Here is a 43,191-nt window from a genome sequence, read left to right on the forward strand (position 1 = left end):
ACTGTACTGACCCTGCCCTTTCCTCCCGCCAGCTTCGCTGTCGGCGTGATGCTGTCGTTGCGCGACAGCGTCAAGGCCTTCCAGGCGCTGACCGGGGAGTCTCCTGAGGACGCCCATGCGCTTATTCTCGCCTCGGCCCTAAACATGGTGGGCGCTGCGGGTGATCTCCATCAGGGCCTTAAAGGTTTCGGTGCAATGCTGCGCAAGTTATCCAGGGATTCGGGAACAGCCCCCCGGCCCGTTGCGCTAAAGAACCTGTCGAACCCGGCCAAACGGGAACACCTCTACCCGGCCAGCCTGCAGGACGAAGCGTTGTTGATAGGCAAACCCAATGCCAGTGACCAGGCGCCGATTTATCGCAGCCTGGGTCTCGACACGGACGAGGTTGCCGCCACCCGACACTACGCAACCCGAGACAGCAACGGTGTCTGGCAGCCGTTGGAACAGCCCTCCACGCCGGCCCCGTCATCCGCGTCCGATGCGCTCTCCAATCGTGCCGTGAACATTTCCCTGCAGGACCTGCCACGGATAACCGAGGGGCATGCCAATGGCGTCAGCCTGGGCCAGGGCAAGCATTACATCCAGATGGACGGTAGGGTTTATCAGGTGCAGTACGACGCAGCCATTCGCTGCTGGCACATCGTGGACCCGAACAACCCCTTCGCGTTTTTCGGCCGCCAGCCCATCAGGCTGGACGATCAGGGGCAGTGGACACTGGCAGAGCGTTCGCGCCTGCAAGGCGGTGGCAATGATGAACCGTTCGGCTTTAGGCCCTTGCAAGAACAAGCGGGTAGCAATGCAACAGACCTGAGTGACTACGAGCTGCCGCAGCATTACCAGAGGCATATGGAGGGCATCCTCAAAATGGAGCCGGCCGACGACATGGGCATGAACCTGGAAGGGTACTTCGAGATCTATTACGCCCAAATGCGCGAGCGCTACTTCAGCCTCAAGGAAACGCTTTACGCCGACGCCCAGGCCTTTTTTGCCCGCACCCCGGCGCTGCCGCCCAAGCCAACACTCCCAGCAGTCGATCCATCGGCGAACGTCGGCGGCTTTCTGGAAAACGTTTTCAACAGCAGCAACGGGTTGGTCTTGAGCGAGGCCCCCCAGTCGGTGGCCAGTAAACACTTTCTCATCGCCCACATGCAGACCCTGGTCGCTCAGCGCGTCGAGACGATTTACCTGCCGCACCTGTTCACCGACAAGCACTTCAAGAAACTGGCGAAATATCGCGCCAAAGGAAAAAACGTTCGCTCCGGCTCCCATGAGATCAGGGATCATCTGGAGCTGATCAATCAGGGCGCATTGAACAACCTGAGCGACGAATACGATTACTACCACCTCATCAAGCAAGCGCACCGCCACGGCATCGAGGTTCGCCCACTGAGCTCCTCGGTCAGTTACCCGGTCGAAGGTTTTGAGGTGGCCACCCCAACAACCGATGTCGCAGCCGCGCAAAAGATGAGCAACTTCTTCGCTCACAAGGTGATCAGCGCCGAGGTTGTGCGAGACCGCTCCAAGCGCTGGATCGCCCTGCTCGACGAAAAGCTGGCCACCACCCATGACCAGGTTCCAGGCATCGCCGAGCTTCAAGGCGCGATCAGTGTGCATATCGAAGACGTACCTGCCGGGCGTCCTATGCAGATCCGCGCCACTTCGGTTCGCCTGGTCGAAGACGGACAGGCCACGCCATGCGACTTCAAAATAGAATTCGCAAATCCAATCGTGGCCGACACGGCAATTCCTGCAGCCCTACCGACTAGCCTGGACGATACCCTGGCCGGAGCAAGCGCCGCCGCCAGCGGGCGCACACATCCGGGCGTAACAGGCTTTCGCTGGGATGAAAGTACAGGCTGGCAGCGCGTCGCACCGGAGCATTGGGTTGCCGACAGTCCACCGACCGCACTCCAGCAATCGCTGCTCGACACGACATACGGTATGCCATCGTCGTCGAGAGACGCTTTGTATGAGCTGATTCAGAGGCCAAGAGGACTCGACGGCAACTATTTCATCAACGATACCGACCTGATACCGGCGCAATCGACATTTTTCGAGTTAAGAGAGAAGCTGCGAATCGAATCGCGTCCCGTCATTTTTGGCGAGCTTGCGCCGCGACCGACGATGCCTGCTATCGACACCCCAGGCAATGTGGATGAATTCATTAAAAGCCTGTATCAGCAAACCGACGGCATGGTCATAGGCGAATTCCACGCCTCTGTCGCCAGCAAGAAATTCATCATGGACAACCTGCCGCTGCTGACACAGCAGAACGTAAAAACGCTTTACATGGAGCACCTGCTGACCGACCTGCATCAGGCCGACCTGGATCGTTTTTTCGACACCGGACTTATGAGCAAAAGGCTTTTGGATGACATTAAAAAGCTGGACAGCGGGCATTTGACTGACCCGGACCATATGTACAACTTTGAAAAATTGCTAATCAAGGCACAGCAACATGGCCTGGAAATTCGCGCCCTGGATTGCGCCGCCAGTTACCACCTGCGGGGTATACGCCTGGAGACGCCCACGACCCGCCAGCAGATGATGAATTATTTCGCCTCGCGCACGATCCGTCAGCATCAGTCTGTCATGGGTAAGCACAGGTGGGTTGCGTTGGTCGGCAATACTCACTCCAACATCTACAAGACCGTCCCAGGCCTTGCGGAACTCGAAGGTGCCATTGGCATTCACCTCGTTGACGTAGCGCCTGGGAACTCCAAGGGCATCAGGGTGGACAATGGTGTGTTCTCGCGCAGCCCCATGAAGAAGAGCGAAGGCTTTGTGAAAGGCGACTTCCGGATCGATGTAGAGATCCCTGGAACCCCGGTCTGGCCAGCACCTTTAGAAAAGCCAACGCTGGATCAGCGGCTGCCGAGGGTCGGTACGTTCGTGCTGGAGTCCGAGTCGGAAACAGCACATATGATCGCCCATCGGTCCAGAGACAACGCGATTCATCTCACACCGGTGCAGTTCAACGCCGAGGGCAAGGCGTTCGTGGAGCGCCCGACCTGGGAGGCGTTGCACTTAAAACCCTATGAGAGCGTCGAGGCGCTGATGCTCGCCCTGCAGCGCCACGGCCTGGAGCGAGTAGGGTGAAATCATGAGTCATCGAGGTGGCAAGCGCGCGCAGTGCTGCCGCCTCGAATGACGTGATCTATCAGGCCTTTGGCAGGCGCTGGTCCAGCAACTGGTGCAGCGCGCTGTCGGTGGGCCAGTTGCGCATGAAACGGGCGCGGTCCCTGGAGAAGGCAGCAGCGAAGGTACTGGCCGAGCTGTGCTGACACATGGCGTCCAGATCGATCAGCGCCCAGCGGTCCTGATGCCAGAACACGTTATGCCCTTTCAGATCACCATGGCTGATACGCTCACGAATCAACTGCGCAAACAGCCTGTCCAGCGCCTGCAATTCGCTTTGCGGTGCATCGGCTGCAGCAACGTACGGCGCGAAGCGCTCGATGATATCCGGCCCCGGCAGGTACTCGGTGACGAGGTAGGCCTGGCGTCGTAGCCAAAACACACGTCGCTCCAGCAACGCCAGCGGCTTGGGCGTAGCGATGCCGAGGAACATCAGGCGATTGCCTTCACGCCATGAATGCCAGGCTCGACTCGGACGCCAGAAACGTTTGAGCCAATGGGCCAGATGCTTGATGTTGTAGCGTTTGATCACCAGAGGTCGGCTTTCGACCTCGGTTTTCGCCACGCTTGCAGCGCCGCCGGTCTTGTACAGGTGGCCGTGATCAATCAATGCGTCGGCTTTGTCGAGCACCGGGAGCATTGCGACTTCTTCTTCGCGACGAATCGCGCGCAGGCCAAATGGCCCATCCGAAACACTGAACAGACTGCAGTCACGTCCGACCTTGATCAGGTAATCGCGCAGACGCCACTGGCTGACCTTATCGATCTGCTTTTGCAGCGCCTCGACCGGTAACGCATGTTCGCCATTGCTCAGCAGGTAGTAGACCAATAGTTCCTCGGTGAACGGCTCCAGCGATCTGGGCAGCTGCGCGAAGAACACACCGAGGTTTTCCAGCACCTTCTGGCGAGACAGGGGCTTGCCCGCTTGTTCGGCGCGAATGCCGGCGCCATCGATCAGGTACAGAGTGCCGTTCTGCCGCAGCAGGTTGTCCAGATGCAGGTCTTCCTGCCACAGCCCCTTGGCATGCATTTGCCCGACGGCAGCCAGCGCGTCGCCCAGCACGCTGATTTGTTCATCGGCCAACGGTGGCAAATGTTCAACTGCCCTCCAGGCTTCCCCAAGACTGCGGGCCTGATCGAGAAATTCGAACAGCAGCCAGCCACCCTCGCCTTCCACAAGCCCATCGGCCAACAGCAGCGGGGTGCTCAGGCCCTGTTCAGCGAGCAGTTGCACACCGCTGAGCTCGCGTTGAAAGTGTCGCGGCGCCCTATGCCCGACCAGCAACTTGGCCAGCACCGGCCGCCCGCGCCAGACCCCGGCGCCAACATAGCGTTGACCGGGCAGCACGCGCAGCAGGCTGAGCAACTGCAACTCGGCAGGACCGGCAGCATCCGCCAACGCAATGCTCATGGGCAGCGTTGGGGTGCGACCGGCGTTTTTCAGTTCAGACAAACGCATCGGCGCCCTCTTCAATCAATCAAATAAAACGCGAATCGCCCGCTTCTGTGCGAAGGGTATCGGCATCCGGCCAGAATCAAAAAATGAGGCATACCACCATCCTGCTGATGCCCGAAGGACGTGGGGGTCCGGCTCGCCGACAATTTGCCGCGAAGCGGTGGTAAGCCCGGACCACGCGTTGTATCTGACACCACGAAGGTGCCTGGTTTTGTTAATGCATCGCAGCAGCTGGCGAGTAACTGAGTGCCGCCCCCGGCGCCTACGGCCAGACGCACAGGCAGGTGCCGCACGCGGTCTTACCGCCCACTGCGCTTATGACGGCCGCGTTTGGCCAACCGCTGCCACCATGCATTGACCGGGCCACTGCCTGGTGGGGCCTGCAAATACGCGGCGAGCAATTCGCGGATTTCCGCCTCGTTCCACACCGACGCGCGCCGTAGCAGCGGCTCGATGTCCTTGACCCGATCACGTTGGCCGAAAATCGACTTACGGGTCTTTTCCAGGTCGATCAGCTGCGCTGTGTAATTGCCATCCCGCGCCTTGAGGAAAATGTGCTTGGGATAGAAACAGCCATGCACCTGCCCGGCTTTATGCAGTGTGCGCGCCAGCTGGCCGCAGGCCTGCAGGATAGCCAGCCGTTGCGTGGCGGCTAGCTCGCCCCATTGCAGCAGCAGCGTATCCAGATCGGTCCAGCCATCCAGCGCGCGCGTCATCAGGATCGCCCGGCGCTCGCCATCGACCTTCTTCTGGCCATAGAACACTGCGTGCAGCGCAGGAATGCCCAGCTTCTGATACAGGCTGATGTTGCGAAACTCACGGGAGAACGACGGCTCGCCGAACGGGTGGTGCAACGTGTGGGTCAGGTAGTTGCTCTGCCGTTTGAGGTAATAGCCCGACCCTTCAAGCTCCAGACGAAACACACTGCTCCAGCCGCCGCGCCCGGTGTTGGGCTCGTCCACCGCGTCGAGTTCCACGTTCCACAGCGAGTCGAAATCCGCCAGGCCATGACGTTCCAGCAGGTCACGGTCGGCCTGGGCAATGAACACACTCATTCGCGTCCCTCAAAAAAGCTGACGATGTGACGAATGCGCTTTTTGTCTGAATCATTCAGTCGTTGGCGCCCTCGATACTGCAGATAGAAACGCAGGCGCTGGGTCGCGGACAGGTGATATTTGGCCACCTTGTCCAGACACGCCAGATCCTTGGTAATGCGATATCGCAACATGAAACTGACCCAAAACGCCCCGTTGGGGCAGTCGATCAGGAACACGGTCGAACGGTCATCGACCAGCAGATTGCGCCACTTCAGATCGTTATGGGTGAAGTGATGATCATGCATGGTCCGGGTGTACTGCGCGACTTGCCGACTGATGCCATTGACCCAGGCGCGGTCGCTCAGGCGCGCGTCATGGGTGCGCGCCAGCTCCGACAAATCCTCGGTACGTGGCAGCTCGCGGGTGATCAACGCGCCGCGATCATAAGCCGCGCCATTACGCTCCAGGCCCCAGGCAACGACCTCGGCGGTAGGGATGCCCCACTTGGCAAAGCGCTTGAGATTCTGCCACTCCGACTTGACCCGCGGGCGTCCCAGATAGCGACGCAGACCCTTGCCTGCCGCCACGTAGCGCTTGACGTAGTAGTTCACGCCCCGGCGCTCGACGCGAATGACTTCCGACAGCGGATCGCGGGTCAGGCGCTCGCCCTGCAAGGCAAAGACCGCGTCCAGCGAGCCAAAATCGTCTGCCAGCGCTGCGTATTCCGGTTCCAGATTCCAACCCGCCATCAGAGCGCATCTCCGTAACGCAGTTTGCGCTGATAAAGCTTGTCGGCTTTGGCTTCGAGCCAGCTCAGCAATGCCGATTCCTGCGCGAGAATCTGGCGCAGCGGCTGCTGGAAGTAACCTTTGAGAAAGCGCAGCTTGTCGCGCCGGGTCAGGCCGATGTCCATCGCCGAGAAATACAGCGCGGCCAGGTCCTTGTTGCGCCAGCGCATGGTGATCGCCGAGCGGGTCTGGGCACGGTGCAGGTCGATGACCGAGAGTTTGAAATCCTCGGGCGTGACCGGCTTGTCAGTGTGCAGCAGGAAATGACAGATATAGCAGTCGCGGTGGTTGACCCCGGCGCGGTGCATCATGCCAACCAGCCGCGCGACTTCGGCGATATACGCCCGCTTCATGCGCGGCTCGGGAGGCTCGTTGCGCCAGTTGAGGCTGACGTCCTCCAGGCTTAGGGTCGGCGCCAGTTCTTCGGTAACGATGAACGAGTGCTGGGACGCCGGATTGTTGCCGCGTTCGCCATAGGCCACGGCAGTCATGGTCGGGATACCGGCCTCGTGCAGGCGATTGATCGCCTGCCACTCCTGCCCGGCGCCGAGCACCGGCAGCTTTGCGCTCAACAGGTTTTTTGCCACCTCACCCCAGCCGATGCCGCGATGAATCTTGACGAAGTAGCCACGCCCATCGACTTCGGTGCGCAGGGTGCGGCGGTTCTCCAGTTCGCGATAAACCTCGCCTTGCAGCGCCTCGACAGCGTCGAACGCATCGCGCCCGGCCCAGAGGCTTTTGAAGGGTTCGGCAAGGATCAATTTCATCCGTGGTGCTCCGCCAGAATCACATCCGCAGCGTGCTGCGGCATGCTGTAAAGATCAGCCGTGTCGGCGAACGCCAGCCCGTTACGACGCCAGACACCGCGTGCGGCGTCGTCCTTGAGCATGCGGGCCAGAAACTGATTGAGCTGGTTCTGTTCGAACGGCTCATCGAGCACCAGACCACTGTCGGCCTCGGCAATGTAGTGCGCGTAGCCACATACCGCGCTGACCAGCACCGGCAGCCCCGCGACCAACGCCTCGAGCAGCACGGTGCCAGTGTTTTCGTTGTAGGCCGGGTGAATCAACAGATCGGCGCCCAGCAGAAAGCGCGGAATGTCGCTGCGGCCTTTCATAAAGGTCACGTTGTCGGTCAAGCCCAGCGCCGTGCTTTGCAGCTGAAACACTTTTGGGTCGTCCTGGCCGATGACAAACAGCCGCGTGCGCTTTCTCAACGCCGCCGGCAACGCCGCCAGCGCCTTGAGGCTGCGATCGACGCCCTTGGTCTTGAAGCCCGAACCGATCTGCACCAGCAGCAGATCGTCATCGCCCAGCCTGAACTCACGACGGAATTGGGCGCGAATGTCAGCGGCGTTATCCGGTGCGCGGCGGTCTTGGGAAATGCCCGGCGGCAGCAGATGGAAGCGCTCCAGCGGCGTGTCGTAATGCTTGATGAACAGCGGCTGCTGCACTTCGGAAATCATCAGCACCTCGGTTTTCGCCTCCCTGGCGAACACCGCGCGCTCGTACGCAGCGAAGTGGCGATAGCGGCCCCAGTGCTTGTACAGACCGTGGCGCAGCGTCTGCGCCTTGTCTTCAAAGCAGCCATCGGCGGCGTAGTACACGTCCAGGCCGGGCATTTTGTTGAAGCCGATCAGCCGATCCACCGGGCGTTTGGCCAGGTCGGCGTTCATCCAGTCGGTAAGCTTTTCGTTGCGCCGATGATTGAAAATCGCTTTGACCGGCGCCACCCGCACTTCGAAGCCAGGAGGCACATCGCCTTCCCAGATCAGGGTATAGACGCGGATGGTATGCCCGCGCTGCTGGCACTCCAGGGCGATGCGCATGAAATCGCGCTGCAGGCCACCGAAGGGAAAGTATTTATAAAGCACAAAGGCCAGTTGCATCACGGATGTTCCTTTGCCAGCAACAGCGAACCCAACTGGCTCGCTACTCGCTCGGGATTCAGGCGAGTGAAGCACATCGGCCACTCGCGCTCGGTATCGAACTGACGCTGATCTTCAGGCGTCGGTCGATAGGTGCATTTCTTTTGCAGGCACGGCGCACAGGCCGGGTAATCGCCCGCCAGATGGACCTGCGATTTGCCGTAGGCGCCGGTGAGACCAGGATTGGTCGGGCCGAACAGCGACAAGGTCGGCACGTCCAGCGCTGCCGCCAGATGACCAAGCCCCGTGTCTACGGCCACGCAGCCTCGTGCGCTGGCAAGCACTTTGGCGACGCCAGCCAGATTGAGTTTGGGGAGCACGACGGCGTTATCAAGGCCCTCGGCAATGCGCTCGGCCCGGGCTTTCTCCGCCGGGTTGCCCCACGGCAGATGCACTTCCAGCCCTTGCCCGATCATGCGCTCGGCCAGCTGGCGCCAGTACAACTCGGGCCAATGTTTGGTCGCCCAGGTGGTGCCGTGCAGAAACAGCACGAACGGCGCGCTGCTTTCGGCGTTTAACAGGCGGTTGCGATCCAGGCCGTAATCGCCAAGACCTGCGGGCAGTTCATAGCCCAGCGCTTGCGCGAACAGCTGACGCAGGCGCTCGACCGCGTGCTGCTCACGGGCCACCGGGTAAGCCCGATCATAAAAACGCGTTGCCAGCGGTTCGCGAGCGGAATTTTTGTCCAGGCCTACCACCGGCGCTTTGACATAGCGCGTCAGCCAGGCACTTTTCAGCAGCCCCTGAGCGTCGATGACCAGATCGTAATGCGTGCCGCGCAGCCGTTGTTTGAACTGACGCCACTGGCCGTTCCTGAAGGTCTGCCAAAGGTTCTTGCGCCAACGACGGATTGCGACCGGAATCACCCCGGACACCGCAGGATGCCAGGTCGGGATTTCCGCAAAGCCTTCTTCCACCACCCAGTCGAACTGAATGCCGGGCACTGCGCGAGCGGCGTCGGTCAGCGCAGGCAAGGTATGAATGACGTCACCCAGCGACGACGTCTTGATCAGCAGTACCCGCAAGTCAGGCAACCTCTACCGGCATGCCGCCCAGGTGACCCAGCGCCTGGATCACCGACTCGGGCTCCAGTAGACGCAGGCAGTTGTAATGCCCGAAACGGCAGGTGCGCTCGAAACATGGGCTGCATTCGATACCCAGTCGCACGACTTCGACCTGATCGGCCAGAGGCGGCGTGAAGCCCGGCGATGTAGATCCGTACACAGCAACCAACGGGCGATTGAGCGCGGCGGCAACGTGCATCAGCCCGGAATCGTTGGAGACGACGGCATCGGCACAGGACAGCAGGTCGATGGCTTCAGCCAGCGAAGTGCCGCCGCTGAGATTGGTCGACTCCTCGCGCAGACCGGGGATCAAACGGTCGCGAATGCTTTCACCGACCGCATGATCGTTCTTCGAACCAAACAGCCAGACCTGCCAGCCCTCACGAATCTTCGCCTCGGCCACCTGCGCGTAATGCTCGGACGGCCAGCGCTTGGATTCGCCGAACTCGGCGCCGGGGCACAACGCCAGGATCGGCCGGTCCAGGCTGAGCCCGAATTTGGCCAGAGCCGCGTCGCGACTGGCAGTTTGAATCGAAAGGCTCGGTTTGGGATAGGGGCGTGGCAGTTCAGCGCCCTTATCGTAGGCCAGCGCCATGAACCGCTCGATCATCAACGGGTATTTCTCTTTATCCAGCGTGCGCACATCGTTGAGCAGGCCATAGCGGAACTCGCCACGCCAGCCCGTGCGTTTCGCAATTGCTGCAAAAAAAGGCACCAACGCCGATTTCAAGGAGTTAGGCAACAGGATCGCCTGATCGTACTGGCCCTTGAGGGACTTGCCGATGCGTCGACGCGTCGCCAGCTCAAGCGCGCCGTGTCCGAGCGGGAAGCTCAAGGCCGTGCGCACCTGAGGCATACGCTCAAGGATCGGCCGGCTCCACTCGGGGGCCAGAACATCGATTTCGCATTGCGGGTGACGCTGCTTCAGGCACTGGAACAACGTTTGCGCCATCACCATGTCACCGACCCAACTGGGCCCTACGATCAGAATTCTCATGCTCAATCCAAAAACGACCAGAAACGAGCAGGGAGGCCCATCAGGTTGCGTGACGCTTTCACACAACCTGACGCCTCCCTGTCATAGCTTTATATAGGCACGGTTTGGCATTCACCAAAATCCGTAACCTGTAGCGTTCGTTCCGACGCCATCGCGGGCAAACACGCCTGCAGCTGAGCGCGTTGTCCTGCAGGAGCGCGCGTGCCCGCGATGAGGCCAGTGGCATCAATAAACTCGATGCGTTAACTCAATCCCAACTGCGCCCAGATCCGCATCACTTCCCGCCGCTCGCTGGCGAACTGATCACCACTGACCACCCCGGCATCCTTTTGCAGCGCCTGTCGGTGGGCGGCGGAACGGTACGCCTTATACACCTCGCGCAACAGGCTCGCGTCGGCGGCGGGCAGCAGGCCGGCCGCCTCCAGACCTTCAAGAATGCGGATGTTATCGGTGTATCGAAGCAGCGCGGGATGCTCTCTGGACCACGCCAAGGCCGCGTATTGCACCATAAATTCGATATCGACGATACCACCGGCGTCCTGCTTGAGATCGAACGAGGACGTGGGCTCGAATGCGTTTTGCGCCTTTCCGGCCGCCGTGCCCCGGGTGCCAAGGTTGTCGCGCATTTTGGCACGCATGTCGCTGACTTCCCCGCGCAACTGCGCCAGGTCCCGCGCCCGGCCCAGTACCGACGCGCGTACCGCCTCGAATCCTTTGCCCACATCGGCGCTGCCCACCAGCACCCGCGCACGGACCAGGGCCTGATGTTCCCAGGTCCAGGCTTCGTTCTCCTGATAGCGTGAAAATGCCCCCAGTGAACTGACCAGCAGCCCCGATGCACCCGATGGACGCAGGCGCATGTCTACTTCATACAACTGGCCGGAGTTGGTCTGCGTGGTGATCAAATGAATGATCCTCTGCCCGAGCCGAGTGAAGAATTGGGCGCCGTCGATCGGTTTGGCGCCGTCAGTCTCGGCTTGCGGATCACCGTCGTGGATGAACACCAGGTCCAGGTCCGAACCATGCCCCAGTTCGATGCCGCCGACTTTCCCATAACCGACAATCACGAACCCGGGATCGCACAGGGAGCCATCTGGCCGCCGCGGCGCACCGTGACGAGCGACGGTGTGCCGCCAGGCCAGCGCCAGCACCTGCTCGAGAATCGCCTCGGCCAGCCAGGTCAGGTAATCGCTGACTTTCATCAGCGGCAGGCTGCCGGTGATTTCCGACGCCGCTACACGCAGTCGATGGGCAAGCTTGAAGTGACGCAGCGCTTCCATCTGCTGCTCCAGATCATCCTCCGGGATTCGCGTCAGCCGTTCGCGCAGCTCAGCCGCCAGCTCCGGCGCTTGCGGCGGGCTGAACAGACGGCCCTCGTTAAGCAGCTCATCGAGCAACAGCGGGAAACGAGCGATCTGCTCGGCAATCCACGGACTGGCCGCGCACAGGGTCAGCAAACGCCGCAGCGCCCCCGGATTTTCCGTCAGAAGCACCAGATAAGCCGAACGCCGGGCCACCGCTTCGACCAGCGGCAGTACGCGTTCGAGCACCAGATCGGGATCGGCGTGCTCGACGGCTTGAGCCAGCAGCCGCGGAATGAATGCATCGAGCCGCTCACGCCCCAGCCGCTGCATCGAGCGCAATTGGGAACTGTTACGCAGGTTGCTCAGGTGCTTCAGCGCCTTCTGAGCATCGGCGAATCCGCCTTCCTGGAGCTGAAGGCAGGCGCTTTCTTCGTTTTGCGACTCTTCCCACAGCGGCAGCCATTCGCCGCCGACGATCTCATCGCCGCCATCCTCCTGACCCTCCTCCTCATCCGGATCAGCAATGACCTGACGGAAATGCCAGTCAACCCGTCCGCGCCAATACATCAACCGCTTGTGGAACGCGTCCCAATCGGCGAAACCCATGATGAAGGCGATGCGTGCCTGATCCTGTTCATCTTCGGGCAGCATCTGGGTCTGGCGGTCGGCGATGGCTTGAATAGCGTGCTCGGTATAGCGCAGAAACTCATAACCTTCGCGCAACTCGCTGATGACCGCCGCTGGCAAATAGCCCTGCCCTTCGAGCGTGCGCAATACCTTAAGCAACGGCCGCTGCTGCAGGCTCAGGTCGCGTCCGCCGTGAATCAGCTGGAAGGCCTGGGCAATGAATTCGACCTCACGGATGCCGCCGGAGCCCAGCTTGATGTTGGCGGCCATGCCTTTGCGCCTGACCTCCTGCTGGATCAACTGTTTCATCGTGCGCAGTGCTTCGATCGCAGAAAAATCCAGGTAACGCCGATATACGAACGGTCGCAGCATTTCCAGCAACTCGGCCCCCCGGGCCTGGTCCCCACCGACCACCCGCGCCTTGATCATGGCGTAGCGTTCCCAGTCCCGCCCCTGGTCCTGGTAATACTGCTCCAGCGCATTGAAGCTCAGCACCAGCGCCCCGGATGAACCGTAAGGTCGCAGGCGCATGTCCACACGGAAGACAAAACCGTCAACCGTTACCGGATCCAGCGCTTTGATCAGCCGCTGACCAAGACGGATGAAGAACTCCTGGTTGTCCAGCGGTCGTTTGACCCCTTGTGTCTCGCCTCCTTCGGGGTAGGCGAAAATCAGGTCGATATCGGAGGACAGGTTCAGCTCTACCGCCCCCAGCTTGCCCATGCCGAGGATGACCATCTGCTGTGCCTGGCCGCTGCGGTGTCCGGTTGGCGTGCCGAACTGCTGGCAATGACGGTCGTATAGCCAACGGTAGGCCAGGTCGATACTGCCATCCGCCATGTCGGAAAGGTCACGACAGGTTTCGACCAGGTCTGCCCGACGTGTGAGGTCGCGCCAGATAATTCGGACTTGCTGCCGTGTCCTTTGACGACGTAGATTACGCCCCAGCTCATCGTCGCTGGTCGCCTCGGCAACCGCACTGGCGATGTGCTCACGCAGCTCGTTAGCCGCAAAGCTGCGCATAAGCTCGCCCGATGCGGCGAGATCAAGCAACATCTGCGGGTCGCGCACGATCTGGTCGGCGACGAAGTCACTGGCGGCGCAGACGCGTTCAAACTCAGCGAGTTGTTCGGCAGGCCAGGCATCGAACGTTGCCAGCCCGGTATCGGACGAAGTGGCAAGCGCAGCGCGGAACGACTGCTGCGCGCGAGTGACCAACGGCAGAAGGACAGCCGGCAGATTAGCCAGCGAAGGAAGGCTCATGGTCTATCCTTGATCGCGTTCAAAAGACTAACGCCGTGAAGGTTGTACACACGTTACGGGTCAGACTGTCGAACAAAGGTTAAAAATTGCTGGCATTTGCCGGTTTTTGGTAGCTAGCGCACTCTGGCAACTGATCTTTTTATTGTTTCCACCAACATTGTTCATTTAATTCATCGCAACGCAGGAGCGAAAACAGCGTTCCGCTGTAGTTTTACTACTGTATATACAAGTCAAAAAGCTGAAACGGCCAAAGATTTGTAGTAAAACTACACAACGCCGGATACCACTCCGGTCATCCAAGAATTTTTACGTCGTCTGCCCACAAGGCCAGTCGCAACAAACTCAGGCAACCGATTCTGGAAGCCTTTCCGCCCTGGAGCAAGCCATGCAAGACCTCGATCCCGTCGAAACCCAGGAATGGCTGGACGCCCTGGAATCGGTTCTCGACAAAGAAGGCGAAGACCGTGCTCATTACCTGATGACCCGTATGGGCGAGCTGGCCACACGCAGTGGTTCGCAGCTGCCGTACGCCATCACCACGCCCTACCGCAATACCATTCCTGTTACCCACGAAGCACGCATGCCCGGCGACCTGTTCATGGAACGCCGCATTCGCTCGTTGGTGCGGTGGAACGCCCTGGCAATGGTTGTCAAAACCAACATCGGCGATCCGGATCTGGGCGGTCACATCTCCAGCTTCGCTTCCAGTGCCACCCTGTACGACATCGGTTTTAACTACTTCTTCCAGGCCCCGACCGACGAACATGGCGGCGACCTGATCTACTTCCAGGGCCACGCATCGCCAGGCGTCTACGCTCGTGCGTTCATGGAAGGCCGTATCACCGAAGACCAGATGAACAACTTCCGTCAGGAAGTCGATGGCAACGGTCTTTCGTCCTATCCACACCCGTGGCTGATGAAAGACTTCTGGCAGTTCCCGACCGTTTCGATGGGTTTGGGTCCGATCCAGGCCATCTATCAAGCGCGCTTCATGAAGTACCTGGAGCACCGGGGCTACATCCCTGAAGGCAAACAGAAGGTCTGGTGCTTCCTGGGCGACGGCGAGACCGACGAGCCGGAATCCCTGGGCGCCATCGCCCTGGCCGGTCGCGAAAAGCTGGACAACCTGATTTTCGTCGTCAACTGCAACCTGCAGCGTCTGGACGGCCCGGTCCGCGGCAACGCCAAGATCATCCAGGAACTGGAAGGCGTGTTCCGCGGTGCCCAGTGGAACGTGACCAAAGTCATCTGGGGCCGTTTCTGGGACCCACTGCTGGCCAAGGACGTGGACGGCATCCTGCAACGTCGCATGGACGAAGTCATCGACGGCGAATACCAGAACTACAAGGCCAAAGACGGTGCCTTCGTTCGTGAACACTTCTTCAACACGCCGGAACTCAAGGCGATGGTTGCGGATATGTCCGACGACGAAATCTGGAAACTCAACCGCGGTGGTCACGACCCGTACAAGGTCTATGCCGCTTACCATCAGGCGGTTAACCACAAGGGTCAGCCGACCGTGGTTCTGGCCAAGACCATCAAGGGCTATGGCACCGGCGCAGGTGAGGCGAAAAACACGGCGCACAACACCAAGAAAGTCGACGTGGAAAGCCTGCGTCACTTCCGCGACCGCTTCGACATTCCGGTCAAGGACGAGCAACTGGACTCCCTGCCATTCTTCAAACCCGAAGAAGGCAGCGCCGAAGCCCGTTACCTGAGCGAGCGTCGCGCTGCACTGGGCGGTTTCGTGCCACAGCGTCGCGCCGAAAGCTTCAGCCTGCCGACCCCGCCGCTGGATACCCTCAAGGCGATCCTGGACGGCAGTGGCGACCGCGAAATCTCAACCACCATGGCCTTTGTGCGCATCCTGACGCAGCTGGTCAAGGACAAGGAAGTGGGCCAGCGCATCGTTCCGATCATCCCGGACGAAGCCCGTACCTTCGGTATGGAAGGCATGTTCCGTCAGTTGGGCATTTACTCTTCCGTAGGCCAGCTGTACGAGCCGGTCGATAAAGAACAAGTGATGTTCTACCGCGAGGACAAGAAAGGTCAGATCCTCGAGGAAGGCATCAACGAAGCAGGCGCCATGTCCTCCTTCATCGCTGCGGGTACGTCGTACAGCAGCCACAACCAGCCGATGATTCCGTTCTACATCTTCTACTCGATGTTCGGCTTCCAGCGTATCGGTGACCTGGCATGGGCTGCTGGCGATAGCCGCACCCGTGGCTTCCTTGTCGGCGGCACCGCCGGTCGTACCACCCTGAACGGCGAAGGCCTGCAGCACGAAGACGGTCACAGCCACATCCTGGCCTCCACTATTCCGAACTGCCGCACCTACGATCCGACCTACGGCTACGAGCTGGCGGTGATCATTCAGGACGGCATGAAGAAGATGTTCGAAGAACAACAGGACGTCTTCTATTACCTGACCGTGATGAACGAGTCCTACACCCAGCCCGCCATGCCGGCCGGTGCCGAAGCCGGCATCGTCAAGGGCATGTACCTGCTGGAAGAAGACACCAAGGAAGCCGCGCATCACGTGCAGCTTCTGGGCTCGGGCACCATCCTGCGCGAAGTGCGTGAAGCGGCGAAGATCCTGCGCGAGCAGTTCAACGTCGGCGCGGACGTCTGGAGCGTCACCAGCTTCAACGAACTGCGTCGCGACGGCTTGGCCGTAGAGCGCAGCAACCGTCTCAAGCCAGGCCAGAAGCCTCAGCTGAGCTACGTTGAAGAGTGCCTCAGCGGTCGCAAAGGGCCAGTTATCGCTTCGACCGACTACATGAAACTGTTCGCTGACCAGATCCGTCAGTGGGTTCCGACCAAAGAATACAAAGTCCTGGGTACTGACGGTTTCGGCCGTTCCGACAGCCGCAAGAAGCTGCGTAACTTCTTTGAAGTCGATCGCCACTTCGTCGTGCTGGCGGCCCTGGAAGCCTTGGCCGATCGCGGCGACATCGAACCTAAGGTCGTGGCGCAGGCCATTACCCAGTTCGGTATCGACCCGGATAAACGCAACCCGCTGGACTGCTAAGGTCTGCGCTGAAGATCGTATAGAGCGCTGACAAAGTGCGCGAACAGCCTTCGATGCGGAATTTACTGCGGTAAATGAGCGTCCCAGGCTGTTTCGTTGCCAATGTACCAGCGCAGTCTAGTGAACAGGTTCTCCTAAGGAGAGACATTGTGAGTGAGCTAATTCGCGTACCCGACATCGGCAACGGTGAAGGTGAAGTCATTGAGTTGATGGTCAAGGTCGGTGATCGTATCGAAGCGGACCAGAGCGTGCTGACGCTCGAATCGGACAAGGCGAGCATGGAAATCCCTGCGCCAAAAGCCGGTGTCATCAAGGCCATGAAGGTCAAGCTGGGCGACCGCCTGAAAGAAGGCGACGAGTTGTTCGAACTGGAAGTGGAAGGCGAAGCCGAAGCTGCCGCGCCTGCCGCAGAACCGGCTGCGGCTGCGCCAGCGCCCGCAAGCGAAAAGCTTACAGAAACCGCGGCCGCGGCCCCTGCCGCCGAGCCTGCTCCCGCCGCGGCGGCCGACACCGTTCAGGACATCCACGTTCCTGATATCGGGTCGTCGGGCAAGGCGCGCATCATCGAGCTGATGGTCAAGGTTGGCGACAGCATCGAAGCCGATCAATCCCTGATCACGCTGGAATCGGACAAAGCCTCGATGGAGATTCCCTCTCCCGCCGCTGGCGTGGTTGAGAGCATCAGCGTCAAGGTCGAAGACGAAGTCGGTACGGGTGACCTGATCCTCAAGCTGAAAGTTGCAGGCGCGGCACCGGCTGCCGCGCCCGCCCAAGCCGCGGCTCCGGCTCCGGCTCCGGCTCCGGCCAAGGCTGACGCTCCAACTGCTGCCCCGGCCGCAGCACCAGCCGCCCCGGCAGCTAAAACCGAAGCGGCGCCTGCTCCGGCCGCTGCGCCTGCAAGCGGCGCCAAAGTCCACGCCGGCCCGGCTGTGCGTCAGTTGGCTCGCGAGTTCGGTGTCGAGCTAAACGCCGTGTCCGCTACCGGCCCACACGGCCGAGTACTGAAGGAAGACGTGCAGGCGTACGTCAAATCCATCATGACCCAATCCAAAGACGCGCCAGCTGCTGGCGGCGCGACCGGTGGCTCGGGCATTCCTCCGATTCCGGAAGTCGATTTCAGCCGTTTCGGCGACATCGAAGAAGTGCCGATGACTCGCCTGATGCAATTGGGCGCCACCGGTCTGCATCGCAGCTGGCTGAACATTCCGCACGTCACCCAGTTCGACCAGGCCGACATCACCGACCTGGAAGCTTTCCGCGTCGCGCAGAAAGCCGTCGCCGAGAAAGCCGGTGTCAAACTGACCGTACTGCCACTGCTGCTCAAGTCCATCGCGCACCTGCTCAAGGAACTGCCGGACTTCAACAGCTCGCTGGCGCCAAGCGGTAAAGCGGTCATCCGCAAGAAGTACTTCCACATCGGTTTCGCGGTCGATACTCCAGACGGCCTGCTGGTGCCGGTGATCAAGAACGTCGATCAGAAGAGCCTCCTGCAACTGGCTGCCGAAGCTGCCGAGCTGGCCGAAAAAGCACGCTCCAAGAAGCTGTCGGCCAACGACATGCAGGGCGCTTGCTTCACCATCTCCAGCCTGGGTCACATTGGCGGTACCGGCTTTACGCCAATCGTCAACGCGCCGGAAGTCGCGATCCTTGGCGTGTCCAAGGCCACCATGCAACCGGTATGGGATGGCAAGGCTTTCCAGCCGCGCCTGATGCTGCCGCTGTCGCTGTCCTACGATCACCGCGTGATCAACGGCGCTGCAGCTGCGCGCTTTACCAAGCGTCTGGGCGAAGTGCTGGCCGATATCCGTACGATCCTGCTGTAAGCCTCACAAGGTCCGCTCCCTACGGAGCGGGCCTGCGCTGTTTTCGAGCTGCCACGCTCGTACCTCAACCCCGCTGATTGGCGGGGCTTTTTTTGGGCGTTTGTTATGAAAGCCACGGCGAGTTTGCTTTAAAAGGGGGTTGTGTCCGTGGGTAGGCGATGCGCTAGGGGACTCGGACAAATCACAGCCACAATCCAAAAATAACAACTACTTACCCCTGCCCATCAAATCCGACCAACAGCCTTTAGTTATTAATCGAATTGCCGACAGTTTTATAGCACTAAGCCATCGTGCTCACTTGTCAGCCCGTTCGCCATGATGCAACCTTGCGACACGCGATTTCACTATGGGCTCCTCGCCCAAGCGCGACAGCACTCTTAAAGCGAGTTCCTTCATGAAAAGCCAACCTGATGCTGCCGCCCGCTCGGCAGCCGAGGTCGTGACGCAATTGCCGGTGCCTTCGCGGCTCGGGATGCTGCGTTTCGAGCGGCTCAATGAACCCAGCTGGGCGATGCTGTACCTGGACCCCAACTGCGAAAAGCAGTTCGACATGCCCGCCATGGAGTTGTGCGCCCTCATCGGCGCCCCCTACGCCAGCCTGATGGAACCCGAGGCGCGCTACCAGTTGCACGACGCGATCCAGATGCAGATAGCCAGTCATGCGCATTACGTGATTCGCTACACCCTGCACACCACCCGTGGCCCGCTGGGCATGCTTGAAATCGGTGAAGGCTACCGACAGCGCAACCGCGAACTGCTGCGTGGCTACTTGATGGTGGTCGATGAAGTGTTCGACGCTAGCGAACTGGCCTTCAGCCCGGACCTGGAGGTTCAGAACTCGCGCCTGCAGATTGCCCTGGAACTGAACCAGCGCGCCCAGCACGAGCAACTCAAGCACCTTGAACGGGTTCGCGCCCAGCAGAGTCTGATCCTGCGTCTGGCGCGCCACCGCTACAACTCCAGCAACTCGTTGCAGGAGGCCGCAGAGCTGATCACCAAAAGCGCTTGCGAAATCTACGACATTTCCCGCGCGGCTATCTGGAACCTGGTCGGCAAGACGATGGAACCCATTGCCGAATACCGCCGGGAAACCGACGAGTACCTCAAAGCCGAACCGATCGACATCAGTCGCTACCCCAGCTATCTCGAAGCCCTGCACACCAGTCGGGCCATCGATGCCAGTGATGTGGCGTCGGACCCGCGCACCAGGGAGCTGGTCGAGTGCCTGCGACCGCGTTACATCAACGCCATTCTCGACGCCAGCATACGCATCGACGGACAGGTCGTCGGTGTGCTGTGCCTTGACCATAGCGACACGGCCCGCGAGTGGCAGTCCGACGAGATTGCGTTCGCCGGTGAGCTGGCCGACCAATTCGCCCAGGTCATCAACAACCACAACCGGCGCACCGCCACCAATGCCCTGCACCTTTTCCAGCGGGCAGTGGAACAGAGCGCCAACGCGTTTTTGCTGGTCAATTGCGACGGCGTGGTCGAGTACGTCAACCCCAGTTTCACCGAAATCACCCAGTACAGCGCCGAAGAAGTCCACGGTCATCGCCTGTCGGAACTGCCGGCTCTGGAAAATCTGGGCTCTCTGTTGCTGGACGCCAACTCCAGCCTGGTCAGTGCCAACAGCTGGCAGGGTGAGTTCAAAAGCCGTCGCAAGAACCTGGAACCCTACTGGGGCCAGTTGTCGATTTCCAAGGTCTACGGTGACAACCGCGAGCTTACCCATTACATCGGCATCTACGAAGACATCACCCAGGCCAAGCTCTCCCAACAGCGGATCGAGCGCTTGGCGTATACCGATAACCTGACCAACCTGGGCAACCGCCCGGCGTTCATTCGCACGCTGGACGAGCACTTCGCCCGTGACGTCGAAACACCTATCAGCCTGCTGCTGGTGGACATCGACAACTTCAAGCGCATCAACGACAGCCTGGGCCACCAGACGGGTGACAAACTGCTGATCAGCCTCGCCCGGCGCTTGCGCAACAGCCTGAGTCCGACCGGGATCCTGGCGCGATTCGCCAGTAACGAATTTGCCGTCCTGCTGGACGACACCGGTCCTGAAGACGGCCAGCGCGTTGCCAGCCAGGTGCTGTCGACGCTGGACAAGCCGATGTTCGTCGACAACCAGTTGATCAGCGTTACCGGCTCGGTGGGTCTGGCCAGCGCGCCGTTACATGGTCGCGACCCGCAGACCCTGATGAAGAACGCCGGCCTGGCGCTGCACAAGGCCAAGGCCAACGGCAAGCACCAGGTGCAGGTATTCACTGAAGCGCTCAACGCCGAAGCCAGTTACAAGCTGTTCGTCGAGAACAACCTGCGTCGCGCCCTGACGCAAAACGAGCTGGAAGTGTTCTACCAGCCCAAGCTCTGCCTGCGCTCAGGCCGTCTGCTGGGCATGGAAGCGCTGCTGCGCTGGAATCACCCGGAGAAGGGCATGATCCGTCCGGACCAGTTCATCAGCGTGGCCGAGGAAACCGGCCTGATCATCCCGATCGGCAAGTGGGTGGCGCGCCAGTCCTGCCGCATGAGCAAGCAATTGACTGCCGCCGGTTACGGCAAGCTGCATGTGGCGATCAACGTTTCGCCCAAGCAATTCTCCGACCCGGACCTGGTCAGTTCGCTGGCCGGCATCCTGCGCGAGGAACAACTCGATCCTTCGTTGCTGGAGCTGGAGCTGACTGAAGGTCTGCTGCTGGAGGCGACAGAAGACACCCGCCTGCAACTGGAATCCTTGAAAACCCTGGGCCTGACCCTGGCCATGGACGACTTCGGCACCGGCTACTCGTCGTTCAGTTACCTGAAGAAATTCCCCATCGACGTGATCAAGATCGACCGCAGCTTCATCCGCGATATTCCGGATGATCAGGACGACATGGAAATTACCTCGGCGGTCATCGCCATGGCCCACAACCTCAAGTTGACCGTGGTCGCCGAAGGCATCGAGACCGCCGAGCAACTGACCTTCCTGCGCCGTCATCGCTGCGACGTGGGCCAGGGTTACCTTTTCGACAAGCCGATCCCCGGTGAAAACCTGATCGACGCCCTGCGCCGTTACCCGCGCGGCCCCCGCGCCTGATCGTCCTCACAGGCGCTTTCCCCTCTTGATGTTGTGCGGCAAACTGGTCGCCTTTCATTTGAATCAGAAAACTCTGACCCCACTTATGGCAGTCACCTGTCCAGAGAGGATTGACCTCATGGCTTTGCGCTCGGAAATTCTTGTGAACAAAAACGACATGCCAACCGCTCAGCAGGCACTGCCGGGCCGTGAAACGCCAATGACCATCCCTGAAGAACACTTCGTCAACGGCCATCCGCTACTGGGGCCCTTCCCGGTTAACGTGGAATTCGCCATTTTTGGCCTGGGTTGCTTTTGGGGCGCAGAACGGCGTTTCTGGCAACGTGATGGTGTGTACAGCACGGCCGTGGGTTATGCAGGCGGCTTCACACCCAATCCAACCTACGAAGAGGTGTGCTCGGGCCTGACCGGTCACAGCGAAGTGGTTTTAGTGGTGTACGAGCCAGAGAAGGTCAGCTACGAAGAACTGCTGGCGATGTTCTGGGAGCTGCACAACCCGACGCAGGGCATGCGCCAGGGCAACGACATCGGCACGCAGTATCGCTCGGTCATCTATGCCACCAATCCCGACCAACTGGCAGCCGCCAAGGCCAGTGCCAAGGTGTTTCAGGCTGAGCTAAGCAAGGCTGGCCTGGGGGAAATTACCACCGAGATCGACGAAGCCCCGACCCTGTACTTCGCCGAGGCTTATCACCAGCAGTACCTGGCAAAGAACCCGCAGGGGTACTGCGGGATTGGCGGGACCGGTGTGTGCATGCCACCGAGTTTGAACCAGGCGTGATTGACCTGGCTTGCTCCTGCCGTTGAAGACCGATCAACGGTGGGAGCGGATTCATTCGCCAGGCGTTGGCACACACAAAAAAGATTCATCGCCGACAAAGCGCATCGCGAATGAATGTGCTCCCACAGAAAGTGCTCGGCGCCCGATCTGCGTTAAGCCATCAAGTCTCGGCAATCAGCCAGTCCAGTCGCCAGTCGCCTTGGCTCTGACCCAACGTCTTGGCCAGCCAGGGCAGCAACGCTCGCAATTCCTCTTCCAGTCCCCACGGCGGATTGGCAATCGCCAAACCTGAGCCGTTGAGGCTGTCCGGCGTGTCCAGCGGGTGCACCAGCAACTCGACACGCAGCAGCTTTGGCGCGCCGGTTTCAGCCAGCTCTTGATAAAAACGCTTGAGCGCACGCTGATCCTTGATCGGGTACCAGATTGCCGCAACCGTCTGGCGCATGCGACCGATGGCCTCTTTCAGCGCAACCGAACAGCGCTTCATTTCGTCCGCCTGTTCGAAAGGCGGGTCGATCAGCATCACAGCACGCTTCTCGTGCACCGGCAGCAAGGCACGCGGCACATGCCAGCCTTCGCCCAGATGCACGGCGACGCGGTGATCGTATTTCATGTTGTCCTTGAGCAGCGCGCCATCTTCAGGATGCTTCTCGTTGAGCAACACACGGTCCTGCTCGCGGGTCACGCGGCGCGCCAGCTCAGGGGAGCCGGGGTAGTAACGCAGCTCACCGGTCTTGCGGTTCATGTGACGAATCTCATCTATGTAACCGGCCGCCACTGGGGGAATATCGTCTGCCTCCCAAAGGCGGCCGATCCCTTCGATCCATTCACCGGTGCGCGTGGCCTGATCGCCCTGAAGGTCGTAAAGACCCAGGCCCGCATGGGTGTCGATATAGGCGAGCGGTTGCTCCTTGCGCGACATCAGCGCGATCAAGCGAGTCAGGACGATATGTTTCAAGACGTCGGCGTGGTTGCCGGCGTGGAAGGCGTGACGGTAGTTCATGGCGGCTCCTGGAAGGCTGCGGAGTTTAGCAAAACAGCCAACATTGCGCAGACCGCTCTTGGGCGGGAAGACCGTTGATAAAACGCAGGCAAAAAAAGCCCCGGTTAAGCCGTTACAAAACCGGGGTTGAGGTACCTGCTCGGGCCAGAGGGCGACCAAACCATATTCCGAGCATTTTTAAACAGGGCCATTATGCCAAATTAACCAAACGGTACATAGTCAAAACCGACACAGTGATGTGCACGGCAGACATTGCCGACGACAGGTATTGCCCAGCGCAGGCAGCGCTACCAGAATCAGCTCAATCTTAATAAAAGGAGCGAGCGTGATGATGCATGCAGACCTGATCGACCAGGATGATCTATTGGGACAACTCCGGTCCCTGGGCTTTGAAATACCATCGGGCGCCACCGCCGAACAAGCCTGCGCCCAAGCGGTATGCGGCCTTAACGAAGACCGCGCCCGGGCGTTGCGTCAGTTGGTGGAGAAGATGCTCAGCGCCAGCGCGACCCTCCTGCCGGCGGTGCGTCAGGCGATCGATCAGCAGTTGCTGCCGGCGCTGGCGCATTATCAGCAGGCCTGTGGAAAGCATGACGTTGCTTGATCCAGCGTATAACGCTGGCGGTGCTGGAGTTCGTTCATATTCCATCACTTAGCCACGGCGTCAACTTTTCGGGCGCTGAGTCGCTCGAGATCAGGCTCTTAGCAATGAGCGAAGCACGGTACCACCGTGCGCTGAATATGCGAACGCGAAGTTTAACCGGTACGCATAGGCCGTTTGCAGGCCAGCGATGTTGGTTGATGTCCAATAATCGGGATCTGACCATCCCAAGAATGCAGTTATGTCGTCGGTATAAGGGCTGTAGGAAATATAGAACAGCTGCATTTCCTGCAAGCTTAATGACGCAGCCACCCATGGGCGGTCTGACTCCGATTGTCCCCATGAAACGGGGGCACCCAAGGCTACCTGCTGAATACCGGAAAAACTGATCGTGTAACGAGCGACATTGTTCACCGAGTCACGCACCTCAATGACCGCCGACCCATTGCCTGCAGCACTCACCATTCCGAATTCGCCCACCTTCGCAACCTCCAGATTGGAGGACGAATAAGTGTAAGGTGGGACACCTCCCGTAGCAATGCGCTGGTATTGCGCTTTAGCGGGGCCGGGTTCTGGCGGCTTACCTCTGACAATATAGTAATTAGAAATCGCCATCGAATGGTTAGCACCGATACTCAAAGGCGCCACCGCATTTATATCCCAAGGCTTGGAAATGACCTGGCCATTGGGCGTCTTCGCAGTAAAGTTGTGATTGCCTGGAGACAATGTGTTTATCAATAGGCTCCAGGAACTGTCAGGTCTGATCTGGGCGACATCTACTCGCACGTCATGATCAAAAATTTCTACAACCCCACTGTTTAGTTGTGACTTGGTACTAGCTCTGGACATGATTTCACCTTCAAGAATATGGGAATGATCCAAGCCTTGGTGGCGGCAGTAAAACTTGAAGGCGCTAGCCCTCGTCTGTACGGCTACTCGCCATCCGGAGATTTAATGCTCAATGTTTAATCATTACTACTGTCAGAAATGACAGGTACAGGCGAAAAGGCCAACCGCCTGTCGCACGCCTCAGCGAGCGCTTGACGCGCGGGCGCTGCTCGTTACGCCTGGGAGCGCCTGGGAGCGCCTGGGGCGGAGGACATAGCTTCCTGCTTTTCCAAGGCAACCAAGGAAACCAAGGAAACCAAGGCCATAAGCGTGCCAGCCTGCGCTGGCCACACGGGTGGCTATTGCTGGATATATGAGTACAACGATGCACTAAAATACGCCGAGAACTTCAGCGTTCATCACAAACGTTCCCGTCGATACGCCTGTAGTGGATCTGAATTGCCCTTTGCCTTGCCTACAGTCTCACACTGGCAAACGTAGACTCGTTGCGCGCCTGGCTTAAAGCCGACAGCGGGCCGGAAAGCGGTGCCAGGACCATCGCTTGCGGGATCGGCATTATCGCCACCTGCTGTGCGGTGTTGGAGCCTACGCGCTCGTCACGCGGCGGGATGCCGAAGTATTCGCGGTAGCACTTGGAGAAATGCGGTGTGGAAACGAAGCCGCAGACCGACGCTACTTCGATGATCGACATCGGGGTTTGCTTGAGCAACTGCCGTGCGCGGATCAGGCGCAGTTTGAGGTAATAGCGCGATGGAGAGCAGTGCAGGTATTTCTGGAACAGCCTTTCGAGTTGTCGCCGGGACACCGAGACGTAAACCGCCAACTCGTCGAGGTCGATGGGCTCTTCGAGGTTGGCTTCCATCAGCGCGACGATTTCCTGCAGTTTCGGCTGGTTGGTGCCGAGCATGTGCTTGAGCGGTACGCGTTGGTGATCCTGCTCGTTGCGGATGCGCTCGTAGACGAACATTTCCGAGATTGCGGCGGACAGTTCACGGCCGTGATCGCGACTGATCAAGTGCAGCATCATGTCCAGTGGCGCAGTACCGCCAGAGCTGGTGAAGCGGTTGCGGTCGAGGGTGAACAGCCGGGTGCTCATGGCGACCCGAGGAAATGCTTCCTGCATCGCGGCCAGACATTCCCAGTGCACACTGCAGTCGAAACCGTCCAGCAGACCGGCGCAGGCCAGCGCCCAACTGCCGGTGCACACCGCGCCAAGGCGACGGGACTGACGCGCCTGACTCTGCAGCCAGGTTACATGCTCGCGGGTCACGGTACGTTGAATGCCCACGCCGCCGCAGACGATCACGGTGTCCAGCACCGGCGCCTTATGCATGGCGGCATCCGGGGTAATTTGCAGACCGTCGCTGGCCCAGACCTGGCCACCATCGGCGGTAAGCGTGGTCCAGCGATACAGTTCGCGACCGGAAAGCTGGTTGGCCATGCGCAGTGGCTCAACCGCCGATGCGAGGGAGATCAGTGTGAAATTGTCCAACAGCAAAAAGCCGATGGATTGAGGCGTACGGTTCTGGGGTTGAGCCCCGGAGTTGAACGAAGTCATCACGGTATCTCCTCACACGAAAAGCGGTTGATGGCCCCAGCAGAGGCTCTTGTTGTCTGGCCCTCGTCTACGGAGAGCGTTGTGTATTGCAACGCAAATGCCATGCCTAAAGTTGAATGGGCATTCAACAAACCCTGATTGCGACGTCGCGATGTGTCTAGTCGGCAGCGACATGGGCGTTCAAATAGCGACTTGGCGATCGACGCACGATGGGATTTGCAGGCGGTCTGAGCAATTCGGTAGCACTTGTGTGACCCGCCGAAATATCAGGCGCCAGGAGAGTGTCACTCCATGCACGGGGGCGACCAGCGATGAGCCCTCTAGCGCAGATGCAGCATGGCTTTGCGCCATGTGACGCCGATCACGCGCCAAAAGGCAGCGACACGTTTGGGGCGTGAGCGAAAAGCGAGCAGATCTGCAAATCCGCAACAGCTTTTGCTGAAAGCGCAGAAGCCTGGCTTGCCGGCAATCGGCAGTAAAATGGACGAGTTTGGTTCGTCAGACACACCGCATGCGGAGGGCTTACTGACGGTTCCCGGCGGATCGGCGGCACGCCGGGCTCCTACCGGATTTGGCTGGAATCCAAAGCAGCAATCGACGCCGCGACGTTCTATCAGCACTCCACCGCACTGACCGCCAGCCCGCCACGCGATGTCTCTTTGTATTTGTCGTGCATGTCGGCACCGGTGTCGCGCATGGTGCGAATGACGCGATCCAGCGAGATGAAGTGCTGGCCGTCACCGCGCAGCGCCATCTGTGCAGCGTTAATGGCTTTCACGGCGGCAATCGCGTTGCGTTCGATGCAGGGTACTTGCACCAGCCCCCCCACCGGGTCGCAGGTCAGGCCAAGGTTGTGCTCCAGGCCAATCTCGGCCGCGTTGCACAGTTGCTCAGGCGTGGCCCCCAAAATGTCCGCCAACCCGGCTGCGGCCATCGCGCATGCCGAACCGACCTCGCCTTGACAGCCCACCTCGGCGCCTGATATCGACGCGTTCTTTTTACACAGGATGCCGATCGACGCAGCGCCAAGGAAATAATCAACGACGTTGGCTTCGCTGACCTCATCGCTGAATTTGACGAAGTAATGCAGCACCGCCGGGATGATGCCTGCAGCGCCATTGGTGGGCGCCGTGACCATACGCCCGCCCGCTGCGTTTTCTTCATTGACCGCCAGCGCAAACAGGTTGACCCACTCCATGGCGCTCAGCGTCGAGCCGATGACGTTGGGCTTGTTCAGCTCCTGCAAACTGCGATGCAGACGCGCTGCACGCCGACGGACGTTCAAGCCGCCGGGCAAAATGCCCTCCTGCTTCAACCCATGTTCCACGCACGCCTGCATCGCCCGCCACAAACGCATGAGGCCTGCGCGAATCTCTTCTTCGCTGCGCCAGACCTTCTCGTTTTCCAGCATTAACTCCGAGACCCGCAGGTTGTGCCTTTCGCACAACAGGAGCAGCTCGTCGGCGCTGGAAAAATCGTACGGCAGCACCGTGCTGTCCATATCCAGCACGCCACTGGCCGCTTGCGCCTGATCGACCACAAAACCACCGCCCACCGAGTAATAGGTGTCGCGATGCATTTCGCCGCTCGCATTAAAGGCAACCAGGGTCATGGCGTTGGGATGGAAGGGCAGGTTCTCGTCGATCAGCAGCATGTCCCGCTGCCAGACAAAGCAAACCGGATGAACGCCATTAAGTTTCAGAGTATCGGTTTCACGTAGCTCGGCGATGTGCGGCCCGATCAGCGCCGGGTCGATTGCGTCAGGCCACTCGCCCATCAGGCCCATGATCACGGCATTGTCGCTGCCATGACCGACGCCGGTCGCCGAGAGCGACCCGTAGAGGCGCACTTCGATGCGTGTCACTTGCGCTAACTGGCCTCGCTCGCGCAGGCCCTGAACAAACAGGGCTGCGGCACGCATCGGCCCCACGGTGTGCGAACTTGAGGGGCCGATCCCGATTTTGAACAGGTCGAACACGCTGATAGCCATTGCCGCCAACCTCCGTAGAACAGGGCTTCCGGCGCGCCACGCGGCCGGCGACGGAGCTGCTACGCTCAAGCTGCATCCGTCGAGATGGCGGCATCATCAGCCTTTTATCCGGGCGCTCGGCGTCTCACACCGACTCACTCTTGTCCATCAACGTCGCGGCGACACCTAAGCGCAAGAGTCGGCCCTGCAAAAGAAAACGCCGCTGATTTCGACACTTTTTGCCACACAGACACTCGAAAAGCGGTCGCCGGGCAGGGAAAAAATCTGTAAGCGACGTCACCGGCACTGGATACGACCCCCTCTGTACTGGATACGACGCGCCCTGTAGGCGTTTGTTTTTGCCTGTTACATGATCGTTGTCGACTCAATCGCCAGACGCAGTGATGGAGCTGTTTCCCACTTGACTCGCCGACACCCGAAAACGCATCAGCCTGGCCTGATGACGAGAAGAAAACACCTAAGGAGTCCAACCATGAAAGGTTCACAAAAGCTGTTGCTGGGCGTTGTGCTGAGTCTACCGATGCTGGCGCAGGCCGCAGAACCCGCAGCTTGCCAGATGGTTAATTTCTCCGATGTGGGCTGGACCGACATCACCGTCACCACCGCCGTCACCAGCGTCGTGCTGCAGTCATTGGGTTATAAAACCAAGACTACGATGATTTCCGTGCCCGTGACCTATAAGTCGCTGGCCGATGGCAAGAACATGGACGTGTTCCTCGGCAACTGGATGCCGACCATGGAAAACGACATCAAAGCCTATCGCGACGCCGGCACTGTCGAGACCGTGCGCGCTAACCTGGAAAACGCCAAATACACCCTCGCCGTGCCTCAAGCGCTGTATGACAAGGGCCTTCACGACTTCGCCGATATCGTCAAATTCAAGAAGGAACTCGACGGCAAGATCTACGGCATCGAGCCCGGCAACGACGGCAATCGCCTGATCCAGAGCATGATCGACAAGAACGCCTTCGGCCTCAAGGACGCGGGTTTCAAAGTCGTCGAATCCAGCGAAGCGGGCATGCTGTCCCAGGTCGATCGCGCCACCAAGCGTCACACTGACGTAGTGTTCCTGGGCTGGGAACCGCACCCGATGAACACTCGCTTCAAAATTCAATACCTGACGGGCGGCGACGACTATTTCGGTCCGAACTTCGGTCAGGCGACGGTCTACACCAACGTACGCAAGGGTTACACCAGCGAGTGCAGCAACGTTGGCACGCTGCTGAAGAATCTGTCCTTCACCCTGCCGATGGAAAGCTCGCTGATGGGCAACATCCTCGACGACAAGATGAAGCCCGATGCAGCGGCCAAGGCGTGGCTGAAGAAGAACCCGCAAGTACTCGACACCTGGCTTGCGGGTGTCACCACCGTGGACGGTAAACCTGGCCTGGAAGCCGCAAAAGCCGAGCTGACGAAGTAACTCGACAGGCAGGCGGGTACGCCCGCCTGTTGTCCTCTTTTCATCCCGCACGCGGACAATCGATATCATGCTGACTGATCATAAAATCCCCCTAGGCCAGTACATCGCAGGCTTTGTCGAATGGCTGACGCAGCACGGCGCCAGTACCTTCGACGCCATCGCCTCGTCACTGGAAGCCATGATCCACGGACTGACTGCAGGTCTGACCTGGTTCAACCCTTTTGTCCTGATCGGCGTGATTGCTCTGATTGCCCATTTCATCCAGCGCAAGTGGGGGCTGACCGTTTTCGTCATTCTGTCCTTTCTGCTGATCCTCAACCTGGGGTATTGGCAGGAAACGATGGAAACCCTCGCCCAGGTACTGTTCGCCACCCTGGTGTGCGTGGTGATCGGCGTACCACTGGGAATCGTCGCCGCACACAAGCCTATGTTTTACACCTGCATGCGTCCGGTCCTGGACCTGATGCAAACCGTGCCCACTTTCGTTTACCTGATTCCAACCCTGACCCTGTTCGGGCTGGGCGTGGTGCCGGGTCTGATTTCCACGGTCGTGTTCGCGATTGCCGCACCGATCCGCCTGACCTACCTGGGCATCTGCGATGTCCCGCAAGAACTGCTCGACGCCGGCAAGGCGTTCGGTTGCTCGCGCCGCCAGTTGCTTTCGCGGATCGAACTGCCCCACGCGATGCCCAGCATCGCGGCCGGCATCACCCAGTGCATCATGCTGTCGTTGTCGATGGTGGTGATCGCGGCACTGGTGGGCGCCGACGGCTTAGGCAAACCCGTGGTCAACGCACTGAACACTGCTGATATTGCCCTGGGCTTCGAAGCGGGCCTGGCAATCGTACTGCTGGCGATCATGCTCGACCGTATCTGCAAACAACCCGACGCTAAAGTGAGGGCAGACGCATGAGCATCATCAAATTCGATCAGGTAGACGTCGTCTTCTCCAAAGACCCGCGTGAGGCTCTCAAGCTATTGGATCAGGGCCTGACGCGGCCAGAAATCCTGAAAAAAACCGGCCAGATCGTCGGTGTCGAAAAAGCCAGCCTGGAAGTTAACAAAGGCGAAATCTGCGTCCTCATGGGCTTGTCCGGCTCCGGCAAATCCAGCCTGTTGCGCTGCATCAACGGCTTGAACACGGTCAGCCGCGGTTCGCTGTTCGTGGAGCACGAAGGCAAGCAGATCAACATCGCCAACTGCACTCCGGCCGAGCTGAAAATGATGCGTACCAAACGCATCGCCATGGTGTTCCAGAAGTTCGCCCTGATGCCCTGGCTGACCGTCCGCGAGAACATCAGCTTCGGCCTGGAAATGCAGGGTCGCCCCGAGAAAGAGCGTCGCCAACTGGTCGACGAAAAACTCGAACTGGTCGGGCTGACGCAATGGCGCAACAAGAAGCCTGACGAACTCTCCGGCGGCATGCAGCAAAGGGTGGGCCTGGCCCGTGCACTGGCGATGGACGCCGACATTCTGCTGATGGACGAACCCTTTTCCGCCCTCGACCCGCTGATCCGCCAGGGTTTGCAGGATGAGCTGCTGGTTCTGCAAAAAAGGCTGCACAAGACCATTGTGTTCGTCAGTCACGACCTGGACGAAGCGCTCAAGCTCGGCACGCGCATTGCGATCATGAAAGACGGCCGGATCATCCAATACAGCGTGCCGGAAGAAATCGTCCTCAACCCGGCAGACGAGTACGTCAGGACCTTCGTGGCGCACACCAATCCGCTGAACGTGCTGTGCGGCCGCAGCCTGATGCGGCCAATCAACGATTGCACGCGCATCAACGGCTCACAGGTGTGCCTGGACCCGGGTGATGATTCGTGGATCGACCTGGCCGACGGCAACACCATCAAGGGTTTGCATCAGCACGGCGCGGCCATTGACCTGCAAAGCTGGGAGCCCGGCCAGGCAGTGGAGAACCTGGCGCGCAGGCCCACCGTCGTGCATTCGGACATCGGCATGCGTGAAGCCCTGCAGATCCGTTACCACACCGGCAACAAACTGGTGCTGCAAGAGAACAACCAGTTGGTCGGCATTCTGGGTGACAGCGAGCTGTACCACGCGCTGCTGGGTAAAAACCACGGATGAAGCAGCCCCACGCCTTCACGTTCTGATCGTCCCCACGCGCTGCGTGGGAACGCCTCTCGGGACACACCGCATTACCACGCCGACCGTTGGGAACGAGCAGCGTTTCAAGGCTCTGAATCCGCGCAGTTCGCGGTATTTTCGAACACCTTTGTTTTTTTGTTGATTGAACGTTCAATTAAAAAGAACTAGAGTGGAGGCCGTTTTCAGTCCTTCAGACCACTCGGCAAGCCAAGGAGACCCACAGATGCCCAAGGTCGGTATGCAACCCATTCGGCGTCAACAACTGATCCAGGCCACGCTGTCGGCAGTCGATCAGGTGGGCATGGGTGATGCCAGCATTGCGCTGATCGCCAAACTGGCGGGCGTCTCCAACGGCATCATCAGCCACTACTTTCAGGACAAAAACGGCCTGATCGCAGCGACCATGCGTCACCTGATGAACGCCTTAATCGTCAACGTCGCCGAGCGGCGTCAGGCACTGAAAGACGACAGCCCCAGAGCGCACCTGAAAGTCATCATCGAGGGCAACTTCGATGCCAGCCAGGTCAATGGCCCGGCGATGAAAACCTGGCTGGCCTTCTGGGCCACCAGCATGCATTCGCCATCGTTGCACCGGCTGCAGCGGATCAACGATCACCGCCTGTATTCCAACCTGTGCTGCCAGTTTCGCCGCGTGCTGCCCCTGGCCCAGGCGCGTACCGCCGCCCGGGGCCTTGCAGCGTTGATCGACGGCTTGTGGCTGCGCGGCGCGCTTTCGGGCGATGACTTCGATACCGAACAGGCTCAACAGATCGCCTACGAATACATGGACTTCCAACTGGCAAAGGCGCCGCGTTAAGAACCGCGGCCGCATAAGGTCGGAGCGGCGCACGGCGCGCCCGACCAACGCCCAACACAGACAACTGCGAGGACACTATGCCCCGTTTCGAATTGCAAAAACTCTACATTGACGGTGGTTACGTCGACGCCAGCAGCGACGCGACCTTCGACGCCATCAACCCGGCCAATGGCCAAGTGCTCGCCAAGATCCAGCGCGCCACCGAGGCAGACGTCGAACGTGCCGTGGTCAGCGCTGAAAAAGGCCAGAAAATCTGGGCAGCCATGACCGCCATGGAACGTTCGCGCATCCTGCGTCGCGCCGTCGACATTCTGCGTGAACGCAATGACGAACTGGCCGAACTGGAAACCCTCGACACCGGCAAGGCGATTTCCGAAACCAAATACGTCGACATCGTGACCGGCGCCGACGTGCTGGAGTATTACGCAGGCTTGGTACCTGCTATCGAAGGCGAACAGATCCCTCTGCGCGACACCTCGTTCGTCTACACCCGCCGCGAGCCGCTGGGCGTGACCGTCGGCATCGGCGCCTGGAACTACCCGATCCAGATTGCCTTGTGGAAATCCGCACCCGCCCTGGCCGCAGGCAACGCGATGATTTTCAAGCCAAGCGAAGTCACTTCGTTGACCACCCTGAAACTGGCCGAGATCTATACCGAAGCCGGCTTGCCCAATGGCGTGTTCAACGTGCTGACCGGCAGCGGTCGCGAAGTCGGCAGTTGGCTGACCGAGCACCCGCGTATCGAAAAGGTCTCGTTCACCGGCGGTGTCGAAACCGGCAAGAAAGTCATGGCCAGCGCGTCCAGCTCGTCGCTCAAGGAAGTGACCATGGAGCTGGGTGGCAAGTCGCCGCTGATCATCTTTGATGATGCGGATCTGGATCGCGCAGCCGACATCGCGATGATGGCCAACTTCTACAGTTCCGGTCAGGTCTGCACCAACGGCACTCGCGTGTTCGTGCCCAGCGCTTTGAAGGATGCGTTCGAAGCGAAAATCGTCGAGCGCGTCAAACGCATTCGTATTGGTAACCCGCAGATCGACGACACCAACTTCGGCCCGCTGGTGAGCTTCGCCCACATGGACAGCGTGCTGGGCTACATCGCCAAGGGTAAGCAAGAAGGCGCTCGCCTGTTGATTGGTGGCGATCGTCTGACCGAGGGTGAATTCGCCAAAGGCGCGTTCGTGGCCCCGACCGTGTTTACCGATTGCCGCGACGACATGACCATCGTCAAGGAAGAAATCTTTGGCCCGGTCATGAGCATCCTCAGCTACGAAACCGAAGAGGAAGTCATTCGCCGCGCCAACGACACCGAGATGGGCCTGGCGGCGGGCGTCGTGACTCGCGACCTGAACCGCGCCCACCGCGTGATTCATCAGTTGGACGCCGGCATCTGCTGGATCAATGCCTGGGGTGAATCCGACGCGAAGATGCCGGTGGGTGGCTACAAGCAATCGGGCGTCGGTCGCGAGAACGGCATCAGCTCGTTGGCGCAGTACACGCGCATCAAGTCCGTCCAGGTTGAACTGGGTGAATACGCTTCGGTGTTTTGATCCGCTGCCTTGGTAAACACCCGGCTGACGCCAGCGTCGGAATGCCGCCCGGAATGAATCCGATCCCACGCAGAGGACGCGATCTCACAGGGGGAGTACCGCCCCTGTGGGAGCCAATTCATTCGCGAGAGGCCCGCTCGGCTAGCGCACCAGCATGGGGTGCCAGGGGCCGAACGGCCAACGCGCTCTCTCATCTCCCCCGCCAACAACTTCTGAACGGAGGATGTCATGTCCCAAGAATTTGATTACATCATCATCGGCGCAGGTTCGGCCGGTAATACCCTGGCAGCCCGTCTCACCGAAGACGCAGGCGTCACTGTTCTGCTGCTCGAAGCGGGCGGCCCGGATTACCGCGCCGACTTCCGCACCCAAATGCCTGCGGCGCTGGCGTTCCCGCTGCAAGGCCGCCGCTATAACTGGGCGTACGAAACCGAGCCAGAGCCGCACATGAACAACCGCCGTATGGAGTGCGGTCGCGGCAAGGGCCTGGGCGGCTCTTCGCTGATCAACGGCATGTGCTACATCCGCGGCAATGCGATGGACTACGACGGTTGGGCAAAGCTGCCAGGCCTGGAGAACTGGACCTACCTCGACTGCCTGCCGTACTTCCGCAAGGCCGAGACGCGCGATATCGGCCCCAATGATTATCACGGCGGCGAAGGTCCGGTCAGCGTGACCACACCAAAGGCGGGCAACAACCCACTGTTCCACGCGATGGTTGAAGCCGGGGTGCAGGCGGGCTATCCACGTACCGACGACCTCAACGGTTATCAGCAGGAAGGCTTCGGCCCGATGGACCGCACGGTGACGCCCAATGGCCGTCGCGCCAGCACTGCACGCGGCTACCTGGATGAGGCGAAAAAGCGCTCGACCCTGACCATCGTCACTCACGCGTTGACCGACCGGATTCTGTTCGACAACAAGCGGGCCGTTGGCGTCGCGTATATGGTCGGTGACAGCGACACCCGCATCGAAGCGCGGGCGCGCAAGGAGGTCCTGCTGTGCAGCGGCGCAATCGCTTCGCCGCAGGTCCTGCAGCGCTCCGGCGTCGGTCCTGCCGAGCTGCTGAAGAAGCTCGACATTCCGGTGGTCCACGATCTGCCCGGCGTCGGCGAAAATCTGCAGGATCACCTGGAGATGTACCTGCAATACGCCTGCAAGGAGCCAGTCTCGCTCTACCCTTCCCTGCTCTGGTGGAACCAGCCGGCCATTGGTGCCGAGTGGATGTTCCTCGGCAAAGGCATTGGCGCGAGCAACCAGTTCGAAGCCGGTGGTTTCATCCGCTCTCGCCCGGAATTCGAGTGGCCGAACATTCAGTACCACTTCCTGCCAGTGGCCATTAATTACAACGGCAGCAAGGGCGTGAAAGAACATGGTTTCCAGGCCCACGTGGGGTCGATGCGCTCGCCGAGCCGAGGCCGCGTGCAACTGAAATCGAAGAATCCGCGCGAGTATCCGAGCATCCTCTTCAACTACATGGCCACCGAGCAGGACTGGCAGGAATTCCGCGACGGCATCCGCCTGACTCGCGAAATCATGCAGCAGCCCGCGCTGGACAAATACCGTGGCCGCGAGATCAGCCCCGGCATCGAAGTGCAGAGCGACGAGCAACTGGATAAATTCGTGCGCGAGCATGCCGAGACGGCGTATCACCCGTCCTGCTCGTGCAAGATGGGCACCGATGACATGGCGGTAGTCGACGGCGAAGGTCGGGTGCATGGCCTGCAAAGCCTGCGTGTGGTCGATGCGTCGATCATGCCGATCATCACCACCGGCAACCTCAACGCACCGACAATCATGATCGCCGAGAAAATCGCCGACAAGATCCGCGGCCGCGCCCCACTGCCCCGCAGCACCGCTCAGTATTTCGTGGCAGGTGATGCACCGGTGCGTGGTAAGCCGATGCGGGAAGTGAGTGCCACATAAACGCTGTGAGAGCAACTTAGAGGCGACGGTCGCGAAGGGGCCGGGTCAGGCGATGCATCTTCAGATGCCTTACAACTTCCGTTCGCCACCGTCGTAACCTCCGGTAGCCCCCCACAAGATTGGTGCTCCGCCGATCAATCAGCGCAAGCATCCGGTCATTGTGGAGCAACCGGAGGGACGACGGTCGCGAAGCGGGCAGCTCAGGCAATGCCTCTTCAGCGCCTGACAACCTCCGTTCGCCACCGTCGTAACCTCCGCAAGCCCCCACGGGATTCGGGCTCGGCGATCAATCATCGCCAGCATGCGTTCCCTGTGGGAGCAATCGGGGGTTACGACGGTCGCGAAGGGGTCGGGTCAGGCGATGCATTTCTTTGCCAGTCCCCCGCAGCAGAGCTCTGCGCGCTATGATCTGGACCGTTGCCCGTCCGATCGCCAAGGAGACATCCTGCATGTTCGACTTCTCCGCTCAACTCAAGCAGCGGTTCGCAGCCCTGCAGAGCAGTGCCCAGTTTTTCTCCCTGCGCTACGTCAAACAGACCAGCCAGCACCTCTCGGTGCGCAAGAACGTTCCCGAACCGCCGCAATTGAGCACCGATGAAGGCGCCATGCTGACCGTGCGCGTCAATGGCGTGGAGGCCTATGCTGCGACCAACGATATTTCGCAACGCGGCCTGCAAGCGGCACTTGAACGGGCTGAAGCCCAGGCGCGCCAGCTCGCCCCGCATTCACTGCTCGACCTGCGCGACCACGCCGTCGCCACCAGCCGCGCGGATTATCTTTCGCCGAATCTGAGCAGTCCCTTTCCTTCGCTCAGCGAATGCTATGCCCTGCTGGGTAGCGAATCGGCCTCCGTGCCCAAGGATGATCGCCTGGTCAACTGGCAAGTCAGCCTGGGCCTGGAGAATGTCGAGCAGATTTACCTCAACAACGCCGGTGCCGAGATTCGTCAGGCCCAGCGCTTTGTCTTTCCCGGCCTGAGCGTCACCGCTTACGACGGTCAAGGCAGCCAGACCCGCAGCCTGGGCCGCGAAAACTTCGGCCAGCAAGGCGGCGCAGAAGTCATAGCGTCGTGCGGCATCATTGGCGCCGCTGCCAACGTCGCTGATCAGGCATTGCAACTGATCATGGCGCCCAACACACCCACCGGCCCACGCGATCTATTGCTCACCCCCGATCAGATGACGCTGCAAATCCACGAGTCCATCGGCCACCCGCTGGAACTGGACCGCATCCTCGGTGACGAGCGCAACTACGCGGGTACCAGCTTCGTCAAAACCAGCGATTTCGGCAGCCTGCAATATGGCTCCAAGCTGCTCAACGTGACCTTCGATCCCGAGATCCCGGAGCAACTGGCCAGCTACGGCTACGACGACGATGGCACGCAGGCCAGCAAGCAGTTTCTGATCAGGAACGGTGTACTGGAGCGGCCGTTGGGCGGTGCGCTGTCGCAATACCGCAGCGGCATGGATGGCGTTGCCAACAGCCGTGCCAGCAGCTGGAACCGTGCGCCGATCGACCGCATGGCCAATCTCAACATCGAGCCGGGCGACAAGACTCTGCAGCAACTGATTGGCGGCATCGAGCGCGGCATTCTGATGAGCACCAACCGCTCATGGTCGATCGACGATGCACGCAACAAATTCCAGTTCGGCTGCGAGTGGGGTCAGTTGATCGAAAACGGTGAACTCAGGGGCGTGGTCAAGAACCCGAACTACCGGGCCATCTCGGCGCAGTTCTGGCGCAACCTCAGCGCGGTAGGTGACATAAGCACGTTCAAGGTGCTGGGCACGCCAAATTGCGGCAAGGGCGAACCCAATCAGGTGATACGCGTGGGCCATGCTTCGCCCGCTTGCGTGTTTGCCAACGTCGATGTTTTCGGAGGAGACGCCTGATGTCCCATCAAGCTCAGTTCAAAGCGCTGGTCGACTGGTTGAAAGGCGCAATCACCCACCAGGAACGCTTCACCCTTGGCTATAACGCCGAGGCGTCGGACTTCATTCGTTTCAACCATGCCAAGGTGCGTCAGGCCGGTCACGTGCAGCAGGCCAGCGTGCACTTCAAGCTCATCGAAGACGGCCGCCACGCCGACCTCAACCTGACGCTGTCCGGCGATGAAACCGTGGATCGGCAGCGTCTGGACGAAGCCCTACAGCAACTGCGCGAGACCGTCGCGCTGCTGCCGGTCGATCCTTATCTGTTGCTCAACCAAGATGCCTGGCAGAGCGACAACGTTCAGGAGGAGCCGCTGCCCGACAGCGCGCATGTGGTCAAGCAGATCGCGCAACGGGGCGAGGGCCTGGATCTGGTCGGCATCTATGCCGCAGGGCCGATCTACCGTGGCTTTGCCAGTTCCAACGGTGCACTGGGCTGGCATCAGGCAAACAGTTTCAACTTCGACTGGAGTCTGTTCCACGAAAACGGCCAGGCCGTAAAGGCCAGCTATGCCGGTCATGCGTGGAGCGATGAGGCATTCTCGAAACGCTTTGCCCTGGCTCGGGAGCAGTTGGCGTTCCTCGGTCATCCACCCCACACCCTGGCGCCCGGCCAATACCGTGCCTATCTGGCACCAGCGGCGCTGGAAGAGGTGGTAGGCATTATGTGTTGGGGTGGTTTCTCGGCGCAGTCGCTGGCCGACAAAACCAGCCCGCTGCAGCGACTGTACGACGCTCAGGCCACGCTCAATCCGCTGGTCAGCCTGGATGAGCACGTCAGCGGTTCGTTGTCGCCTGCGTTTTCCGGCGAGGGTTACCCGCGTTCGGACTTGTCGCTGGTGGTTGAAGGGGCGGCCAGGGATCGACTGATCGACTCGCGCAGCGCAGCAGAATACGGCCTTGCGGCTAACGGCGCCGATTGGGGAGAATCGCCCAGCGCCCTGAGCATGGGCGGCGGCGCACTGGCGCTGGACGAGGTGCTCAAGGCGTTAGGAACCGGGCTGTACATCAGCAACCTGTGGTACCTGAACTTCTCCGATCGCGCAGCAGGACGTATTACCGGGATGACCCGGTTTGCAACATTCTGGGTCGAGGACGGCCAGATTAAGGCGCCGGTGAGCACCATGCGTTTCGACGACAGCATCTTCAGTCTTCTGGGCGACTCGCTGGAACAATTGACCACGGAAAGGGAACTCATCCTGTCGGCAAGTACCTACAGTCAACGTCAGACAGCGTCGAATCGGCTACCGGGAGCGTTGGTGAGCAGGTTGACGTTGACGTTGTAACGCCGCAAATGCTACGAGCCCGGCGCGCAGTCGCGTTTGACTGTTGCCCGCAGGGCGAGGGACCCGACCAGGATCAGAGGCTGTGGCCCCGAGCTTTGTGCTAGCGCCCGGAGGACGAGACCGTGGACCTTCGGATTGTGCCCGGAGGCTGAGGCTATCGCCCTGCCCCTTCTGTTTCTGTCCGGGGGCGAGACCGCGACCCTGCCCCTTCTGTTTCTGCCCGGGGGCGAGACCGCGACCCAGCGCTCCAGATTCTGCCCGGAGGGCGTAGGAGCGAGGCTTGCCCGCGATCTGGCGCGAAGCGGCAGTAAAGCCGGTGGACGTGGTGAGTCAGACATATCGCGTGCCCTCGGCTTACACCGTCTCGCACCCGATCGTCAGCAAGCTGCACTCCTACAGGCTTCGGCCAAGCAGCAGCCCCCCAGCACGCAACTGCCCATAAACGCAAAAACCACAAGGACCCAGGATTCACATGCCCACTTCGACGCCGCAACTGGACGCCCGGACCCTGCGCTGGATGCCTTGGGTCATTGCCATCGCGTTTTTCATGCAAAGCCTGGACGGCACGATCCTCAACACTGCGTTGCCTTCCATGGCTGGCTCGTTGTCGGAAGATCCGCTACGCATGCAGTCGGTGATCATCGCCTACATGTTGACCATCGCCCTGTTGATTCCGGCGTCGGGCTGGATCTCGGACCGCTTTGGCATCAAGCGGATCTTCTTCAGCGCCATCCTGCTGTTCAGCTTCGGCTCGTTGCTGTGCGCGGCAGCCAACTCCCTCGGCATGCTGGTCGGCGCCCGCGTCATTCAGGGCTTGGGCGGCGCGCTAATGATGCCGGTGGGCAGACTGATCGTGCTGCGGGCTTATCCGCGTACCGAACTGGTGCGCACCCTCAGTTTCATCACCATGCCCGCGCTCCTCGGTCCGTTGATGGGCCCCACGGTCGGCGGCTGGTTGGTGGAGTACCTGAGCTGGCACTGGATCTTCCTGATCAACATACCGGTCGGCATTCTCGGCTGCTTCGCCGTGCGCAAGTTCATCCCCGACCTGCAAGGCGGCGGGCGCACGCGCTTCGACATGGTCGGTTTCGCCCTGTTTGGCGCTTCGATGGTGCTGATTACCATCGCGCTTGAGGGCTTGGGCGAACTGCATCTGCCCCACCTGCGTGTGGTGATGCTGCTGTTTGGCGGCATGGCCTGCCTGGCCGCGTACTGGCTGCGCGCCGGGCATGTCGAGGCACCGCTGTTCTCGGCTTCGCTGTTCCGCACACGCAGTTTTGCGGTCGGCATCATGGGCAACCTGTTCGCCCGCCTGGGCAGCGGCGCGCTGCCGTTTCTAGTGCCATTGATGCTGCAAGTGGCGCTGGGCTATTCGCCGTCCCACGCTGGGATGAGCATGATCCCGCTGGCACTGGCGGCGATGTTCGCCAAACCGTTGGCCACGCGCGCCATCGAGCGCCTGGGTTATCGCATCGTGCTGACTGGCAACACCCTGCTGCTCGGCGCGCTGCTGGCAAGCATGGCGCTGGTGGACGCCGACACGCCGTACTGGCTGTTGCTGATCCACCTGGCGCTTCTCGGCGGCGTGAACTCGCTGCAGTTTTCGGCGATGAATGCCGTGACCTTGATCGATCTGGACGATGCGAGTGCGGCCAGCGGTAACAGCTTGCTGTCGGTGGTTGCGCAGCTGTCCCTGAGCCTTGGGGTGGCCTGCGCGGCGGCGTTGCTGGGCGGCTTTACCGACGATGTTTCGACCGGCGATGTCAGCAGCGTGCTGGGGGCCTTTCAACTAACGTTTCTGTGTGTGGGCGTGTTGGCAATGCTGGCGGCATCGATCTTCCTGCAGCTGTCGCCGCGCATGCCGCCGGCAAATCCGCCACGCAAGCCGCAGACCGAACCTGAGATCGAGGCATGATCTTGATGCTCACACCCGCCGTTGTTGGAGCAACCGGAGGCACGACGGTCGCGAAGAGGCCAAGGCAGGCGCTACATTTCAGCGTCTGTCCCGCCACCGCATTCGCCACCGTCGCAACCTTCGCAGGCTCCTACAGGTTTTGGGGTAGGCGACGTATCCGTGCCGGCTCACGACTGAGCCCACAGGTTTGGGACAGGCGACGTATCGGCGCCAGCTCACGATTGCCCCACAGGGAATCATCGTTTAGCCGGGATGTGTAACGCCTGCTGCCATTTATCGCCCCCGTCCCCAAGGCAGGGGTCGTGACCTGATACACTGCGCGACATTTTGTTTTGCAGGCCCGTCCCGTGACTAACACCGCTTTTAACTCACTGCCCCTTTCCGCCGCCATGCTGGCTAACCTGGAGTCCCTTGGTTATGCCCAGATGACGCCGATTCAGGCGCAGAGCCTGCCGGTGATGCTCAAGGGCATGGACCTGATCGCCCAGGCCAAAACCGGCTCGGGCAAAACCGCTGCGTTTGGCATCGGCCTGCTCAACCCGATCAACCCGCGCTACTTCGGTTGCCAGGCGCTGGTCCTGTGCCCGACCCGAGAACTGGCTGATCAGGTGGCCAAGGAGATCCGTCGCCTGGCCCGCGCAGAAGACAACATCAAGGTATTGACCCTGTGCGGCGGCGTCTCCTTTGGTCCGCAGATTGGCTCGCTCGAACACGGAGCGCACATCATCGTCGGCACGCCGGGGCGCATCCAGCAGCACTTGCGCAAGGGTTCGCTGGTGCTCGACGGCCTGAACACCCTGGTTCTTGATGAAGCCGATCGCATGCTGGACATGGGTTTTTACGACGCCATCGCCGACATCATCGAGCAGACACCCGAGCGCCGTCAGACCCTGCTGTTCTCGGCCACTTACCCGGTTGGCATCAAGCAACTGTCGTCGAAGTTCATGCGTGACCCGCAGACCGTGAAAGTCGAAGCGCTTCACGCCGACAGCCAGATCGAACAGATCTTCTACGAAATCGCCCCCGAGCAGCGCTTGGAAGCCGTGGTGAAAGTGCTCGACCACTTCCGGCCGCAGTCCTGTGTGGCGTTCTGTTTCACCAAGCAGCAGGTTCAGGAAGTGGTCGATCATCTGATCGCCAAAGGCATGTCTGCGGTCGGTCTACACGGCGATCTGGAACAGCGTGATCGTGATCAGGTACTGGCGATGTTCGCCAACCGCAGCACGTCGGTACTGGTAGCGACCGATGTGGCAGCGCGGGGCCTGGATATCGATGCGCTGGACATGGTGATCAACGTCGAACTGGCGCGGGATTCGGAAATCCACATTCACCGCGTCGGTCGTACGGGCCGTGCAGGCGAAACCGGTATTGCCGTCAGTCTCGTCGCGCCTTCGGAAAGCCAGCGTGCCCGCGCCGTCGAAGAGTTGCAGAAAGCGCCGTTGAACTGGCAGCAGTACGACAGCCTGACGCGCAAGGAAGGCGGCAAGTTGCTGCCGCCGATGACCACCCTGTGCATCGGCTCGGGTCGCAAGGACAAACTGCGTCCGGGCGATATTCTTGGTGCGCTGACTGGCGAAGCGGGCGTACCCGGCACTCAGGTGGGAAAGATCGCGATCTTCGATTTCCAGGCCTACGTTGCCGTGGAACGCAGCATCGCCAAACAAGCGCTGGAGCGCTTAAACAATGGCAAGATCAAGGGCAAGTCGTTGCGCGTAAGGATTCTCTAAGAACCTCGCATAATCGGCCCCGCGCGCTACACCGGGACATGATCGTTCCCACGCTCCGCACCGAGACATGATCGTTCCCGCGCTCTGCGTGGGAATGCCGTGTTAGACGCTCCGCGTCCCGGGGACGCAAAGCGTCACGCAAAGCGTGGGAACGATCACCAGACGAAAACCCGCATCACACA

The 43,191-nt window shown here is 60.3% G+C and carries 28 protein-coding genes (1 of these 28 cut by a window edge); 16 read left to right on the top strand and 12 right to left on the bottom strand.

Annotated elements, in window-relative coordinates; translation table 11 throughout:
• Positions 1–3,099, top strand: the 3' portion of a protein-coding gene (locus tag B3I26_RS16610; protein ID WP_296259125.1) for a membrane-targeted effector domain-containing toxin. The gene continues 3,003 nt to the left of window position 1, outside the view; 3,099 of the gene's 6,102 nt are visible here — the last part of the coding sequence; its start codon lies off the left edge, out of view; its stop codon occupies positions 3,097–3,099.
• A 61-nt stretch (positions 3,100–3,160) separates the two neighbouring features.
• Here B3I26_RS16610 and B3I26_RS16615 read toward each other — a convergent pair whose 3' ends face one another.
• The 8 genes from B3I26_RS16615 to glnE form a co-directional block, all read right to left on the bottom strand.
• A complete protein-coding gene (locus B3I26_RS16615) occupies positions 3,161–4,597 on the bottom strand; it encodes a lipopolysaccharide kinase InaA family protein (protein ID WP_296259126.1) in 1,437 nt (478 codons plus the stop codon).
• A 296-nt stretch (positions 4,598–4,893) separates the two neighbouring features.
• Complete coding sequence (locus B3I26_RS16620) at positions 4,894–5,649, bottom strand: lipopolysaccharide kinase InaA family protein (RefSeq protein ID WP_296259128.1); 756 nt, start codon at positions 5,647–5,649, stop codon at positions 4,894–4,896.
• Entirely contained in the window at positions 5,646–6,380 is a 735-nt protein-coding gene (locus B3I26_RS16625; RefSeq protein WP_296259130.1) for a lipopolysaccharide kinase InaA family protein, read from the bottom strand. The genes B3I26_RS16620 and B3I26_RS16625 overlap by 4 nt, the downstream gene beginning before the upstream one ends.
• Entirely contained in the window at positions 6,380–7,186 is an 807-nt protein-coding gene (gene rfaP / locus B3I26_RS16630) for a lipopolysaccharide core heptose(I) kinase RfaP (protein WP_296259131.1), read from the bottom strand. The genes B3I26_RS16625 and rfaP overlap by 1 nt, the downstream gene beginning before the upstream one ends.
• The gene (locus B3I26_RS16635; RefSeq protein ID WP_296259133.1) at positions 7,183–8,307 is read right to left on the bottom strand and encodes a glycosyltransferase family 4 protein; all 1,125 of its coding nucleotides are present in this window, start codon (positions 8,305–8,307) and stop codon (positions 7,183–7,185) included. The genes rfaP and B3I26_RS16635 overlap by 4 nt, the downstream gene beginning before the upstream one ends.
• On the bottom strand, positions 8,307–9,371 hold the full coding sequence (gene waaC, locus B3I26_RS16640; protein ID WP_296259134.1) for a lipopolysaccharide heptosyltransferase I: 1,065 nt from the start codon (positions 9,369–9,371) through the stop codon (positions 8,307–8,309). Before waaC ends, B3I26_RS16635 begins: the two co-directional genes overlap by 1 nt.
• A gap of 1 nt (position 9,372) precedes the next feature.
• Entirely contained in the window at positions 9,373–10,407 is a 1,035-nt protein-coding gene (gene waaF, locus B3I26_RS16645; protein ID WP_296259136.1) for a lipopolysaccharide heptosyltransferase II, read from the bottom strand.
• 242 nt (positions 10,408–10,649) lie between these two features.
• Complete coding sequence (glnE, locus tag B3I26_RS16650; protein WP_296259139.1) at positions 10,650–13,601, bottom strand: bifunctional [glutamate--ammonia ligase]-adenylyl-L-tyrosine phosphorylase/[glutamate--ammonia-ligase] adenylyltransferase; 2,952 nt, start codon at positions 13,599–13,601, stop codon at positions 10,650–10,652.
• 385 nt (positions 13,602–13,986) lie between these two features.
• On the opposite strand from glnE, the gene aceE reads away from it, so the two are divergent.
• The 4 genes from aceE to msrA all read left to right on the top strand — a co-directional run bounded on the left by aceE (position 13,987) and on the right by msrA (position 22,324).
• Positions 13,987–16,632 carry a pyruvate dehydrogenase (acetyl-transferring), homodimeric type gene (aceE, locus tag B3I26_RS16655; protein ID WP_296259141.1) on the top strand — a complete coding sequence of 882 codons (2,646 nt, stop codon included), beginning with the start codon at positions 13,987–13,989 and terminating at the stop codon, positions 16,630–16,632.
• Between the two features lie 149 nt (positions 16,633–16,781).
• Positions 16,782–18,455, top strand: a complete 1,674-nt coding sequence (aceF, locus tag B3I26_RS16660; RefSeq protein WP_296259142.1) for a dihydrolipoyllysine-residue acetyltransferase — start codon at positions 16,782–16,784, stop codon at positions 18,453–18,455.
• A 394-nt stretch (positions 18,456–18,849) separates the two neighbouring features.
• The gene (locus B3I26_RS16665; protein WP_296259145.1) at positions 18,850–21,543 is read left to right on the top strand and encodes a putative bifunctional diguanylate cyclase/phosphodiesterase; all 2,694 of its coding nucleotides are present in this window, start codon (positions 18,850–18,852) and stop codon (positions 21,541–21,543) included.
• 118 nt (positions 21,544–21,661) lie between these two features.
• The gene (msrA, locus tag B3I26_RS16670) at positions 21,662–22,324 is read left to right on the top strand and encodes a peptide-methionine (S)-S-oxide reductase MsrA (protein ID WP_296259146.1); all 663 of its coding nucleotides are present in this window, start codon (positions 21,662–21,664) and stop codon (positions 22,322–22,324) included.
• 160 nt (positions 22,325–22,484) lie between these two features.
• Here msrA and B3I26_RS16675 read toward each other — a convergent pair whose 3' ends face one another.
• Positions 22,485–23,327, bottom strand: a complete 843-nt coding sequence (locus B3I26_RS16675; RefSeq protein ID WP_296259147.1) for a 23S rRNA (adenine(2030)-N(6))-methyltransferase RlmJ — start codon at positions 23,325–23,327, stop codon at positions 22,485–22,487.
• Positions 23,328–23,655: 328 nt separating this feature from the next.
• Here B3I26_RS16675 and B3I26_RS16680 point away from each other — a divergent pair, with 328 nt between their 5' ends.
• Complete coding sequence (locus tag B3I26_RS16680; protein WP_296259149.1) at positions 23,656–23,931, top strand: hypothetical protein; 276 nt, start codon at positions 23,656–23,658, stop codon at positions 23,929–23,931.
• Positions 23,932–24,021: 90 nt separating this feature from the next.
• Here the strand turns inward: B3I26_RS16680 and B3I26_RS16685 are convergent, their stop codons facing one another.
• The 3 genes from B3I26_RS16685 to B3I26_RS16695 form a co-directional block, all read right to left on the bottom strand.
• Positions 24,022–24,777 carry a hypothetical protein gene (locus B3I26_RS16685; RefSeq protein ID WP_296259150.1) on the bottom strand — a complete coding sequence of 252 codons (756 nt, stop codon included), beginning with the start codon at positions 24,775–24,777 and terminating at the stop codon, positions 24,022–24,024.
• 454 nt (positions 24,778–25,231) lie between these two features.
• Entirely contained in the window at positions 25,232–26,335 is a 1,104-nt protein-coding gene (locus B3I26_RS16690) for a GlxA family transcriptional regulator (protein WP_296259152.1), read from the bottom strand.
• Positions 26,336–26,948: 613 nt separating this feature from the next.
• Positions 26,949–28,325 (bottom strand): L-serine ammonia-lyase, encoded by a 1,377-nt coding sequence (locus B3I26_RS16695; protein WP_296259154.1) that lies wholly within the window; start codon positions 28,323–28,325, stop codon positions 26,949–26,951.
• 472 nt (positions 28,326–28,797) lie between these two features.
• Here B3I26_RS16695 and B3I26_RS16700 point away from each other — a divergent pair, with 472 nt between their 5' ends.
• The 10 genes from B3I26_RS16700 to dbpA all read left to right on the top strand — a co-directional run bounded on the left by B3I26_RS16700 (position 28,798) and on the right by dbpA (position 43,009).
• Positions 28,798–29,745, top strand: coding sequence for a choline ABC transporter substrate-binding protein (locus B3I26_RS16700; protein WP_296259155.1), 948 nt, complete (start codon positions 28,798–28,800; stop codon positions 29,743–29,745).
• Positions 29,746–29,809: 64 nt separating this feature from the next.
• Entirely contained in the window at positions 29,810–30,658 is an 849-nt protein-coding gene (gene choW, locus B3I26_RS16705) for a choline ABC transporter permease subunit (protein ID WP_296259177.1), read from the top strand.
• A complete protein-coding gene (choV, locus tag B3I26_RS16710; RefSeq protein WP_296259156.1) occupies positions 30,655–31,836 on the top strand; it encodes a choline ABC transporter ATP-binding protein in 1,182 nt (393 codons plus the stop codon). Before choW ends, choV begins: the two co-directional genes overlap by 4 nt.
• A 244-nt stretch (positions 31,837–32,080) precedes the next feature.
• The gene (betI, locus tag B3I26_RS16715; RefSeq protein ID WP_296259157.1) at positions 32,081–32,674 is read left to right on the top strand and encodes a transcriptional regulator BetI; all 594 of its coding nucleotides are present in this window, start codon (positions 32,081–32,083) and stop codon (positions 32,672–32,674) included.
• Positions 32,675–32,751: 77 nt separating this feature from the next.
• Complete coding sequence (gene betB, locus B3I26_RS16720; RefSeq protein ID WP_296259158.1) at positions 32,752–34,224, top strand: betaine-aldehyde dehydrogenase; 1,473 nt, start codon at positions 32,752–32,754, stop codon at positions 34,222–34,224.
• A 228-nt stretch (positions 34,225–34,452) separates the two neighbouring features.
• Positions 34,453–36,150, top strand: a complete 1,698-nt coding sequence (gene betA / locus B3I26_RS16725) for a choline dehydrogenase (protein ID WP_296259159.1) — start codon at positions 34,453–34,455, stop codon at positions 36,148–36,150.
• A 449-nt stretch (positions 36,151–36,599) separates the two neighbouring features.
• The gene (locus B3I26_RS16730) at positions 36,600–38,042 is read left to right on the top strand and encodes a TldD/PmbA family protein (RefSeq protein WP_296259160.1); all 1,443 of its coding nucleotides are present in this window, start codon (positions 36,600–36,602) and stop codon (positions 38,040–38,042) included.
• Complete coding sequence (locus tag B3I26_RS16735) at positions 38,042–39,367, top strand: TldD/PmbA family protein (RefSeq protein WP_296259163.1); 1,326 nt, start codon at positions 38,042–38,044, stop codon at positions 39,365–39,367. Before B3I26_RS16730 ends, B3I26_RS16735 begins: the two co-directional genes overlap by 1 nt.
• Before the next feature lie 472 nt (positions 39,368–39,839).
• The gene (mdtD, locus tag B3I26_RS16740) at positions 39,840–41,282 is read left to right on the top strand and encodes a multidrug transporter subunit MdtD (protein ID WP_296259164.1); all 1,443 of its coding nucleotides are present in this window, start codon (positions 39,840–39,842) and stop codon (positions 41,280–41,282) included.
• A 347-nt stretch (positions 41,283–41,629) separates the two neighbouring features.
• A complete protein-coding gene (dbpA, locus tag B3I26_RS16745; RefSeq protein WP_296259166.1) occupies positions 41,630–43,009 on the top strand; it encodes an ATP-dependent RNA helicase DbpA in 1,380 nt (459 codons plus the stop codon).
• Positions 43,010–43,191: the final 182 nt, after the last annotated feature.

This window comes from Pseudomonas sp. UBA5706 (assembly GCF_002419965.1).
Taxonomy (GTDB): Bacteria; Pseudomonadota; Gammaproteobacteria; order Pseudomonadales; family Pseudomonadaceae; genus Aquipseudomonas.

What these genes read in the sequence shown, in the direction of transcription:
- msrA (WP_296259146.1), top strand. Translation starts at nt 21,662, where the DNA reads ATGGCTTTGCGCTCGGAAATTCTTGTGAACAAAAACGACATGCCAACC.
- B3I26_RS16700 (WP_296259155.1), top strand. Translation starts at nt 28,798, where the DNA reads ATGAAAGGTTCACAAAAGCTGTTGCTGGGCGTTGTGCTGAGTCTACCG.
- B3I26_RS16620 (WP_296259128.1), bottom strand. Translation starts at nt 5,649, where the DNA reads ATGAGTGTGTTCATTGCCCAGGCCGACCGTGACCTGCTGGAACGTCAT.
- mdtD (WP_296259164.1), top strand. Translation starts at nt 39,840, where the DNA reads ATGCCCACTTCGACGCCGCAACTGGACGCCCGGACCCTGCGCTGGATG.
- glnE (WP_296259139.1), bottom strand. Translation starts at nt 13,601, where the DNA reads ATGAGCCTTCCTTCGCTGGCTAATCTGCCGGCTGTCCTTCTGCCGTTG.
- betA (WP_296259159.1), top strand. Translation starts at nt 34,453, where the DNA reads ATGTCCCAAGAATTTGATTACATCATCATCGGCGCAGGTTCGGCCGGT.
- B3I26_RS16615 (WP_296259126.1), bottom strand. Translation starts at nt 4,597, where the DNA reads ATGCGTTTGTCTGAACTGAAAAACGCCGGTCGCACCCCAACGCTGCCC.
- B3I26_RS16685 (WP_296259150.1), bottom strand. Translation starts at nt 24,777, where the DNA reads ATGTCCAGAGCTAGTACCAAGTCACAACTAAACAGTGGGGTTGTAGAA.
- betB (WP_296259158.1), top strand. Translation starts at nt 32,752, where the DNA reads ATGCCCCGTTTCGAATTGCAAAAACTCTACATTGACGGTGGTTACGTC.
- rfaP (WP_296259131.1), bottom strand. Translation starts at nt 7,186, where the DNA reads ATGAAATTGATCCTTGCCGAACCCTTCAAAAGCCTCTGGGCCGGGCGC.
- choV (WP_296259156.1), top strand. Translation starts at nt 30,655, where the DNA reads ATGAGCATCATCAAATTCGATCAGGTAGACGTCGTCTTCTCCAAAGAC.
- B3I26_RS16695 (WP_296259154.1), bottom strand. Translation starts at nt 28,325, where the DNA reads ATGGCTATCAGCGTGTTCGACCTGTTCAAAATCGGGATCGGCCCCTCA.
- aceE (WP_296259141.1), top strand. Translation starts at nt 13,987, where the DNA reads ATGCAAGACCTCGATCCCGTCGAAACCCAGGAATGGCTGGACGCCCTG.
- waaF (WP_296259136.1), bottom strand. Translation starts at nt 10,407, where the DNA reads ATGAGAATTCTGATCGTAGGGCCCAGTTGGGTCGGTGACATGGTGATG.
- B3I26_RS16635 (WP_296259133.1), bottom strand. Translation starts at nt 8,307, where the DNA reads ATGCAACTGGCCTTTGTGCTTTATAAATACTTTCCCTTCGGTGGCCTG.
- B3I26_RS16680 (WP_296259149.1), top strand. Translation starts at nt 23,656, where the DNA reads ATGATGCATGCAGACCTGATCGACCAGGATGATCTATTGGGACAACTC.
- B3I26_RS16625 (WP_296259130.1), bottom strand. Translation starts at nt 6,380, where the DNA reads ATGGCGGGTTGGAATCTGGAACCGGAATACGCAGCGCTGGCAGACGAT.
- B3I26_RS16735 (WP_296259163.1), top strand. Translation starts at nt 38,042, where the DNA reads ATGTCCCATCAAGCTCAGTTCAAAGCGCTGGTCGACTGGTTGAAAGGC.
- B3I26_RS16675 (WP_296259147.1), bottom strand. Translation starts at nt 23,327, where the DNA reads ATGAACTACCGTCACGCCTTCCACGCCGGCAACCACGCCGACGTCTTG.
- B3I26_RS16690 (WP_296259152.1), bottom strand. Translation starts at nt 26,335, where the DNA reads ATGACTTCGTTCAACTCCGGGGCTCAACCCCAGAACCGTACGCCTCAA.
- betI (WP_296259157.1), top strand. Translation starts at nt 32,081, where the DNA reads ATGCCCAAGGTCGGTATGCAACCCATTCGGCGTCAACAACTGATCCAG.
- B3I26_RS16730 (WP_296259160.1), top strand. Translation starts at nt 36,600, where the DNA reads ATGTTCGACTTCTCCGCTCAACTCAAGCAGCGGTTCGCAGCCCTGCAG.
- B3I26_RS16665 (WP_296259145.1), top strand. Translation starts at nt 18,850, where the DNA reads ATGAAAAGCCAACCTGATGCTGCCGCCCGCTCGGCAGCCGAGGTCGTG.